Consider the following 56,129-nt stretch of genomic DNA (forward strand, 5'->3'; position numbering starts at 1 on the left):
GCGCCGAGTTCGTCGAGGACGACGCGGTAGAGGCGTGCCCAGACGCGAGCGCGGCTCCACTGGGCGAACCGTCGGTAGACCGTGGGCCAAGCCGGGCCGAACACTGGCGGGAGCTGCCGCCAGGTGCAGCCCGTAGTGGCCACGAAGATGATCGCTGCGAGAGTCTCACGGTCACCGGCCCTGCGCCGGCCCCCGCCCTGTGGACGCTTCACTTCGGTCGGCGGCACCACACGCCGGAACAGCACCCACAACTCATCCGGCACCAGCCGCTGCACCAGGTCGGTCATGCATGCCTCAACGAACAGCCACGCCAAAAGAAACGGCGTCTAAGACGAGTTAGATCCGAAGTCTGGCTGCATGTAAGGACGGAGGGTGTCCAAGATCAGTTTGTGACGACCGACCTGAACACCCTCTTGATCGGCGCACCGGCCCCCCGCTCACTGATCGCCTATGATCACTGATCACTTTGGAACCACTCGTCCAGGAGCGTACCCCGCGGTACGCCGGGCGCAGGACCGCCCCCGCGCGGCGAACGACGTCCGCGAACAGCCGCTCCGGCAGATGACCACGGAATCGGTTCACCGTAGCTCGGCAGGGAAAGGCCTCGCTTCGGTCCGGGCGGGCGCGGAGAAATAGTTCTACCTGTACGGGTTTCCGTGGCAGATACACACCTGACTCCCGACATGTCGTCGTCTCGACGCATGGGAGTATCTCACGGCGTACCGTCGCCATATGATCAGGCTACTGTCCAGTAGGAGGCTGCATGTCTCTTGTCTCAGCCTGGGTACCAGGCGACGCGTCATTGATGAGAGGGAGTGAACGGTTGTGACCAGCCAATCAGCCGCCACGCTCCGATCGCGGTATGTCGAGCAAGCCGCGTCGGATCTTGAAGAGAATCGCCGTCGACAACAAGAACTGACAGAGAAAATCACGATGTTGCAGCAAGAGGAAGCCCTCTTGGTGGACATTCTCACTCTTGCCGAGCGGTATCAGGGCTTGTCAGACACGTCGTCGCTGCCTGGGCAAACACAGGGCGAAGACGCTCTCGGGCACGGACAGGTACCCGGGAACACACCCATCCCGTCCGGGCGGACAGCACGGCGGCCCGCATCGCCGACGGTGCGCCGTACGAGTCCGACGCAGTCCGACGCGAAGGGGAAGTCGCGCCGGCCCCTGCTCGGCGACGTCCTGCTGAGCCTGCTCGGGGGGCACAGCGAGCCGCGCCTGGCCAAGGAGCTGCGGGACGAACTGTTGGTGAAGCACCCGGACCGGAATCCGACACCCCAGGTGGTGCGGAACACCATCGAGTCCCTGGTCGCCAAGGGACGCGTCCAGCGTCACAAGCAGCAGCGATCGGTGATGTACACCGCCGCGAAGTCCGCGGAGCCGGACACCTCACCCGCGACGCAGGAAGCCGGCTGACCGGACGCCGCCGGAATTCGCGCCCGCCGTCGATGTGTCTCGTCCGGCGGTCCGGAACGGAACACATCGAACAGGAAGGGCGGGGAAAATATATTGAAATTCCTTGCCGCGTACAATGTGGGCATATTAATTTACGCGGCAATATCCGGGACGAGCGTCGACTTCAGTGTTGCACCATTTACACTGTGGCCATGGCAGACATGGGGAGTATCGAGCCTCTCGACCGCGCCGAAGAGGCTTTCTTGCGGGCACTGGGCAGAGTGATGACATCTCTGCCTCGCCTGGTTGATGCGGACATGCTTGATGAGCATCCGATTTCCGGCACGGACTACATGGTGCTGGTGCACCTCTCCGAGGCGGCACGCAACCGGATGCGGATGAGTGAGCTCGCCAACCTGTGCGGGCTGTCGCTGAGTGGGATGACCCGGGTGGTCAACCGGCTGGAGGCGCAGACGCTGGTCGCGCGTGAGAAGGCGCCCGATGACGGACGGGCGTGGCTCGCCGTCCTCACGGAGGCCGGGCGGGCGCAACTCGACCAGGCCTGGCCGACCAACCTGGCGAGTGTCCGAAGCCATGTCTTCTCACGCCTGGACGGCTGCGACATCCGCGCGGCCGTGAAAGTGCTGGAGCGCATAGCTCCGCGGTGACGCCATCCGCCGGACAGCCGCGGCGCCCGTGGCCGGGGCAAGGCACGGCCTGTTCCCCGTTCGGCGTCCGCGGCCTGCTCGCGCGCCCTCGACCAATGCCGCCGGCGGCACCCGGGCTCAGGCGGTGCGCGGCTGCAACGCCGTGGCGGCGGCCTGGGCCGCCTTCGTCGTCACCTCCGCCGCGGCCCTGGCTGCCCGCCCGTTGGCGCGCCAGGCGAGCTTACGTATCCCGGCTGCGGGCTTCGGCGGGAAGACCCCCCAGCTGGTCGGGCGTCGTGACATCGTCTCGGACCGCCTCATGCCGGATGACGTTGTGGTCGCGAAGGCTCAGCACATGTATCTGCTCGAAGTCGATCTCCCGCCCGGTCAGCGGTACGACCTGATCCAGGGCGCCGTCCTTGAAAAGGACGAACGCGCCGCTGCGGCGCCCCTGCAGGCACAGCCGTGCCCAGACCTGGTCGCCGTGGTAGATGCTCTTCAGGACCGGCAGCCGCAGGCCGTCGAACGCGGAACGCATCCAGGCGCTCGACGCCAGCACACCCGCCGGGCCCGCGATCCGGCAGGCCGGAGGCAACACAGCCGCCTCGCGATTCTGGAACGCCTTGTGCGCACTTCCGCGGCCAGCGCGAGATTCCCTGTCTCGAGCACTCGGTAGAGCCCGGCGGCGGGAACCTTGTCGGTCATTCCCATGGGGTAGATGCTCCATCCGGGATCTACTGCGGATGCCAGGAGAACGGCGCGGCCACCTTTCATGACACGCGCACGACGGTCCCGTGTCCACACACGGCCCTGCGGAGGCGTTCGGCACCACGGTGACGGCCCCACCGAGCGGCACGGACGACGTGCGTACCCCCGGGCGAAGTGACCTGCCGATTCTGCATGTGCAGGCAAACGGGACGGCCAGCCCGCGCAGACGCTGCCCGCCCCGGCCGGGAGCTCCGGAGGAGCATCCAACTATCGTTCAGAACCGCAATGTCGCGTACGGCAAGGATAGGTGACCACTCCGCGTCGGCACCTTCGCCGGGCTCCCCGGCCTCGGTTCACGTGACTCTAATCACCGGACAGCGCAGACCTGTTCCCCAGTGCCGCCGCGAGGCCGCTGTCCAAACTCGTCGAGTCCGCCCAGGCCCGCCGGCACGCGGTCACCGGAGCCCGCCTCGTCGCCCTGGCCCGCGCGGGCGCCACGTTCGAAGACGGCGTCCTCGTGGAGCGGGAACAGGCCACGGCAGCCTGACAGCCCCTGCTACTTGTCACGTCGCGAAAGGGAGAGAAGGACCGGTCAATGCCCGAACCCGCCGCACCGCCCACCGAGTTCATCCGCACCTACGAGCAGGCCACCAACAGCCACGACATCACCCAGCTCATCCCGCTGATCGCTCCCGAGGCCGTCTACTGGTTCTCCGACGGATCGCACCGCGGCCGCGAAGCCGTCCTCTCCGCCATCACCGAGACCTTCGCCACCATCCGCGACGAGACCTACCAGATCGACGATCTGGAGTGGATCACCCACAGCGATCACCACGCGGTATGCCGCTACCGGTTCACCTGGACCGGAACCATCGACGGCCGGCCGCGATCAGGAAGCGGCCGCGGCACCAACGTGCTCGTCAACAACGCCGGAACCTGGCAGATGCTTCACGAACACCTCAGCACATAACAGACGGCAGCACCGATCCACAGCAATGGACAATTTCTCTCGCACCTGTTCGGCGGAGGGCTGCCGGCGTCTGGTAGCCGGTCAGAAGCATGACCGGGCCCCTGTTCGTCAGGTCGAGAGACCGCTCCAGAGCGGGGAAGATCTCCAGCAGCTGGGCCCGGAGGCGGTTGATCTGCCGGGCGCGGTCGAAAACGAGGTCCAGTCGCCGCGCCGGTTGGTCAGGGTGCGCAGGTCGACGGCGACCTCGTCGCCGGGCCGCGGCAGACTCAGATCACGCCGGATGCGGGCCTGATCAGCGATGACGAAGGCGTCCTTCGCGTCGGTCTTTCCCTCTCCGCGGTAAGTGGCCGAGGCCCGGTGGACCGTGAGGCCCGTGAGGTAGGCGACGGGCCGGTCATGGGCCGTGAGCAAGCCGATCAGCAGGGAGGCGCCCCGTGGTTGAGGTCTACGGCCCACGGCACATCGTCGGATATCGCCACCACATCACTCATCAGAGCCAGCAGTTCGGTCTCGTCGTTCTCGATCCGGCGGGACAGCGACCGCTCGCCCTCTGCGTTGATCACCACGGCATGGTGATGCGTCTTGCCGATGTCGACTCCGGCCCAGATCTCGGGCACGTCCCCTCCCGCCGGTTCGTCTCGATCAATCCCGCGGACGACCTCGCCGGCGTTGTCCTGCAGCAGCGATCGAGTCGCGTCTCCCCATCAGCGGTCGAGTCGTCGTGGGGCTCCAGGTGGCCAAGTCCCGTAAGCCATCCGCCGGCTCAGCCTTTACAGCCATGCCCGGAGCCCCCGGGCCCTCCGATCCTACGAATGACCGGTCAGACCCACGTCTGGAAAGGTAGGACAGCCCTCAGACGTAGTCCCGCATCCGCCACCGCGGATCCGCCCGGGCGAACCGGCCCGCCACCCGGGCGAACACCGGCTCCAACTCACCTGCCCAGTCGACGACTTCAGCCATCCCTCCGTATCAGGGCAACGACAACCACCAGCTCAGGACACGAACCGCTGCTGGAGTATTACCTCCTCCTGCACCCGGCGATTTCCGCCCCTCCGGCTGCGCCGCCGCTGATTGCAGTATGTACGCAGGTTCATTTGCGCAGTCTGGGCTGCGCAAGTTAGCCTGCGTACATGAATGAGATTCCCGGTGCGGAAGACCGAGTGTCCACATCGGCCGCTCAAGCGGCCCACGAGCTCCGCGTGGCGTTCAGTCGGCTTCGGCGCCGTATGCACGAGACGTACGACCGTGGTGATCTCACTCCGTCGCAGACTTCCGTCCTCAGCAGGCTGGACAAGGACGGCGAGGCCTCTGTCAGCGACCTGGCTGCCGCCGAACGCGTCCGTCATCAGTCGGTGGTCGCCATCGTCAGCGTGCTGGCGGAGCGCGGCTTGGTCGCGCGGAGCCCGGACCCACAAGACGGCCGGCGCCAGCTCGTCTTCGTCACCGACGACGGCCACGCCTTCCTCGAGGAACGCCGGCATGCCGGTGAGGGCTGGCTCGCCCAGGCCCTTGAGGATCAGTGCACGGAGACGGAACGACGCACCCTCCTGGAGGCGACGGCCCTGCTGGAACGGATCGTGCAGTCGTGAATGGAAACGTCGCCCGCGTAGTGAGCCGGCTGCGTCCTGGTGGAGCCAGGAAAGCGGCGGACGGATTCGACCGACGCCTCCTGTCCCCGATGATGACGGGAGCGGCTCTCAACCCGGTCAACTCCTCCATCATCTCCGTATCTCTCGTACCGATCGGCGCCGCCTTCGGCGCACCGCCGTCCCAGACGGCCTGGCTCATCTCCGCCCTCTATCTGGCCACTGCCATAGGCCAGCCCGTCGTCGGACGGCTCATCGACCTCTTCGGGCCCCGCCGCCTGTTCCTGGCCGGGACGGCACTGACCGGCGTCGCCGGCGCCGTCGGCTCCCTCGCCCCCAACCTCGGTGTGCTCATCGCCGCACGGGTACTTCTCGGCTTCGGTACCTGCTCGGGCTATCCGGCCGCCATGTACCTCATCCGCAGCGAGGCGCGACGCACCGGCCAAGAGAGTCCCGCCGGCGTCCTCACCGCCCTCGCCGTCACGACCCAGATCATCGCCGTCATCGGTCCCAGCCTCGGTGGTCTGCTCATCGGTGTCGGAGGCTGGCGCACGACCTTGGCCGTCAACATCCCCCTCGCGGCGGTCGGCCTGTATCTCGGTGCTCGCCGCCTTCCAACGACCCCCTTCCCGCGCCGTGACGACGGCCGTCACCTCATGAGTGCCCTGGACCTGCCAGGCATGGGCCTGTTCGCCGTGGCGCTCGTCTGCCTCCTGTTGTTCCTCATGAGCCCCGGGGGCGACGAGTGGTATCTGCTTGCTCTCGCGGTCGCCATGGGCGCCGGCTTCACCTGGCGTGAACTGCGAGCGCATCAGCCCTTCATCGACGTACGAATCCTGGGTGGCAACCTGCCACTTCTCGCCACCTACGCCCGGGCCTTGCTCTGCTACGTCGTCACCTACGCCTTTCTGTACGGCTACACTCAGTGGACGGAGCAAGGACGCGGGCTGTCCGCGTCCCAAGCAGGGCTGGTCCAATTCCCCTTGTTCGCAACGGCGATCGTCGTCTCCACCGTCTCCGGGCGACACCAGGCCATCCGGGGCAAGCTTCTGGTCGGCGCGATCGGCCAGATCGTCGCTTGCGCTCTGTTGTTCACCCTGGGGGCGCACAGCCCACTGTGGATGCTCGTGGCCGTGGTGGTCGTCCTGGGAGTCCCGCAGGGCCTGAACAGCCTCGCCCTGCAGAACGCCGTCTACCACCAGGCCGACACCGAACGCATGGGCTCCTCTGCCGGACTCCTGCGCACCTTCGGTTACCTCGGCGCCATCGTCGCCTCCGCCGCCAACGGTGCCTTCTTCGGCCAGCGCGCCGACACCGGCGGCCTGCACCACCTCGCGGTCTTCATGCTCGCCACAAGCGTGCTGTTCCTCGTGGTGACGCTCGCCGACCGCTCCCTGCGCGGCGTCGGGACATCAGAGGCCGAACCTCCGCACACCCCTCGGTGACCCGGGAGCTCCTGGCTCTCGCCCCGACAGACCCCGCCCTCGCCCTGTAGTGCCGCGAACCACACCTCGGCGCGGCCACCTGACTATACAAAGGACGAACCGTGACCAACTCTGCTCTGCTCGTGATGGACGTTCAGAAGGCCATCGTGGACCGAGTACCGGACCTCGACCCTGACTACATACCGCGCCTCACCCGCGTCATCGACGCAGCCCGAACCGCTGGCGTTCCCGTGGTGTACGTCGTCGTCGGCTTCCGCCAGGGGCACCCCGAGACCAAGTCCAGCCCGCTGTTCAGCGCCCTGCCGGAAGGGGCCTTCACCGACAGTGACCCCGGAGCCGCCATTCATCCCGACGTGGTGCCCCGCCCCGGCGAGAGCATCGTCACCAAGAAGCGCGTCAGTGCCTTCGCGGGCAGCGACCTCGATCTCGTCCTGCGCGGCGGTGGCATCGACCACCTGGTCCTGACCGGCCTCGCCACCAGCGGCGTCGTCCTGTCCACCCTCCGTCAGGCCGCCGACCTCGACTACCGCCTCACCGTCCTGGCCGACGGCTGTGGCGACACCGACCCGGAGGTCCACAGGGTCCTGACCGAGAAAGTTTTCCCACGCCAGGCGGACATCGCCACCATCGACGGCTGGATCTCCAGCCTCAGCTGACGCCGAACCGCGGAGCGGACGGCGGCTTGCCTGCTCGGCTGCCGCCGCCCGTACGGAGCGAGCGTGTCTCTTGCGTTCGCCCGTCCAGCCTTCCCCTCACCTGTTGCTCCCCGATGGCCGGGACGCTCTTGGGCTTGAACGCCCCGCTTCACACCCCGCCGTTGCCGGCGACGCATGGGAGCGCGGGGACGGGCCTTGGACACTGGCCCGAAGTTCAGCCGATCGATACCTCCTTCAGGCGGCTGGACTTACTTACGTGGTGCGACCTCGTGTCGCACACTGAGAGCTTCAGCCGGCCCGTGAGTGCGAGAGTCGACCCCCTGTTGAGCACGGTTTCTGTCACTGACGGCGGCGTACGACGACCGGTGCGTTCGTACAGGCCGGCGCCCCGGACATCACTGTCATCAGGAGCAGGTGCACCGCCCCGGTACTGGGCGCGGGCAGACCACGCACATGCAGTTCCCCGCCGAAGCGGTAGCCACCGCTGTGTTGCTGGAGGTCATAGGGATCTCCGAACTCCCGACAGAGCGGGGCGCCCCGTATCCCGGCAGGTCGGGCGCTCACTGAATCGGGAGAGAGGCTGCCGGCATCACGGCCTTGACCGAGAGCCTGCCCGGCAGCGTGCAGCACCGCTGCCGCTTCTCGCCGGCTGGAGCGTCCGGGCGTACGCGGACACTCTCGACCTGGCGCTGTTGGAGGCGGCGTTCTGCTTCAGGTGTCATGAAGTCCGCATGCATGGAACCGCCGTGCCACCCGCACTGGCCACGCAGTTCTTCGACGCGTGCGCCACGCGGGCCCACGCCCTCCTGGCTCTCTTCCGCGAAGCAGCCCCGTAGCCGGTCGGCCACGGTCTCAAGACCTGAAACGGCGACCTGCAAAGTCCGGGCCTGGCTTGCGAACAGAGCCAGCGACCGCTGTCGACGGCACCCATCAGCTTCTCAAGGCGCCGATCGTGCTCAAGAGGCGCCGGGGCGTCCTTGGTGGCGGTGAGCTGGTAGGTGGTGGCGACGACGATGGCGCCGCCCTTGTCGACGCGGCGCCGTCGCCGCGTCGACACTGCCGCATACGTATCTCGACCGTCCTCCATGTCCACGGATCCATGGCCCGCGACGGCGTCGCCGGACAACTCGCCCACAGCGGTCAGGAACGGCACTGTGATCCTGTGCCATCGTCTCTGCCAGTGGCTCCTGGCGAGGCGGGTGCCCTGTCAGCAGGAGGAGCCGTTGGTACAGATCCCTGCCCCCGGCAGCCGTCTCGAAGCCGCTCTCTCATGGCTTCGCGCGCACGACCCGGACCTGGCGGCGACCCGGCGCGCCGGACGCGCCGCCCTGGTGATCCCCAGTCTCTACGCCCTGTGCGTCCAGGTGATCGGCTCGCCCACCGTGGCCACCTTCGCCTCCTTCGCCTCGTTCTCGATGCTGCTGCTCGTGGACTTCAGCGGCCCCATGACCCAGCGCCTGCGTGCACACCTCGGCCTCAGCGTCGCCTGGGCCGTCCTCATCTGCCTGGGCACCCTCGTCGCCCATCGGATCTGGCTCGCCGTCGTCGTCACCGCCGTCGTCGCCTTCCTCGTGCTGTTCTGCGGAGTCGTCAGCTCCGTCCTGGCGGGCGCCTCCACGGCGATGCTCCTGGCCTTCGTCCTCCCGGTGGCGACCCCGGTGCCGCTGTCCCAGCTCCCGGAACGGCTGGCGGGAGCGGGACTGGCAGCGGCCACCGCCATGCTGGCCATCTCCCTGCTGTGGCCCCGGCCGACGAGGGATCCGCTCAGCGCACCGGCCGCCCGTGTCTGCCGGGCAGCCGCGAGACAGCTGTCGGACGAGGCGGATCCGCCGGCCGGCGCACCGCACGCCCCGCGCCCCGACCACTGCCGCGGCACGGAGGCCGAGACCACCGCCGCGGCGGACGAACTGCGCACCGTCTTCAACGCCACCCCCTACCGGCCCACGGGACTGTCCGCGGGCTCGCGGGCGCTCGTCCGGCTGGTCGACGAACTGACGTGGCTCAGCGGGATCCTCGCCGACAGCACGCCGCCGGCCCCGGGCCGGCCGGCCTGCGACATGAGCGCGCACCGGGTACGGCGGGCCGCCGCCACGGCACTGGACGAGGCAGCGGCCCTGCTCGACGCTCCGCGCAGCTCGCCCGCGACGCTGCGCTCCGCCGCGAACCACCTGCGCGCGGCCCTGGACGACATGGAACGCAGCGCCAGCGTCCGGCTTCCCGTGCAGGAGGAAGGCACCGGCACGCCCTCCCGGGTACACCCCGTGATCGGGTTCCTGGATCTGTCGTTCCACGCGCAGAAGGTGGGGTTCGCGACGCTTCAGATCGCGAGCAACGTGGATCGTGCCGCGGCCGCCGAACGCCGTTCCTGGACCGATCGCCTCCTCGGGCGTGAGCCCGGAGCCGTCACCGAGCCCCTGGCCTCCGCGCACGAACGGGCCACTGCCCATCTCCGGCCCCAGTCCGTGTGGCTGCACAACAGTCTCCGGGGAGCGCTCGGCCTCGGTATCGCGGTCACCCTCGTCGACCTGACCAGCGTCGAGCGTTCCTTCTGGGTACTCCTCGGCACCCTGTCGGTGCTGCGTTCGAACGCCCTCAGCACCGGTCAGAAGGCCGTCCGCGCGGTCGCGGGCACCGTCGCGGGATCGTTGATCGGAGCCCTGCTGCTGAAGCTGATCGGGCATCACGCCGGGCTGCTGTGGGTCCTGCTGCCCTTCGCGGTCCTGCTCGCCGGCACCGCCCCTTCTGTCATCTCCTACGCCGCCGGTCAGGCGTCCTTCACCATCACCCTGGTCGTACTGTTCAACATCGGCATGATCCCGGACTGGCACATCGTGCTGTTGCGTATCCAGGACATCGCCATCGGCTGCGGCGTGAGCCTGCTGGTGGCCCTGTTCTTCTGGCCCCGTGGAGCGACGGCCGCGGTGAACCGGGCGCTCGCCGACGCGTACGCCGACGACGCCCGGTACCTGACCGCCTCGGTTGCCTACGCGCTGGGCCGATGCGGCATCGGCCCCGCCCCCTCGGCGGACGCCGCACTGGAGGAGGGCCGTACGGCGGCCGCGTCGGCACGGCGCCTCGACGACGCCTTCCGCAACTACCTCGCCGAACACGGCGCGAAGCCGGTGCGGCTGGCCGACATGAGCACCCTGGTCACGGGTGTGGTGGCGCTGCGACTGGCTGCGGAGTCGGTGGTAAGCCTGTGGCAGTGCACCGAGGAGCGGGACACCGAATCGGACCGGGTGGAGGCACGGCTCGTCATCCTGAGCGCGGCCAGCCGGGTGAGCCGCTGGTACGGCGACCTGGCCAACGGTCTGATCCGGGCGGCCGCCGTCCCGGCTCCCCTGCCTCGCAATCCCACGGCCGAGGACCGACTGGTGGAGTCCCTGCGCCGCGATCTGACCGACGAACGCGGTCAGGCCACGGCCACGGCGGTCCGCATCATCTGGACGGCCGACCACATCGACACCGCCCGACGCCTTCAGCCGGGTCTGGTCGAGGCCGCCACGGCGGACATCACGTCGTGACGCCGCCGGGGTCCGCTCGTCCTGCGCCGTCGGTCCGGAGTGCACCGCGGGGTCACGGGTGTCCGAGCGGACGGTGGACTATCCAGGCATCGCGTAGATGTCCTGACGGTGGACCGTCCCGGCACCGTGAGGATGCCGGCCGCTCCGACTGCCCCGTGACGCCGCGCCGGCCGGGCGGCCGGTCACAGCTGCGGATGCGCTGCCGCCTCGGCTTCGGCACGGCATACCGCCGCCGGGCGATCCGTGGACGTCGGCGGCGGCAGCCCGTCCGGCGCGACGGTCACGCCGCGTCGGGCGGTCAGGAACAGCGAAGGAGGTATCAGACCGACGGACCGGAGACGTCGCCGTGCAGGCCCCGTCGCAGCGCGTCGAGCTGTCCGGCGATCATGCGACGGCTCACCTCCGCGCCGGGGTTCAGTTCGGACACACCGTGGGAGGCGCCCGGAAAGTGGCGCAGTTCGGTGGGCACCCCCGCAGCAATCAGCCGCCGGGCGTACTCGAAGCCTTCGTCGCGCAGCGGATCGAACTCGGCGAGCGCGATGTACGTCGGCGGCAGCCCGGCCAGGTCCTCGGCGCGGGCCGGAGCCGCATAGGGGCTGACATCGTCGCCGCGCCCCGTCTTCGCACCGCCGAGATAGCTGTCCCACAGCACCCCCGCGGTGCGCCCGTTGAACCCGGGGGTGTCGACGAAGGTGTTCATCGAGGGCGTTTCGAGGCGGTCGTCCAGCATCGGCAGACCGAGGTACTGCATCGTCAGTCTCGGCCCGTTGCCGTCCCGTGCGGCCAGGGCCACGGCGGCGGCCAGGTTCGCGCCGGCGCTCTCCCCCGCGATACCGATCCGCTGGGGGTCCACTCCCAGTTCATCAGCGTGCTCGACCATCCATTCGAGAGCGGCGTAGCAGTCCTCCATGCCCGCAGGGAAGGGAGCCTCCGGCGCGACGCGGTAGTCCACGGAGACCACCACGGCACCCACTTCGGCGGCGATACGGGTGGTCTGGCTGTCGAAGAAGTCGACAAGGCCCAGGATGAAGCCGCCACCGTGCAGGAAGAGCAGGCCGGGCAGCTTCCCCTCGTGGCCGGCGGGCGTGAAGACCCGCACCCGGACGTCCGGAGCGCCGTCCGGTCCGGGCACGCTGACGTCCCGGATCCCGACCGGAGTCGGCGGCTCGTAGGGTGGAGCCGGCAGGACCGCCGCGGCAGCGCGATTGCCGACCACGAAGGGATGCAGGGTGCCGGACCTTCCGGGGTCTACCGAGGCGGCTTCCTCGGCGGACGGATCGGTCATGGTGCTGCTCCTGTCGTCAAAGCGTGGGGGTAGGCGTCGGTCAGCTTCCGGACACGGTGGCGGGGAGATCTGCCTTCCGCCTGTTCCGCGTACGGCGACATCACGACGCGGCACGTTTCTGAACGTCGTGTGAGTCTGCGGCAGACCACCCCCCAGGCGGGCAGGCCTCGGAGTGCGCCTCGTCGGACCCGTTCCTGCCGACCGGAATTCGCGGACGATTGTAAGCACATATTACTTGCATAGTCAATTAAAGTGTCGTCGGCCGGCACCGGCAAACCGCACGGGCCGTCGAGCGCGAGGCGGTCGACACCGCGACAGCGGCGAAGGACAGCAAGACACCCGGTGCCGTCCAGCCAGCCCGCGACAGAGGCCGCCCGAATTGCGCGCTCACACAGAGAAAACTAACATTACAGATAGTAATGAGTCGTTTGTGTCGCACGAGCGACTCGGTGTCACGCGACGCCGGACTCGAGAGTCGCGAGCGCGGCTCGGTTCACCAGCGGTAAGGCAACTCGCCTGGCGCGCGATCCAGCTCGATCGCATGCCTGGAAGGCTCATGGAGGACGCCCCCCACTCCGCAGCTCCGAACTCAGGAATGATTGCAGGGAGATCAGTCATGCCCGAACTTCTCAGCTCGTACTCCCGTCGGAAATTCCTCTCCACATCGGCCGCCGCGGTCTCCGTGGCGGCCACCGGAGCCCTGGGACTGCAAACCTGGGACAACTCGGGAAAGCCCGCCTCGGCAAGCGAGAGGCAGAGCATCCGCCCCTTCAGCGTGCACGTTCCGGAGCAGGACCTGACCGAGCTGCGCCGCCGGATACGGGCGACCCGCTGGCCCGACCGCGAGACCGTCAACGACCAGTCCCAGGGCGTCCAGCTCGCCACGATGAAGGAGCTCACGCAGTACTGGGGTACGAAGTACAACTGGCGGAACATCGAGGAGACACTCAACTCCCTGCCGATGTACATAACGGAGATCGACGGACTCGACATCCAGTTCATCCACGTCCGCTCCCGCCACGCGAACGCCCTCCCGATCATCCTGACCCACGGCTGGCCCGGCTCCATCCTGGAGTTCCTGAAGGTCATCGGGCCGCTCAGCGACCCCACGGCCCACGGGGGCCGTGCCGAGGACGCCTTCCACCTCGTCATCCCGTCGATGCCCGGCTACGGCTTCTCGGAACGGCCCACGACCACCGGGTGGAACCCCGACCGCATCGCGCGCGCCTGGGCGGTGCTGATGGAGCGCCTGGGATACCAGCACTACGTCTCCCAGGGCGGCGACTGGGGCGCCGTGATCTCGGACAAGATGGCCGTCCAGAAGCCGCCGGGACTGCTCGGCATCCACGTCAACTTCCCGGCCACCGTCCCCCCGGACATCGCGCAGAAACTCCAGTGCGGGTACCCGGCGCCGGCCGGCCTCGACCCGGACGAGAAGGCCGCCTACAACCAGCTGGCGAACTTCTACAAGACCGGCTCCGGCTACTCGGCCATGATGGTCACCCGGCCTCAGACCGAGGGATACGGACTGACGGACTCCCCCGCCGGACTGGCCGCCTGGATGTACGACAAGTTCGCGGCGTGGACGTACAGCGGCGGCCACCCCGAGCGCGTCCTGACCAAGGACGAGATGCTCGACGACATCACCCTGTACTGGGTGACGAACACCGCGGTCTCCTCGTCCCGGCTCTACTGGGAGAACAACGCCAACAACTTCAACGCCGTCTCGGTGTCCGTCCCGGCCGCGATCACGGTGTTCCCCGGCGAGATCTACCAGGCCCCGCACAGCTGGGCGTCCCGCGCCTACCACGACCTCTTCTACTACCACAAGGCCAGCAGCGGCGGGCACTTCGCGGCCTGGGAGGTCCCCGGCATCTTCACGCAGGAACTCCGCGCCGCGTTCTCCTCCCTGCGCCCGCAGAAGACCGCGGGGAAGTAGGCGGCTTGCCGGACCTCCCGTCCGCGGCCCGGCCGCCGCAGACGGGAGGCACCGCCCTACTTGGCTGTCAGGAACTCCTTGTGGGGCAGGGGCCGGTTCACGATGCGGATGTCGCCGACGTTGCCGTGGAAGACGACGTCGATGGCACCCGCGTACTCGTGACCGCCCACCAGCCAGGGCAGACCCAGCGACGTGAGGCCGACCGACAGCCGGTCCGGGTTGTCGACGACCGGGGCGCCCTCGACGTACAGCCGCGTGCGGCTGCCGTCGTTGACGACGGCCAGGTGCCACCACTTGAGCTCCACCAGACCGTGACCCCAGTTGGTCGTCGGGTAGGTGTCGTTCGTCGGGTAGTGGTTGAACTGCGGCTCGCGGCCGTTGTTCGTGATGGCGAACTGCGCCAGCGGCTCGTTCGGGTCGGTGTTCTTGCCGTGCTTGCCGGCGGTCCCGGCCGCGCCACGACGGCTGAGGAACGACGCGTTGCCGTTCTTCCCGGCGTCCCAATCCAGCGGCATCCGCACGAACGCCTCGATCGTGTACCCGTCCTTGAACGTCTCGGCGTTCAGCGGAGCCGTCGCCCCGGTGGTCAGGTACGCGCCGTGGACCGGGTTCCGGCCGCCGGCGAACTGGAGGCTGGCGTGGCCGGGCTGGTCGGGGTGGTGGTCCGCGGACCAGGTCAGCGCGTCGGCCGCGGAGCCCGGCAGGCTCACCACCGTCAGGTCGTTGCCGTGGCCCGTCAGGTCGTGGATCCGGCCGCCCTCGGTGAGCGCCGTGCCGGGCGCGCCCTGCCCGTCGAAACGCCAGTACGCGAGCGTCCCCTTGACCAGTTCCCGGGCCGCGGGCCGTGCCGGACGCGCCGGGACGGGGTCGAAGCCGGAGAACCGCTTCTCGAAGTCGATCGGCACCGAGAAGTTGTCCACCGGGCCGCTGACCCGGGCGAGTTCGGCCGCCAGCTCGTGGCGGGACTCCGGGTCCTGGGCCAGGATCCACGGGTTGATCGTCTCGACGTCGATCGTGTTACGGACCAGGTCGAAGTGGTAGAGCCGGATCATGCCGCCACCGCCGAAGTAGCGGTTCTGGTAGTTGGCGATGTGCATGTGCACGTCGTTGCCGGCGGCGTTCTTCTTGGTGGTACGCCCGGGCGGCCAGTAGTGGCCGCTGACGGTGAGGAAGACCTGGTCGTTGTCCTCGACCAGCTTGTCCCAGACCGTCTGCCCGTGGTCGGAGAGACCGGCGTTGTCCTCCGGGTCCCCGGACTCGTAGGGGAAAACGTTGTCATCGTAGTTCGACCACACCATGTCGTGCGTCGTGATGATCACCGGCATCTTGGGGTGGGCCTTGATCACCTCGTTGGCCCACGCGAAGCCCTGGTCGGTGGTGCGCCAGTCCAGGGCCAGCAGCAGCCAGGAGCGGCCGGCGGCCTGGAAGATGTGCGCGGTGTTGTAGCCGGTCCGGTCCGCCGCGGCGAACGTCTTCGAGCGCTTGAACCGGCGCGGGCCCATGGTCTGCAGGTACGTGGTGTCACCACGGGTGTCGTCGCCGCTCAGGTCGTGGTTTCCGGCCACCACGCTGTACGCGGCGCCGTGCGCGTCCAGCAGGGCGAACGCCTTGTCGACCTGCTCGAACGACGACGGGTCGGCGTCCTGCGTCATGTCACCGAGGTGTGCCATGAACACGATGTTGAGGTCAGGGTTGCCGCTGTTGTTGATGATGTAGCGGAACGACTCCTCCTGCGGCGTCCGGTTGACGCTGTCCTGGCTGCCCCAGTAGAGGAACTGCGTGTCCGGCATGACCGCGAGCGTGAACTGGAGGGAGGTCGGATCCGGATTCCACTTGCCGACCTTGCCGGTTGTGCCGGCGTCCGCGGCCGACGCGGGGGACGCACCGAACACGGAGGCACCGGTCCCCACGACCGCCGTCCCCGCACCGGCCAGGGCTGCATTGCGCAGGAACCCTCGTCGGTTGTGTCCGGTCGGTTCTGCGGTCGGGTTGTCACCGTTGTTGCACATGAAGACTCTTTCGGATTGATTGTTCAAGCAACAACGACGCTAAACACCGGCGCTGCCGGCCGGGCAGACACGAAATGACAAACAAGGATCAAGTGTCTGTCCAAGTCTGAACGCGCAGGTCAACCCGTGACCGGAAGTCGATCTCCCAGTGAACCGACGGTGGACGGACGGCTCCTCCGGCTACTGGAGGCGCTGACTCGGGCGGCGAGTCGCCGAGGCATGGCAACTTCACACGTGTCCTCCCCCGCATCCGCGCGGCGACGGGCGCGCTCCCTTCCGGGCGGGGCGAACCGCCCCCTGGAACACCCTACTGAGAGGGCTTGCACACATGGGCATACGTGTTCGGAACGGCCGGCGTCGCCAGAAACTCATGTCGTCCCTCGCGGTCATGATGACCGCCGCCTGAATCGGCCTGGCGGCCACGCTGACCGGTTCTGCCGGGGCCGCCACGACATCCGTGGTCATCGACACGGGCGGGTCCGTCCTGTCGCACCGCGCCGCCGACAGGGCCGGATCGCCGGGCGTCACGTTCGGCTTCGACACCACGACACCGGCCGGTGGCCCCTAGGAGAACCAGGGCGCTCTGACCTACAACTACCCGCTCTACGAAGCGGCCAAGGTACGACCCCGCAGTTCTGGGACAACTATGTCGAGGAACTGGTCACCGCCGGCGTCGACTTCGTCGCAGTCGACACGCGCGGGTACATCCCCGGCTCCGCCGTCCCCAACCAGGGCGGAGACTCGCGCGCACTGGCCGGCCTGGTGGACCCGATCAACCGCGGGGGTTACGCCGACAGGCTGAAGATCGCCGCGTTCGACGACATACCGGCGTCCCTGACCCACAAGAAGAACCAGTTCAAGCACCATGCCGGGGGCTACTCGTCGATCTTCGACAGGGGAGACACGAACGGCTCCGGTGAAGGCGGCTACCAGTACCCCTGGAAGTACGGCCTGAGGTCGTACTTCCAGACCGTGCCGGACAACCTCCTGTACAAGGTGAGCGGGCAGCCGGTCGTCTGCTTCTGGTCCGACAACGCCTACGCCTTCACCAACCAGGGCAACGGCAACTAGTGCTCTGACCGGGAAGGTTCACCGGGTTACTGGTTAGGGCGGTTGGATGGGCGGTGACGTCCGTTCCCACCGCTGGAGGTGCGGTGGCCGAGCCTGTCCGTGTGCGCAGACTGACCGACCAGGAAGGGCAGAAACTGCAGCAGATCGTGCGCCGGGGCAGCACCAACTCGGTGCGCTACCGGCGCGCGATGATGCTGCTGGCCTCGGCCGGCGGGAATCGGGTGCCCGTGATCGCCCAGTTGGTGCAGGCCGACGAGGACACCGTCCGGGACGTGATCCACCGCTTCGACGAGATCGGCCTGGCCTGCCTGGACCCTCGATGGGCGGGAGGCCGTCCCCGCCAACTCAGCCCTGACGACGAGGACTTCGTCATCCAGACGGCCATCACCCGCCCGACCAAGCTCGGCCAACCCTTCACTCGCTGGTCCCTGCGCAAGCTCGTCGCCTACCTGCGCAAAGTCCACGGTCACGTGATCCGGATCGGCCGCGAGGCGTTACGCTGCCGGCTCGCCCGCCGCGGCGTGACCTTCCAGCGCACCAAGACGTGGAAAGAATCCCCGGACCCCGACCGCGAGGCGAAGCTGGACCGGATCGAGGAGGTCCTCGACCGCTTCCCCGACCGGGTCTTCGCCTTCGACGAGTTTGGCCCGCTCGGGATCCGTCCCACCGCGGGCTCGGGCTGGGCCGAGCAGAAACGTCCCCACCGGCTGCCCGCCACCTACCACCGCACTCACGGCGTGCGGTACTTCCATGGCTGCTACTCGGTCGGCGACGACAGCCTGTGGGGCGTCAACCGCCGCAGAAAGGGTGCCGCCAACACGCTGGCCGCGCTGAAGTCGATCCGTGCCGCCCGGCCCGACGGCGCCCCGATCTACGTGATCCTGGACAACCTGTCCGCCCACAAAGGCGCCGACATCCGTCGCCGGGCGGGGAAGAACAAGGTCGAGCTGTGCTTCACCCCGACCTATGCATCCTGGGCGAATCCGATCGAGGCGCATTTCGGACCGCTGCGGCAGTTCACCATCGCCAACTCCCACCACTCCAACCACACCGTCCAGACACGGGCCCTGCACGCCTACCTGCGCTGGCGCAACGCCAACGCCCGCCACCGTGACGTCCTGGCCGCCGAGCGCAAGGAACGCGCCCGCATCCGCAGCGAGAAGGGCATTCGCTGGGGCGGACGTCCCCTCAAGACCGCAGCGTGAGCGCACTTCCTACCCGGTGCGAAGCTCCTCGTGAAAGGCTTGGAGCATGATGGGTGGACCGTCTGAGAACCCAGAACTCTGGGCATTCCTGGAGTCATTGCACCGCGGCGAGTTCCTTTCCGGCACCGTCACAGCGATCGAACGGTTCGGTGTGTTCGTGGCGCTGGACGACGGACCCGACCATCCGGTCTTCCCTGGCGTCGGGTTCATCTCCTTCGCTGAACTGTCCTGGCGACGCTTCGAGGCAGCCACCGACGTCGTGCAGGTCGGGCAGCGCGTCTCATGCGAGTTCCTCCAGTTCGACACGTGGAACCTGGAGGCCAGACTGTCCTTGAAAGCCACACAGCCGGACCCCTTTCAGGTATTCGCCGACGCCATCGCGGTGGGGCAGAAACTGCCTGGCCAGGTCACCAAGCTGATCCCGTTCGGGGTCTTCGTCCAGGTCGCCGACGGGATCGAGGGATTGGTTCACCTGCGGGAGCTCGCCTGGACACCGGTGGAGACTCCAGCAGATGTCGTCCAGGTCGGCGACGAGATCACGGTGGTCGTCACCGAGATCGACCGAGAGCGACGCAGGCTATCCCTCTCCCGACGACAAGGCTCATCCGCCGGCGTGTGACGCGCTGCGTTCCTGCGACGGTTCCCTTGCGCGAGTGCTCCTGAACGTCTGCTCTGCCAAAGGAAGACACACGCCCCAGGCCGGTGAACCTTTGCGGTCAGAGCACTAGGCGAGGATGCTGCAAGTACGTCCGCTCACAGGCCCAGTCCGAGTTCGGCCAGAACCCCTGCTTCGTCGTCGACAACAGCTGGCTCAAGGACGACTCCGCGGTGTCGACCGTCGCGAACGGGGCCAACGGCTCGTTCGGGGTGCCGAGCCCGTGGTACACCAACCAGACCTTCGACGGGGCGTCCTACGGCGTCGCGGTGCCCGGCTTCCACTTCGTGACGGGCACGAAAAACATGGTGATCGACACGAATCACGGTCAGACCCTGCTCAGCAATCTCGAGGCCACCGTCAACGGCGGCAACAAGATGACATGGGTGGAGGGGGTTGGCAGGAGGACGCCGGCCTGTGGCGTACCCGGAACGTACCGTACGCCACCACGCGGCGCCACCGCCCTAACCAGGACCTGAACCTCCTGCGCCGCTACTCGAACGACCCCTTCCCCGACAGCATGGTGGTCCGGGCCGAGTCCGCGGACACGGTCAACGACACGACCGCGGGCAATCTGTGGAACGTCTACCGCAGCGACGACCTGGACGTGCGGCCCGCCACTGACACGGGCGGCGGTTGGAACGTCGGCGGTGTGGCCGCGGGTGAATGGCTGCAGGGGAAGGAGGTGCCGACCCTCTTGGTTCCTGTGCTGCGAAAAGCGACGGTGCTTGATCAGTCAAGCATATCCCCGTGGGAGATCGGGGACGACAGCCGTGCGGACGGACCGAGGTCCGGCCGCACGGTGCGCCGCGCCGCTCCGATCGTGTCACGCGCCGGTTTTCTGAAGGGTCTTCAGGAACTCGTCCGTGGTGAAGATCGCGTGGGCGTACGCGGGACCATTGATGTCGAACGTGGCCTTCATCTCGTCCCACGAGAATGCGCCGATGGCGTCCCGGATGAGCGTCACGTGGTAACCCAGTTCCTGCCCGAACCGGGCGGTGGTGTCGACGCACGTGTTCGCCTTCATCCCGATGATCACGACCTTCTGGACACCGTGCTGCTTCAGCAGCATGTCCAGGTCCGTGTTGGCGAAGCCGCTCGACGCCCAGTGCTGGCGCATGACCAGCTCGTTCTCCCGCGGCACGAAGTCCGGATGCCACTCGGCACCCCAACTGCCGACCGCGAACGTCTGCCGCTCGACGACATGTTGCTGAGTCGGGGACAGGTGATCCCACGTCTCGTAGTCACCCGGCGCCGTCTGGTGGTGCGGCACGATGAACACGTGAAAACCCTGTTCGCGGGCGGCGGCCAGCACCGCACGCATGTGGTCGAGAAGATCGATCTCTTCTGCGACCTCCTTGACCTGCGGCCAGATCTTTCCGCCCTCCGACAGGAAGTCGTTGTACGGATCGATGATCAGCAGGGCGGTACTTTCCGGGGAATATGTCACGTCCTGGGCGTTCATCGCACCTCGGTTCTTCCACTGCGAACTCGCGGCGTACCGGCACGTCCTCACCGAAGCACCCCGTCGTGTACCCCGGCTCCCCCGGCGATCACCGCCCGCGAGGCCCGCTCACTTCGTTGAAGAGCGCCGCTCCACCGTCTGCGCACCACTCGGTGTCGGCGGCCTCTCGTCCTCGGCGCCCGGCGCGGGCCGGGCGCCGGGGACGAGCACGGGATCCGCAGCCGCCGTCATCACGCTCTCATGCTCCCGATGCGATTGCATCTCCGTCCTGACCTGGTACTCCCCCGCGACAGCACGTGCCCGGCAGCGGCCCAGGACGACTCCGTCAGCCCAGGTCTGCGATGAACCGGGTGAGCAGCTCCGCGAAGGCTTCCGGCGCCTCCAGGTGCGGTGCGTGTCCCGCCCCGGCAGGTTCTGCACTTCACCACGCCAGAGTGTCGGCATGATGAGGCCCCTCAGGTATTCGAGGCTGACCTGCTGCTCGCCTTCGCCGTGCAGCACCGCGACGGGCTGCGCCATTTCGGCCACCACACGGGCCCCGTCAGCGAAGGCGCCGGATTCGACGCCCGCCAGGATGCCGCTGCGGCCACCTCCGCGAGGCCGATGAATCTGATCAGCGCGGAACCGAGCCCCTTCTCGACGAGCCCGTCCACGACGGCACCCTTGAACTGCGCCTTCGGCGCGCCGGCGGCACCGGTGACGAGGGCGAGAAGAACACTGAGGATGACAGCTGCGATGTGCATGGAGGTCCTTGGGGAAGGTTGCAGAGGTTGGAAGGCGCACCTCACCTCACGTCGGCCGCTCCGGAAGGGCATGGCCACATGTGGCGCCCGCGCCGGGCTCGAGGCCGGATCGACCGGCAGGTCCCGGGGAGCGCAGCACACCCTCAGGTGGCGATGGAGCGCAGGGCCGCCGCGAGCCTGCCGAGATCCAGCCCGGTCAGATGGTCCAGGAAATGACGGCGGACCGAGGCGAGGTTGGTCGGCCAGGCCTTGGTCAGCCGGTCGAAGCCCGCGTCGGTCAGGACGGCGTTCCAGCTGCGGGCGTCCTGCCGGGACCTGACTCGCTGGATGAGGCCCTCTTTCTCCAGCCGGTCCGCCAGGCGCGTCATACCGCTGCCCGTCAGCTCCACCGCGACGGCGAGATCGCCCATACGCAGCTTCCGGCCCGGGGCCTCGGAGAGGTGCACCAGTGCCAGGTATTCGGTCAGGGAAAGCCTCTGCTCCCGCATCATGTCGGCATCGACGGCACGGGGCAGGGCGTAGACAATGCGGCCGAGCGATCTCACCACGGCTTCTTCGTCCTGGGTGAGGGGTTGCGGAACGCGGTGCTGCGGTCGCGCGTCGCTCGACACGAGTTCATGGTGATGGCCCGCCATTCGGGCCCGCCAGGCTTGCTGAGGCGAGAGTCGGACGTGTCCGTGGGAGAGCGCCGTGATCCCACCGGCCACGGAACGGCTGTCTGATGTCTCCCGTACGAACGGCGGCGGCCCGACTTCTCAGCCCGGCCGCCGCCGGCTCTCCACGCCCGTCAGGCGGCACGCAGCGGGGCGAGCGCCTTGCTCCAGGCCAGCACCTGGTCCAGCGTGGCGTTCAGGGCCTCGAGCTGGAAGTCACCGGGCTTGAAGACGCTGAAGTTCTCGAAGTCGTGGAACAGCGACAGCGCGACCTGCGAACGCACGTCCGCCATCTGCAGCTCCCCGGCGATCAGACGCAGGTGCTCCACCGCACGCGCGCCGCCCGCGCCGCCGTAGCTGACGAACGCGACGGCCTTGTTGTTCCACTCGGCGTACAGGTAGTCGATGGCGTTCTTGAGCACACCGGACGTGGAGTGGTTGTACTCGGGCGTCACCATGATGAAGCCGTCGAACGAGGCGATCTTGTCCGCCCACTCCCGCGTGTGCGGCTGGGAGTACTGGCCGAGCGAAGGCGGGAGCGCCTCGTCGAGGTGCGGGAGCTTGTAGTCGAGGAGGTCGACCAGCTCGAACTCCGCGTCGGTCCGCTTCGAGGCGATGTCGAGCACCCAGCGAGCGACAGCCTCGCCGTTGCGGCCCGGACGAGTGCTGCCGAGGATGATCCCGATCTTGGTCACGCTGGAACCCTTCGTGAAAGTGACGCGTCCGTCCCGGGCGTAGATGTGGCCCTGGCGACAGGTTCGCGATATAATTGCTTCGACAAGCACAGTAATCCAAAGAGGTTGTTCCGTCAAGCAATAACTCGCCCGGCGGCAGACCTACGGCACCGGATCGCCCGTCGACAGCGGCCCTCTGCACCGCACACATGTGAGGTATGCCCTATGACATCCAAGCCCGCCCCGCGTGACGGCCTGAAACCGCTTACCGTCGAGGAGGAAGCCGTCGTACGCGCCCTACCCTCGATCCTCTACGCACTGCCCCGCGCCATCGACGCCCAGATGCAGCGAGAGCAGCAGCTGTCGAACACGGAATACCTGACCCTGATGTATCTGTCGGAAGCACCCCGCCGACAGCTACGTATGCATGAGCTCGCCAAGACCATCGAGATGTCACTCAGCGGTACGACCCGCATCGTGCAACGGCTGGAGGGCGAGGGTTTCATCGAGCGGCTGCGGTGCGAGAAGGACGGCCGCAGCTGGTACGCCTCTTTGACCGACGCCGGCCTGACCCGCCTCGAGGAGGCCTATCCCACCAATCTGGACGCCATCCGACGGCACTTCCTCGACCACCTCCAGGAACTGGATCTCAAGAAACTCGCGGCAGCGCTGCGCAACGTCGCCACCTGACCGACGCACTGGCGCCAGAGCCGCGTTCTGTCCCGCTCGCCCCCGAGGTGTGACCCACGGTACACGCGCTAACACGTGTGAAGCTCGCGGAATCGCCTATATTTGCTGCGCGTAGCAATTACCCGGGCACTTGCCCGGGTTTCGTGCGCCGTGCGACCGCCCTGCGATTCGGCGAGCCGTCGGACCAGCGCCCCGGGGAAGGAAAGACATGACTCTCACCGTCACCGACATGCGAACCGGCCTCGCACTGCCCGGCAGTGCCGCCGACCCTGCGGGCACCGGACGGCACCGGGGTGCGCACGCCGACGAGGACGGCTGTGCACCCGACCACGACGCGACAGGGCACGGCCGTCACCGTAGGGCGGTTCACGGATCCGCTCAAAACGAGAACGCGCGCCTCGGCCGGGAGCATCACGTCGCCGACGACCTCGCGGCCCTCGAAGCACTGATCCTGCGCGAGCAGGCGCTGTGGACGGATCGCCCGCTGGATCTCTGAGCGCCGAGCGCCTGATGGGGCTCGTGTCCCAGCTGCTCACCCGGCCCCTCAGGGCGCCCGGAACCGCCGTCGGCGCAAAAGCCGACGGCGCCATCGACACCACACACAGGACGTACAGGATGCAATTCGGAATCTTCGGCGTAGGAGACGTGGGGCGCGACCCGATGTCCGGACGGACACCCACGGAACGCGACCGGCTCCAGGCACTTGTCGAGTACGCCGAACTCGCCGACGCCGCCGGCCTGGACGTCTTCGCCACCGGCGAGCATCACAACCCTCCGTTCGTCATCTCCTCGCCCACCACGCTGCTCGGGCACATCGCAGCGCGGACGAAGAGGATCGTGCTGTCCACGTCGACCACGCTGATCACCACGAACGACCCGGTGAAGATCGCCGAGGACTACGCGATGCTCCAGCATCTCGCCGACGGCCGGGTCGACCTGATGCTGGGCCGTGGCAACACCGGGCCGGTCTACCCCTGGTTCGGACAGGACATCCGCGACGGCATCGCCCTGGCTGTGGAGAACTACGCCCTGCTACGCCGGCTGTGGCGCGAGGACACAGTGGACTGGGAGGGCAGGTTCCGCACCCCATTGCAGGGTTTCACCGCCACCCCGCGGCCGCTGGACGGCGTGCCGCCTTTCGTCTGGCACGCCTCCATCCGCAGCCCTGAGATCGCCGAACAGGCCGCGTACTACGGCGACGGCTACTTCCACAACAACCTGTTCTGGCCCAAGGAGCATGTCCGGCAGCTGGTCGACCTCTATCGCCGCCGCTTCGAGCACTACGGGCACGGCCCCGCCGACCAGGCCTTCGTCGGCCTGGCCGCGCACGCGTTCGTGCGGAAGAACTCGCAGGACGCCGTCCGGGAGTTCCGTATGTATTTCGACGCTTCCCCGGCGTACGGGAACGGCCCGTCCCTCGAGGACACCATGGTCCGTACCGCGGTAGTGGTCGGCAGTCCGCAACAGGTGATCGAGCGTGTGCTGGCGTATCGCGAGCACGCGGGTGGCGACTACCAGCGTCAGCTGTTCAACGTGGACGGCATCGGCGTTCCGCGCGAGACCGTCCTCGAACAGATCGAGTTCCTGGGCGAGATCGTGCCCGTCCTGCGCAAGGAGTTCGCGGTCGGCCGCCCGGCCCATGTTCCGGACGCCCCGACGCACGCCTCGCTCACCGCGACGGCGCGGAATGAGGCCGCGCGTCCGCAGGAGGACCCGCGATGAAGCGCACCGTCGCCGTCGTCTCGGCTGGACTGGGCCTGCCGTCCTCCACCCGTCTGCTCGCGGACCGGCTCGCGGAGGCCGCCCGCTCCGAGCTGGAGCGGCTCGGCTCGCCCGTCGAGATCGTCGTCGCAGAGGTACGGAACCACGCGCACGACCTGGTCGACCACCTGATGGCGGGCTACCCGTCGCCCGAACTGCGCGATGTGTTCGACTCCGTCGCGAAGGCCCACGGCCTGATCGCCGTGACTCCGACCTTCAACGCCTCCTACAGCGGTCTGTTCAAGCTGTTCTTCGACTGCCTCGACGACACCGCGCTGACGGGCAAGCCCGTGCTGATCGCGGCCACCGGCGGCACCGGCCGGCATTCTCTGGTGCTGGAGCACGCGATGCGGCCGATGTTCACGTATCTGCACGCGCCGGCCGTGCCCACCGCGGTGTACGCCGCAACCGAGGACTGGGGCCGCGAACGCGATTCCCAGGGAGCGCTGCTCGAGCGCGTGGCACGAGCGGCCCGGGAATTCGCCGTCGCGACCGTCGCCAGCGAGCCGCCCGCACCCGTGAGCCCGTACCGCGATCCGGTGCCGTTCGAGCAACTGCTGGGCGGGGGGTGAGCGGCGGTGGACGGCGCCGGGCTCCCCGACACACAGGGCGACGTGCCGCGCACACAGGGTCGGTGCGACGCACCTCACGCCATCCCGCTCACACTAGACAGACAGGTCTGTCTAACATGGGGATGTCCGCTTCGCCCCATCCGGAAAGAGATTCATGAGCCGCGCATCCTCCACGCGTCCGCCCGCCTCGCCGCGTACTCCGGCCAAGTCGTCCGGCGCGCACGCGGGGCCGCGGCGCCGGGCCCTCGGTCTCGGGCCCAAGTCCTCGATCGGACTGCTGGCGTCGATCCTCATATCGCTGCTGGCGTCGTCCAGCGCCCCCACCCCGCTCTACGCGATCTACCAGCAGCGCTGGGGCTTCTCCCCCATCACCATCACCATCGTCTTCGGCACCTACGCGGTGGCCGTCCTGGCCGCCCTCCTGGTCTTCGGCAGGGTCTCCGACCAGGTGGGCCGGCGCCCGGTGCTGCTGATGGCCCTCGTCGTGCAGATCCTGGGGATGGTCGTGTTCATCACCGCCGGGGACGTGGCGACGTTGCTGGTCGGCCGAGTCCTGCAAGGTCTGAGCACCGGCGCGGCAGTCGGCGCGCTCGGCGCCGGAATGCTGGACATCGACGCCCGCAAGGGCAGCTTCCTGAACTCCTTCGCCCCCACCATGGGAACTGCGAGCGGCGCCTTCGCCTCCGGACTGATCGTGCAGTACCTGCCCGCCCCCACCCATCTCGTCTACGTCGTGCTCCTAGGTGTCTTCGTCGTACAGGGGCTGGGCGTGCTCGCCCTGAACGAGACGGTGACCCGCAAGCGGGGCGCACTGGCCAGCATGGTTCCCGAGTTCAAGCTGCCCAGGTCCGCCCGCGCGTCGGTGGCCATCGCCGCACCCGTGATCTTCGCGGTATGGGCTCTGGCCGGCCTGTACGGCGCACTCGGCCCGGCCATCACCCGGACCCTGGTGCACTCCGACTCCGTCGTCTGGGGCGGACTGCCGCTGTTCGTCATCGCGGGCTGCGCCGGCCTTTCGGTCATCGCGATGCGCAGCGCGGCGACCCGGGCCATGATGCTCGTCAGCATCGGCACCCTGGTCGTCGGCGTGACGATCACCCTCGTTTCGATCGGCTCGGGCACCGGTGGCACACTCTCCGTGATCGGCTTCTTCGTGGGCGGCGCGATCTCAGGCGTTGGCTTCGGAAGCGGGTTCCAGGGCGGCATCCGGCTGGTCATTCCGCAGGTGGAGCCGCATGAGCGCGCCGGTGTCCTGTCCCTGCTGTACGTCGTGTGCTACGTGGGCCTGGGCGTGCCGGCCGTGATCGCAGGCGTCCTGGTCGTACACGGCGGCGGCCTGGTCCAGACCTCCCGGGAGTACGGCATCGCCGTCATCGTGCTGGCTCTGGCTGCCCTGACCGGGCTGCTGACCCGCGGCCGCCAGGCCGACACGGTGCAGCGGGTGTCGGTGGTGCGTTCGCAGGACATCCAGTCCGAGACGGCCCCGGTGACCCAGGTCCCAGAGGTATGACAGAAACCATTGGCACTACAGTCAACGAGTCTGTATGAAAGGTGCGGCCATGGCGACCAGAACCGCGGCCGAGCCGTCCGCACGCGAGCGGCTCCTCGAAGCCGCCAACGAGCTCTTCTACGGTGAAGGCGTGCAGACCGTCGGCATCGACCGCGTCATCGAGCACGCCGGGGTGGCCAAGGCGTCCCTCTACAACACCTTCGGAAGCAAGGAAGGGCTGGTCCGCGCCTACCTCGAGCTGCGCTACGTGCGGATGAGGGACCGGATCACCACTGCCCTGACCCGCTTCGGCACCCCGCGCGAGCAGTTGCTCGGTGTCTTCGACGCCCTGGACGAGGCGATCAATGACCCCTCGTACAACGGCTGCGCCTTCGTACGGGCCACCGCCGAGACCGCCGAGGACAGTTCCATTCGCAAGGTCGCGGACGCCTGCCGCCTCTGGATCCGCGGCCTGTTCACCGAACTCGCCGTGGCGTCCGGCTACACCGCCCCCGAGGCGCTGGCCCGGCAGCTGCACCTGCTGTACGACGGCGCGGGACAGTCGGCCCGGATGGACCACGACCTGTCCGCCGCCACGACCGCCCGCGCCGCGGCAGCAGTCCTGATCGACGCGGCAAAGCCGGCCGCGGACACTCCGTGACATCCCTGCGCCCGGCGCCGAGGGCGCAGGCGGGGACCGGAAGACCTCAGTCGCGATCCGACCGGCTGACGTTCACGGCCGACGCCGTCCTCGTGGTCACTGGATACGTGCGCACAGCCGGCTTCGGCTACGCGCCGACGGTACAGCACCTCGACAGCTCACCGGCTGCCTGACGGTTCGCTAGGACGCAGCGGCCGTACCCAAGCCCGTGCCGCCTCACCCCCTGCCGGCACCGCTGGCCCGGCTTCCCCCACGGACGTCGGCGCGGATCGCCCGGCGCTCCCGCGAGAGCTGCCTGCGCGGCAGGGGCGTTCCGTCCGCCGAGGCCGTGCAGGAAGGCCGCCGCGACGGCGCGCTCCGCCTGCGTGCGCGGTCCAAGGGCCGACAGCGCGGCAACCCGCACGGGTGCGCTCTCGGTCGCCCAGGGGCACCGGCCCGAAGGCCGCCGACACACCTCACAGGCGACCGGGGAAGCCGCAGCAGCGATTGACATACTCCTCGCACAGAAATGCTCAGCAAGTGAAGTAGAAAACACATTTTATTGCATGGTCACGTATTAAAATGTGTTTGAGACGAGTCCACTCGCGCGAACTCACCCCGGTGGGCGCCGAGATGACTTTTCGTCACGTGGCGCCACTCGGCTCCGGACCGGACCGCCACCTCCCGCACACCCCCCTGGCCTTCGCCGCCACCCGCCTCGCCGACCGACCGGGCGACCTCCTCGCGTCACCGGCTTGACCGGTTACGCATAACGGTGTCATGATCTCACCGGTTCAACCGGTGACGCACACCTCGCGAAATCTCCCACCCGCGAACAGAAGAAGCGAACATGGATCTGAAACTCGAAGTTGTGGTACTGCCCGTCTCCGACATCGACCGGGCCAAGGCCTTCTACGAGCAGGCGGGATTCCGTCTCGATGTCGACTACGTCGCCGACGCCACCTACCGCGTGGTGCATCTGACCCCACCGGGATCGCAGTGCTCGATCCTCTTCGGAACCGGCGTCACCACGGCCGCCCCCGGCTCCGTGCAGGGCCTGCACCTCGCCGTCTCGGACATTGAGGCGGCACACGCCGAACTAGTCGGCCGGGGCATCGAGATGAGCGAGATCTTCCACGACGCCGGCGGCGTCTTCCACCGCGGAACCGAAGAAGGGCGCGTCAGCGGCCCGCACCCGGAGCGCGCGAGCTACAGCTCGTTCGCCACGTTCAGCGACCCGGACGGCAACGGCTGGGTGCTGCAGGAGATCACCACCCGGCTCCCCGGCCGGTGACAGCGCGTCCGTCCACCGGACGTGGCCGAGGAGACACGGGCTCCGGCCGACGCCCTCACGCGAAGGCCGGAGCTGTTCTTGAACAACAGGAGCAATGATGAACGAGTCCGACCGCGCCTACGACGTGGTCGTCATAGGCGCGGGTCCGGTCGGGGAGAACGTGGCCGACCGGGCCCGTGCCACCGGGCTCAGCACGGTGATCGTGGAACGCGAACTGCTCGGCGGGGAATGCTCGTTCTGGGCCTGCGAACCCAGCAAGGCGCTGCTGCGGCCGGTGGTGGCCCGCGCCGACGCCCGCCGCGTCCCGGGCCTTGCCGCCGCAGTGCAGGGCCCGCTGGACGTGGACGCCGTCCTCGCGCACCGCGACCGGATGGCCGCCTACTGGAAGGACGAGGACCAGGTCGACTGGCTCGACTCCGTCTCCGTCGACCTCGTACGTGGTCACGGCCGCCTCACCGGCCCGCGGCAGGTGTCGGTGCGGACTCCGGACGGGAGCATCGTCCGGTTGAGCGCGCGGCACGCCGTCGCGGTGTGTACGGGCACCACCACGGCCCTGCCGGGCATACCCGGCCTCGACGGCGTACGCCCGTGGACCAACCGCGAGGCCACCGGCGCCGACCGGGTCCCGGGCCGTCTCGCCGTGGTGGGCGCGGGTGTGGTCGCGGTCGAACTGGCCACCGCCTGGCAGGCGCTGGGCTCCCGGGTGACCCTGCTCGTGCGCGGTACCGGCCTGCTGACGAGGATGGAACCGTTCGCCGGTGAACTTGTCGCCGACGGGCTGCGCGACGCGGGCGTCGACATCCGGCTGGAAACCGAGGTCGCCGCCGTGAGGCGTACGGGCGGCGCGGACGACGAGGTACGGATCACCCTGGCCGACGGCGAGGAACTGGCGGCGGACGAGATCCTGTTCGCCACCGGCCGTGCGCCGCGCACCACCGATGTCGGCCTGGAGTCCGTCGGTCTCACCCCGGGCGCCTGGCTCACGGTGGACGACACGTGCCGGGTGACTGCCGTGACCGACGGCTGGCTGTACGCCGTCGGCGATGTCAACCAGCGGGCTCTGATGACCCACCAGGGAAAGTACCAGGCCCGAATCGCCGGCGCGGCCATCGCCGCCCGCGCCCTGGGGACGCCGCTCGACGACGCCCGCTGGGGCGCCCATGCCGCGACGGCCGACTGCACCGCCGTGCCGCAGGTCGTCTTCACCACGCCCGAAGTGGCGTCCGTCGGCCTCACCACCCACGAGGCGCGGCGAACCAGGCGCCGGGTCGAGGTGGTCGACTACGAGATCGGCAGGCTGGCGGGCGCGCAGCAGTACGCCAAGGACTACCGGGGTCGGGCCCGGATGCTGGTCGACACCGACCGCGGCACCGTGGTCGGCGTCACCTTCGCCGGACCGGGAGTCGGGGAACTCCTCCACTCGGCCACGATCGCCGTCACCGGCGAGGTACCCCTGAAACGGCTCTGGCACGCTGTCCCCGCTTTCCCCACCATCAGCGAGGTCTGGCTGAGACTGCTGGAGACTTACCGGGACAGCGCGACCGGCTGACACGACACAAGGCAGGGTTGATCTCAGAAACATGGGGGGCTGCCCTGAAGGCGCACTAAAGGGCAGCCGGCCCCATCCCGCCGCCAGGGGTGCGGCAGCGGGGGCTTTTCACCATCGACACGGATCCACCGCGACGTGCGGTTCATGGTCATTTCCGAAATCTCCGTCCCCAGGACACCGGGAATCACCGAACACCGCCCTGACCAGCGGACATCTCACATACGACAACTAGGCTCGGATCGCCAGAAATCACCGATCGAGCCTTCGGAGGCAGCACCTGTGATCGCAGTGACCGGCGCGACCGGCAACGTCGGCCGAGCTCTCGTCGACCGTCTCCTCGCCGCCGGCGTACCGGTACGCGCGCTGACCCGCGACCCCGAACGGGCCTCACTCCCGCGGGGCGCCGAGGTAGTGCTGTTCGGACCGGATGAGTCCGCGGTCCGGTTCGCGGGAGCGAGGAGCCTCTTCCTCTACGCCCAGGCGACTTCCGCGGCTCTCCTGGATGCGGCCCGCGCCCAGGGGGTCCGTCACGTCGTCCTGCTCTCCAGCGGGATCATCCACCGAGGCGTCGACGCCACCCACCCCGTCCACGTCCTGCACGACTCAGCCGAACGGCGAATCCGCGCCAGCGGCCTCGCCTGGACGTTCCTGCGTCCCAACGCGTTCGCCACGAACGCCCTCCAGTGGGCGCCGCAGATCCGTACCGGGAACACCGTCCGGGGCGTCTTCGCGGACGCCCGCTTCGCGCCCGTTCACGAGGACGACATCGCGGCGGTCGCCGAGCGGGCGCTGCTCGACGAGGGCCACGAGGCCGCGGTGCACCATCTGACGGGCCCGGAGGCATACAGCAACGCCGAGCAGGTCGCGGCGATCGGTGCGGCCGTCGGCCGGGAGCTGACGTTCGTCGAGGTCGACCCGCGCGAGGCGGGCGCGGAACTGTTCCCGCACGTTCCGGCCCCGATGCTCGAACGGATGCTGAGCTCGTTCGCGCAGACGGTCGGCGTGCCGCCGGAGATCACCGCCACGGTGGAGGAGGTCACCGGTACCCCGGGCCGCGCCTTCACCCGGTGGGCCCGGGACCACGCCGCGGACTTCACTGCGTAGCCGCGCGGGCTCGGCGCCGGACGACCACGGCGACCCGGTTGTGGCCGCACCGTGGTGGGCAAGAAAGGCACGGGCGCGCGCGGTTCGGTGGCCCCACCGGGCCTGCCTGGGGTCGTCGGCAGGGCGGCGGGCGCACCGGAGGCCGAGGGTGGAGCCGAGGCTGTCACCGGTGACGGCTCCGGCCACCACGACAGCGGTCAGGAGGAAGACGTCGAGGCCGCCCCGGCCGACGACCGCGGCAGCGAGCAGGGCGGCGGTCTCACCGGGGACCCGCAGCCCGACGAAGGCGCTCGTCTCAATGGCCGTCAGCACGAACACCAGGACGTACGATCACCAGCCTGCCGCCTCGATCACACCGTTGAGGTGCACGGCCGTCAGCCCACCCGCCCCAAGCGTGCGGCGCCGGGGGAGGTACGGACGCGGGCACGCGGTCGCGGTACGACGGCCTGCCCCGCCACCTCCCACGAGTCCTCGATGCGCCGCCTCAGCGGGTCCCTGCCCGTGAGGAGCCCCGCGGCGAACCAGGTCAGGAGTGGTATGACCGCGGCGAGCGCACCCGCCGAGGCTGGATGCGGGGATGTCAGCACAGATCTCGTCACACCGCCCAGTGCGGTGATCATGAAGGCGATGCGGGTGCGTACCGACGAGACGGCAGTCATCGCGGCCAGGACCGTCATCAAATACCAGCCCGTGAGCGCACCGGGCATCGCGAGGAATTCGCGGAAGACCGAACTCTCACGCGCCGGCAGGTGTCCCATGGGAACCGACCAGGTGTACAGCAGTCAGGCCGCGCTGGACAGCAGCAGCGCGAGGGCGGCCCGGGCGTAGACCGCCGGCCGCTGCTGCGCCAGCCAGAGCAGGACCAGTGCCATCAAAGGCCAGGGCGCCAGGATGTGGACGGATGACAGCACGTGAGTGGTGTCATCCGTCCAGGAGAGGTCGGGGTACGGGTCGACGCCGGAGGAGACGCCGAGCAGGGCCGCGTGGAGCATCGTGAGCGCGGCCGAGCCCGTGGCCGTGTGCCGCATGGCGGTGCGGACGATCTTCTGCCGCGTGGGCCTGCCGGACGCCCGGACGGCTGCGTGCGGCATCTGGGTGGCGTGGGCCACGACGGGTCGCCTCACTTACTTGTTGCATCGAATACGAGATCCATGATCGATGCGCCGACAGGCGGGCGTTCGGCCACCGCCGAACCGGTACACACATCACCACCGCCGGTTACTCATCGATTGACACGTCAAGCATGTGTCCAGATACTTGTCCCGTCAATCAATGGCTGAGACCGGTCACCCTGCGGGACCACCGGTGGAGGAGACCATGACCTTCGAAATAGGCCTCAACTCGTTCGGAGAGGTCGCCACAGACGACGGCCGCACGCTCGGGGACGCCGAGACCGTCCGGCTGCTGGTCGAGGAGGCCGCCCTCGCCGAGTCCAGCGGCCTGGACGTCTTCAGCATCGGCGAGCACTACCGGCCCGGCCACGTCGACAGTGCCGCTCCCGTGCTGCTCTCGGCCATCGCCACGGCCACCCACCGCATCCGCCTCGGAACGTCGGTGACCGTCCTGAGCACCAACGACCCCGTGCGGCTCTACTACAGCTTCTCCACCCTGGACGCTGTGTCGAACGGCCGGGCCCAGCTCGTCCTCGGCCGGGCCTCGGCCACCGAGTCCTTCCCGCTGTTCGGCTACGATCTCGCCGACTACGAGGAACTGTTCGAGGAGAAACTCGAGCTGTTCATGCGCCTCCAGCGGGAGGAGACGGTGACGTGGTCCGGAGCGTTCCGGGCACCGCTCACCCAGCAGCGGCCGCATCCCCGGATGCGCGAAGGGGGGATCCCCACCTGGATCGGCGTGGGCGGCAGCCCGCACTCCGTGATCCGTGCCGCCGGCTACGGACTGCCCATGATGATGGCCATCATCGGCGGTCGCCCGCAACGCTTCGCGGGTCACGTCACCCTCTATCGTGAGGCCCTGCGACAGGCCGGGCACGAGCCGCAGCCGATCGGCCAGCACTCCCTGGGCCTGGTCGCCGACACCGACGAGGAGGCGGCCGAGACCTGGTGGGAGTACTGGCAGCCCGTCGTGACCCAGGCCGCCGAGGAGCGCGGCTTCTACAAGCCGACCCGCGACCGCTACGAGGCGGAGCTCGACCAGGGCGCGCTGTTCGTCGGCTCCCCGGAGACCGTCGCCCAGAAGATCGCGCGGACCGCCCGCGACCTGCACCTGAGCCGCTTCGACCTCAAGTACGACATCATGCACCTGCCGCGCCGGGCCCGGGCCCGCACGATCGAGCTGCTGGGACGCGAAGTCGCCCCGCGGGTCAGGGAACTGCTCGCCAAGGAGACCGCCCGTGCCTGACTTCGCTTTCGGCCTGGACACCTTCGGGAGCGCCAGGATCACCAGATCGGGGACAGCCGGCGCCTCGGCGGCGGTGGCACCGGGACCGTGCCGGGCGCGAGGACCTCGACGGTGAGGGACGCGTCGACGACCAGTTTGCCGTGCGGTTCCTCGACCGGGCCCAGTGCCCGGCCGCGCTCCGACGCGGGGAAGCGTTTGCCCATGGCTCGCAAGATCCGTCTCGCTGCCGATGCCCATTGCCGACCGCTTGCGTTGGTTCTCACTGCCGGGCAGGCCGGTGAGGCGCGGGCCTTCACCGACGCCATGGCCCGGCTGCGCGTTCCCAGACGGCGTGGCCGGCCCCGCACCAGGCCGGACCTGGTCCTGGCCGACAAGGCCTCCTCATCCCGCGCTATCCGTGACCACTTGCGCCGACGTGGCATCCCGGCCGTCATCCCGGTCCCGGCGGACCAGCGGGGCCACCGGCTGCGGCGGTGCAGTCAGGGCGGCAGACCGCCGGCCTTCGACCGCGAGGCATACAAGCAGCGCAACACCGTCGAGCGGTGCATCAACCGCCTGAAGCAATGGCGCGGCATTGCCACCCGCTGCTCAGGCGGAAGCGTCTGCATGGTCTCCGTTGCCGAACCACCATTCGACCTCATCGATGCCCGCGGCCCAGGCATCCATGACTTGCTCAATCGCGGGTATGCCCACCGTGCGGGCGACAGTGACGACGATGAAGCGCAAATCTGGCGGCGCCTCGGTCATGCCTCCGAGATGGCTGACCGCTTCTCTCAGCTCAGCGAACGACTCCAAACTCAGCTGCCCCAGACCAGCTGCCTGAACGCACAGGTTCTCGCCGCGTTCAACAACCTCGAATTGGCCGTCATCGGTAACCCGCAGCACGTCACCAGCTGCGCATCCGAGCACCATGCCCGGACTTCCAGCCACTTCGAACAGGTCCGCCCCCACCGCGCGGGCCGGCAGTACCTCATGGACCGCGCGGCCAGACGCAGCCTGACCAGCCAGAAGTCTTATGTGGGTACCAGCCAGCGGCTGAGGATCGAGCGTCATGCGCGTGATCGTCCCACAAGCCTCCGACCATCGCCTCAGGGTCATCCAAGATCCGAACGAGAGGCCCTGGTGCAGCGCCGCGTTGATCCTGCGTGGGTCATGTGGGTTTGAGTGGGGTGCCGTCGTAGGTCCACCGGTAGGGCTTGGCGTCGTGCTCGTCGTAGGCCGTGCCGAACTTGTCGATCGTGCCGGCGAGATCGCAAACGGATTCGACACTGCCACCGGCCTGTGCCTATCACCACGTTCGCGCGTAAGCGGCGGTCAGACCGCGACGCGGCCTCCATCAGCGGGCAGAACAGCTCCGTAGATGAAGCTGGCCTCGTCGGAGGCAAGGAAGCAGACGGCCGCGGCGATCTCGTCGGGATCCGCCCCTCGCCGTGCCGGCACGGTTGCGGCCAGGGCGTCGAACGTCTCACCCATCGCGGCGCTCGCCGGGGTGCGAGTCGGCCCCGGGGCAACGACGTTGACCCGTACGCCCTGCGGGCCGTACTCGGCAGTCCAGGACTTGGTCAGGGCCTCGACCGCTGCCTTGGAGGCTCCGTAGGCGGCCAAGCCACTCAAGCCGACGGTCGCCGCCATCGTCGAGATGCTGATGATCGCGCCGCCGCCCCGGGCGGCCATCCGCGGCGCGATGGCCGCGGTCAGGTAGAACGGTGCCTTGACGTTGACGTCGAAGACCAGGTCGAAGTCCTCCTCCGTGGTCTGCTCGGTGGGGCCGCCCGGGAAGACGCCGGCGTTGTTCACGAGCACGTCGACATCCGCCGCGGCCTCAGCCAGGTGCCGCACGTCGTCGAAGTTCGCGAGATCGGCGGCGATGAACCGGGCCTTGCCACCCTGTGCGTCGATCGCGGCGATGACCTCGTCGCCGCGACGCTTGTCGCGACCGGTCACGATCACGTGGGCGCCGCGGCGTGCCAGCTTCATTGCCACGGCGCGGCCGATGCCCGAGGTGCCGCCCGTCACGAGCGCGGTCTTTCCCTGAAGTGTCATGGTCCTGTTTCCTTCTTCTCTCGGTGTGCTGTCTACGCGAACGAGGCGGCGTGGTCGGCGGCGAACTGCTCGAACGAGCGCGCCGGGCGGCCCAGCAGGGTCGGCACGTCCTGGGTGGTCCAGTCGGCGTCGCCCTCCGCGATCATGCTGAACGCCTGGGCGTTCATGTGGGCGATCTGCTCGGGGACCCCGGCGCGGATCATCGCGTCCTTGTTCTCCTCGAAGCTCAGTTCCCGGTAGGTGATGGTCCGGCCCAGCAGCCTGGAGAGCACGGCGGCCACCTCGTCATTGGAGATCGCCTGCGGGCCGGTGAGCCAGTAGGTCTTGCCGGCGTGCCCAGCGGGCGTGGCGGCGATCGAGGCGGCCACCGCCGCCACGTCCCGGGCGTCGACCATGCCTGTGCGCCCCTTGCCGGCCGCGGAGCCGAAGCCGCTGGTCTTGGCGATCGCGGGCGCCAATGCAAGGACGTTCTGCATGTAGGCGTTCGAACGCAGCAGGGTGTGGGGCACCCCGCCGGCGGCCAGCCCGGCCTCGATCTCGCTCTGCCCGCGCCGCCGGGCGATCGGCGAGTCGGGCGAGGCCTTGCTGCTGGCCTTGACGATGTGCCCGACCCCGGCCCGCGCGGCGCTGGCGACGACGTTCAGTTCCTGCGCGGGCACGGCGGGGCTGACCAGCACCACCGCCGTCACCCCCGCCATCGCCGCATCGATGCTCGCCGGGACCTCCAGGTCGCCGACCACGACGTGCGCACCCGCATCCGCCAGCGCCTTCGCCTTCGCCGGGTCCCGGACCAGCACCCGGACCGGCATCTGCTGCTGCGTGAGTAGGCGCACCGCTTCGGAGCCGACCTTCCCGGCCGTGGTCACAAGGATCATGGGGTCCTATTTCCGCTCATCAAAAATGGGTTACAGCACCCACTCTTTGGCATTCAGACTGGGTTGTCAAACCCAGAAAGTGTTAGGGTCGGACTCATGAGCACTGATGCGCGCAACCGGCCGAAGCTGACCGCCAAGGGGGCGCGCACCCGGGCCCGGATTGTTGACGCTGCCGCCCGGCTGACCCACGAACGGGGCGTCGCCAGCACCACACTCGACGACGTGCGGGCGGCGGCAGAGGTCAGCGGATCACAGCTCTCCCACTACTTCGCCGACAAGGACGCACTCGTCCAGGCGGTCATTGACCACCAGGCCGACACCATCCTGGGCAACCAGCGACAGGCCGACCTCGGCAGCATCGAAGGACTCGCAGGCTGGCGGGACATGGTGATCACCCAGGCGAAGAACACACAAGCCAAGGGAGGCTGCCCTCTCGGATCACTCGGCGGCCAACTCGCCGAGACCGACCCCGAGGCCCGCGCCCTGATCGCCGCCGGATTCGACCAGTGGTCCGCCTCCATCGGCGACGACCTGCGAACCCTTCACGCCGCCGGGCACCTCGACAGCGAGATCGACCCGGACGACCTCGCTGTCACCCTCCTCGCCGTACTCCAAGGCGGGCTGCTTCTCGCGCAGGTCCACCGCGACCCCCGTGCCCTGGAAACCGCGCTCGACACCCTCATCGCCCTCGCCTCCAGCGGACCAGCCGCACCGCGAGGCAAGAACCCAGCATGCACCGAGCCCACCACCCTGCACTGATCCGAACGCCGTTCCTCCGTTGCGTGCGAGAAGCTTGTTCCCACGCCTGGGCCGAGCAGCCCGGTCCCGACCAGCAGGGGTTCCCAGTCCAGTCGAAGCGGTGGGCGGTAGAACGTACCTTCTCGTGGATCACCGCCCACCGACGCCTGGCCCGCGACTACGAGACCGGTCCCGCCCGCTCCGAGACAATGGTCCGCCGGGCGATGATCGGCATCATGGTCCGCCGCCTGACCCGAGTGGGGCCAGTTTCCCGGGCAGGTCGGCGCCCGTTGACCTGAACTTCGGCCTGATGGCCAGGCGCGGGCAGCAACATCAGCCCCGCTCACCTTCGTCTCCGATGAGCAACGCCACCATCGCTTCGAGGCGCTCTTCGCTGAGCTGCGGAGCAGTCCAGTCGTTGCTACGCGCGTGCTCGATGAACGCCGGGTCGAGCTCCACGTGATAGCGCCCCACGTAGTGGGCCAGGTCGGAGTACCACAGCCAATGTCCGTCTGTGAGCAGGTGGAGCCCTCCGATGAACGCGCCAGTCTCGCTCAGTGCCTGTGTCACATCCTGTTTCCGCAGGTCAGGAGGCCCTGAAGCGGGGTGGTGATCGGGTTTGCCGTTCGGTTGAGCGTCGATGGACGCCGAACCGAACGGCAGCCGATGGGATCGTCAGGCGGCTGCGGCGAGGGGTGCTGGGACTGCCTCGGTCCGGCGGTTTCGTCGGGTGAGGCGGCGGGTCATGAGGGTGATGAAGGCCCACTGGACGTGGGCTTCAGCGTGTGACATGAGGCGTTCGTAGTCCCTCGCGTTGCGGCGGGCCCGCATCGTCCACGAATTCGGCCGTTCCACCACCCAGCGCTTGGGCAACAAGACGAAGCCCTTGGCGCCTTTGGGGCGGGAGACGACCTTGACGGTGATGCCGAGGGTGGTCTGTGCCCAGGTGCTGAACTCGTCTCCGCCGTAGCCGTTGTCCGCCCAGACCAGGACGATTTCGGGGTGCTCGGCATGAAGGCGGGTCAGTAGGACGCGGGCCGCGTCCCGGTCCTGGACGTCGGCGGGCGTGACGAGCAGGTCGACGAGCAGGCCGTCTTGATCAACGAGGAGGTGACGCTTCCTCCCATTCATGTGCTTGTTCGCGTCATAGCCGCGTGTAGCCTTCGACACGGTTTCCGCGCCCTTGACGGACTGCGAGTCCACGATCACCCGGACCGGCCAGGGACACCGTCGGCGGTTCAACCTCAACCGTCGGCGGAGCTGGTCGAGGATGTGCCGCAGGACGCCGGCCTTCGCCCAACGGGCGAAATACCCGAACACCGTGCGCCACGGAATGCCGAAGTCGGCAGGCAGCGCCCGCCACTTCGCCCCGTTGTCCGTGATGTAGCGGATGGCGTCGACCACCCGGCGGCGGGACCACTTCTCCGGGGCCCCGCCCTTCGGGGTCTGGCAGGCAGGAACGGGCAGGAGCCGTTCCAAGAGGGCCCATTCGAGGTCGCTGGTGTCGGAGGGGTAGCGGTAGCGGGGCAGCGCCATGACGGGGGTGCCGGGCCGCGACCTGAAGAATAAGCCAACTGCGGGCGGTCGCGGCCCGTCGCCTTTCCAGGGGGTCACTCCAGGTTGGCGAGGAGGTGCAGGGTGGACTCGATCGCGCCCATCTGCGCCATGACCGTGCGGATGTAGGGGTCGTCGGGCTTCTTCTTCTGGTGTGGCAGGAGGATCCCGGCGATGAATTTCTCCACCCGGTGGTGGACCGACTCGAAGAACGCACGCTCGTAGCCGATCCAGACCTCCGGAGCGTCCTCCAGCATCCGGTAGCCCCATGTCTTGTCCCAGGTCACCGGCGGGAGCCCCTTCGCGGCGGCGACCTGTCGCAGGTGGGCGAGCCCGGTGTGGACCTGTGCACGAGTGCGCTCGGCGGCCGCCATCAGCTGGACGATCGTCAAGCCCGCAGGACGGGCCTCCAGCAAGGCGGAAAGAATGGCTTCGGCGTGGACGTGAGCGGGAACGCCCCGCCCCATCGCTACTCGCCCGAGCCCTTCAGCAGCTTCTGGAGCTGCTCGTCCAGGTCGATCTCGCCGCGGGTGACCGCGTTCTCGATCCAGTCCGCCGACGCCCGCACCCGTGCCAGGCCCCGCAGGATGGTCTCGCGTTCGGCGTCGTCGAACGGCGCCCCGCGCAGGTTCGGCACGATCCTTCCGGCGGTGACGGTGAACTGCGTGCAGACCGCGACCAGGTCCATGAACTGGGTGTTGTGCTCCATCCGCCGCAGCTGGTCCAGCTGCGGGGCCGCTTCTTCCTGTCCGTACTGGACCTGCTGGCGGAACTGGTCGAACTGCGCCTCATTCACTGCATGCCTGGCAGTGTCGTCGGCCATCGCCTTCGAGGCGACCGCCGGACGACGCAGGAAGTCGGTGGCCACCCGCGCGGCAACCTGGTCGTCGGCGGCCAGGTCGTGGATCGCGTCCACCTTCTCCTGGACGCTCTCGGGAGTGTCGACCTTCCAGCCGACGATCCGTTTCGCGCTGTCATGCGTCCAGCGCGCGGGCCCGCCACGCGGACTGGCCGGGGGGTTGTTGACCGCCTCGAACCGTTCCTGCTCGTCGGAGAGGGAGGCGAGGATCTTGTGGATGGTGTGGGACACGTCGGCCCGCCGGTGTTCCTTCGGCCAGCGCGACGCCACCCACCGGTAGTCCCGGACGGTCGAATAGGCCAGGCCGACGTCCTCGGCGAACATCCGGATCGCCTCGCTGACCGTGAACAACTCCTCGCTCCCCGACGGGTTCGTGCCCCCGTAGGAACGCATCGGTTCGATCTCCATGGCCGCGTCCCCGAGCTGCCACTGGACACCGCTCATCGTCTCGACCCAGTCCCGCCCCAGCTTGACCAGCTCGTCGTAGCGCTGCCGGGTCACACTGCCGACCATCCCGGTCATCCGGACACCCCCCACGAGCCCCGGGTGCGGCACCTGACCGTACCGTCAACTCGCCCTGAGCACCCACCACTTCGCACCATCCGACAGCCTCGCCCGACAGAGAAGGGCGTATCGGCCCGGCGCCCGAAGCGGCCCAGCCTCCATCGAACGCGCAGGCTCACGACTCGCCGGACCGCGCGCGCCGCGTATGCCAGGCTCGTTTACGGCACGCGGGAGAGCAGTACGTTGCTGAGGCAGGATGCTCGACCCCCACCGTCCACGACGCCCCACACTCCGGGCAGCTGGACGTCACGTCGGCCTTCACCGCCTCGGTCCTCGACCGCACACGCCGCATCCGCCGCCAATGCCTCGACCGGCAAGAGGACGAACAGAACACCGCCGTCGCCCTCGCCGCCGGCATCAGCGGACCACCGCATCCGCGACACAGTCGCGGCCCGGAGTCGTCGGCTGCGACTACGACCAGTCTCAGCCGGGGCATCCCCTCCTCCATGACGCCACCATAAGACCAGCCGGCTTCGGCTACCCGGTGGTGAGCGCCTTGCTATAGACCGTGGAACTGCGCTGGACCGTCATGCCAATCCGCTCGTACAGCGACAGGGCACCGGTGTCCGAGTGCGTCCACAGCGTGCAGGTCTGCTTCCCTTGCCGGTAGAAGGCGCGGAACGCTGCCTGCAGCAGCATGCGAGCGATCCCTCGGTTGCGGTGGTCGCGTCTTACCGCGACGCTCTCGACGTACCCTTCGTCGTTGCCCGGGACGTCCAGCGACAGCACCGCGCCGACCATCTGATCGCCAGCAAACGCGACCGGTGATGCCGCAGGGGCGAACGTTGCTCGTTCGACTGTATGTCGGGTCCATTCCGCGTAGGTCTTTCGCCGCTGCTGCCACTCGTCGAACGCGTCCTCGGTGACCTGGTATGCCGCTTGCTCGTCACCGGGCCGAAACAACCGGACCGTGATACCGCCCTGCGGTTCAGGCACCTCTGGTTCGACAGGCATCGCGATCTCCAGCAGCCACTCAGTGACAAGCCGGGCGTACCCACTGGACCGCAGGAGCGCGCCCGCCGCGTGATCGCTGTCGGAGACCGTCTGAGCAAGCGAATTGCTTCCCAGCTGCCGGGCCCGCGCCTCGGCCCAGGCGAGCAGCGAACTTCCAAGGCCCCGCCCCCGGTGATCGGGGTGCACGTGGACCGTAGCCCGCCGGCCCTTCACCCACCCCCAGCCGGCCAGCTCTCCCTCAGAGTCGGGCACGAGCACCGTGTCGGACTTGAGCTTCAGGCCAGGCAAGCTGAGATCAGCGGCGATGCGATCGGAGCAGGTCACGGCACGGCCGTACAGCTCGTACTCGCACGCGGTGACCAAGCGGTGAACTGCGTGGGCGTCAGCAGTGGTAGCCGATCGACTGCGGTAACCGATCGGCAACAGCATCGAGGAAGGAACAGGCATGGGGTGAACCCTGCGTGATCCGTTCTTCCATGTCGACCTGATTACCTCCCTCACCAGCAGGCCTGCGATTCCCGGGCCAGTGCCGTCCAGGCCCAACTCGATATGGCATGAACGGCTCAGACGCAGCTTCTCAGACGGTTGCCTGGCACCGCTTTGACCTCGGCCGCCATACCCACGCCAGCCAGCGATGGGCCGCCGGACTGCACCACACCCACGCCGCAGGCGACCGCGACATGGGCGCTGGCCTCCTCGGCGACCTCGCCTACCAGGCTGCCTGGCGAGGCGATCACATCACTGCCGGCCGCGTCCTCCAACACGCCCTCGTCCGTGCCGAGAGCCCTGCCGCTCGTTGCCTTCTCCAGCTGCGGCTCGCCCGCGCCCTGGCCGCCCGCCATGACCGCACCGAGCGAAGCGCTGTCCTACGGGCCCTGAACGCGGCCGAACAGCACCTGAGCGACGCTGGCACCGACCGACCCGCCTGGTGCGCGTGGGTGTCCGAAGCCGACCTCGCCGTCGACACTGGCCAAGCACTCCTCGACCTCGGCGACACCCGCCGCGCCGACCACCTCATCGCCGAAGGCAAGCACCTCCTGCCCTCCTCACGGGATAAAACAAAGGGCGTGTTCCTCACCTACCAGGCCGCTAGCTTCCTCGACCAGGAGGAACCCGAGCCTGCTGCGGCCGCCACCACGGAGGCACTGCTCCTGGCCCGCCGTATCGGCGCACCTCGCTGCGTCAAGCTCGTCGACGGCCTCCTCCCCCGCTTCCAGCCCTAAACCCGGGCCCAGGGCGTCCCCGAGCTCCTGCACCTCGCCGACGCCTAGATGGCCGGCGAGCACAAAGCCGTTGAGCCGCGGCTTGATGCGGGCGCTGGCCTTGGCGCTGCCGTGGCTCACGTTCCTGCCGTTGAGCCCGCTGGACGGGCCGAAAACCCGGCGGCCGTCGGCGCAGAGGCCCCGATAGAGCGGGGCTTGACCTGTCGCAGCGAAGGTTGAGGGTTCTCACCGAAGTTTGAGTGGACCCGTGGCCGCCTCGCCACTAGCCAGTCGGCGTACCCAAACCACGTAGGGCTCTACCGCGATTGCATCGTAGAGAGAGGGCGATGACGTCAGCCAAGCGTTACCTCGATCTTCCTCTTGGGGTAGTACCTGGCTCCGCACCGGAAGCAGAGCCCCATGAAGGCGTCTGGTTCTGCTGCGGTCGAGGCGCCGATCACCAGGGACGGCTCATCGATGAAAGGCACTTCCTCGCCACACGCGCACGGATTTAGCTGTCCGTCGTCCGGGCCGACGACCTCAAGCACGTACAACCGCGCCAGATCCCAGGAGGCCCACCGCGCAGTGCAGAAGCGGCAGTGCAGCATTGGCCCCAGGCCCAAGTCTCCTGTTTCGTCGCGGCCTTCCAGCGGGACCACCACGGCATACTGTCGGCAGTGCGGGCACAGCACCGTGCGGTCCGCCATGCCTCTGAGCGCTGCGGTGACGTCGCCCATCCGGTCTTTCACCAACGAGTCGATCCGGCCCAGCCGCGCCTGTATGCGCTCCATCATGTCGTCGAACTCTGCGCCGAATTGGCTGGGGTGCCGCGAGTCGTAGAGGTGTGTGCGGATGAAGTCGACGAGGAAGCTGAGCACCCGCGCGATTTGGGTCTCGACCGCGTACGCAGGCGCCGTGTGCCCGTAGTGGGTGAATGCGTTGCGGGTGCGAGTCAGTTCGTTGATGGCTCCGCGGTTCGCTTGACCGATGTCGAGGCCGACGATGTCGCGCAGGCGGTCCATGGTTGCATCCACGGTCACGCTGACGAAGTCGCCTTCATGGAACTTGCGCTTCGTTGCTGTGCGCAGGTCGCTGAAGACCAGACTCCAGTGCTCACGGACGAGGCGGGCTTTGAGCAGCACCTCTGTGGCGGCATGCAGGTGCAGGACCGCGTACTTCAGATCCCGGTCGCCGGGCGGCTGCTGCCCCTCGGTCAAGTGCGTCACTGTGCTGAGGAGGTAGTCCATCCCGTTACGTACAGGCCGGAACTCGATGTCCGGCCGGTCCACCTTCTCTCTGCGTGACGACGCCTGCCTACCCGGCGTGTCGCTCGACGAGCTGCTCACCTGCATCCCCCGACTCGTGATCGATCCCATCGATGCCGCTCTATCAATGTTCTCCGAAACCATGACCAGTGTGCTCAACCTTCAGTGAGAAGGGTGCCGGTCGACCAAGGTTCAGTGAGAACGCTCAATCCACGCTGCGCAAGGTCAGGGCTGGCGGCTCCTCCCCACCCGCTGATCCGGTGCCGTGCATTCCGTCACTCCGGAAGCGCCACTTCGTCGGTCAGCCCTCTACCCTCACCGGGTGAACTCAGCATCAGAGGGCCGCCTTCCTGTACTGCGCCGTTGGATGGGCGACGGCCAAACCCATCCGCTACGCGTCCACATGGACCGCCCCAGCAAGTACCCCGGAATTATCCACGCCTGGTGGCGCGACCCAGTACTGACTTGTCTGGAGGAAACTCTCGTCCTCCTTGAAACAGCTCAGCCTCAGGGCCTGGACTCGATGGCCCGCACTTTCCGCGGCTTCGATGACCCCTCCTGGGCTGGTAAGGAACAGTTCCTGAGGCACCGGGCGGAGCTGGTCGTCGCGTCCTTGCTTGCTGAGGCCCGGGTGCCTTTCCGGTTCAACACAGCAGCAGGTCCCGACCTGTTGATGGATAACGTTTTTCCCTGCATGGGCATCGAGATCAGCTCGCGACGACCCAAGAGCCTCTTCGACCTGAGTCAGGCCTTGCACGAGGGTCTACGGGAACGCGGGCTGGCCCTGAGTGCCGCGGGGAAGGTCGATCTCGGCTACATGTTCCTGCCGCGTGTGTGGGGATTCGGATACGCCGCCGAGGCGTGCACGGCGGCACTCGACTGGTTCGACGGCGTCCTTCCCGGCGAGCCAGTAGTGCTCCACACCCAGACTGCCAACGTCAGCTCGATGCGCCTCGCGGTAAAGCTGGGGTTCACCGAAGTAGAGCGGTTCCATGCCTGGGACGCCGAGCAGTGGTTCGGCATGCGGTCCCCGGTCACGCCCTCCGATTGAGCTCGCGCTCGACAGCGTGGACCCTCAACGCGAAAGCATTGCTGAGACGGAGCCCAGCCCTGTTGAAGCTAGTGAGGCCCAGCGTCAGGGTCCTGGCCGCCGGGCCACCTCAGCTGCGTAGGCCATTCTCACCGCCCCGGCAGACCACCGCTCTGCCGCCATCGGGCTGATGCCGAGTAGCCGTTGCAGCACGGCCGGCGGCATCTGCGTGCAGAGGTCGAGCAGGGCGGCGCATCGTCCAGCCTCGGGCGGAAGGCCGATGTTGCGCAGGCGGGTCGCGAGGCGGCTGTTGGTCAGTGCCCGTCCCGGACGCTGAGTCGGGAACAGCCAGGGTGCGTTCAACTCGTTGCTGTTCACCGCATGCGCCTGGCTGTGCGCGATGTCGACGAGTTGCAGGACCAGAGCGTCCAGGGGCGGCGGCAGCCTGAGCGGCGTTTTGTTGATGCGAAGGGCGACGCCGTCCTCGTCGTGTAGGACGTGGGCGGTGGTCAGGCGGCAGGTCCTGGCGGGGGTCTGGCCGTAGAGCAGGACCATCAGACCGGCGACGCGGTCCTTGGTCTCGAAGGAGTCGTCGTTGAGGAGCCGACGGGTAATCGTCCACCGCTCGTCGGCATCGAGCGGGCGGCAGGAGACCCGGCGGGCTCGGGTGGGGATGCTGATCTGGGACGCGAACTTGCTGCGGACTGCCCAGGCCACGAACGGGCCTGCGGCGTAGGGGCCCTGGTGGGGTTCCGAGGTGAGCCAGAGGCCGATGTGCGCCTGTCGGCAGGTTGCCAGCGTCTCGCCCTGGTCTTTGAGCCAGGCCAAAAACAGCACGGCCTTGGAAATCTGCGTCTGTGTGATGTCCGCTGTCGAGGCGGCGATCGGCTTTCCGCGCGCCCGGCGCCGGATGCGAGCGACCCGGTCCCAGCGGGCGTAGTCGGTGATCAACTGCCGGTGGTCGGGATCGTCCAGGGCCGCGGTCTTGAACTCGATCCACCGTTCCAGGCGAGCGAGGTACTCGTCGCGGACAGGCAGGATGCCCGCCGCGACCAGCACTGACCTGAACCAGTCGATGGCCAGGTCGCGGTGGTGGCCGACCGTCCGGGCATCGAGAGCCTCATGGCTGACTTCACAGGCCCCGGAGGCCAGGTCGTTCAGGAGCCCTGCGGCCGCTTTCGACTCGCGCGTATAGAGCAGGGCCCTGCGGGGATTGTGGTCGAGCAGGGCGGCCGCGATCTGGTCGAGCTCGGGACGCGGCTTGCCGTCCGGCGGCGTCAGCAGCATCCGCAGATGCCGCTCACCGGCGCAGCGACGGCACAAACCGAAGTGGAACAGCCGCTCGACGATGCCGCAGTTCTCGCACGGCTTTCGGGCCTCGGGCGCCACTTCCCAGCAGTTTTCGCAGAACGGGCCGCGGCCGGTCCTAGCAACTACCCGTTTCATCCGGCCGCAGTCCGTGCAGGACCGCGGTGTCAGCAGGCAGGCCCGGCAGCGGGGGGAGTCGGTGGTGCTGTGGAAGCAGGGCCGCAGGTTGCCGCAGGAGGTGCATGTCACCGTGGGCGGCTTGCGGCAGGCCGAGCAGAGCGGCCCTTGATCAGTGCGGGCGGAGACAGCCCGGTATTTGCCGCAGGCGATGCATGTCTCCTGGCAGGTCGCCTCCTTGTCGCGGCAGCTGTTGCAGAACGGGGGGCCCCGGGAGTCTCTGCCGGCGGGTGGGCGGGAGCGATGGCACCATTTGCAGGGCTCGGCGAGCGAGCGGTTGTAGCAGTTGCCGCAGACCCGAAGCCGTTTGATCGAGTGCCCGAGCCGGACGGTGCGCTGGCAGTGCGGGCACTTTGGGGCAGGGACACCCGCGGCGCCGGCGTGGTGGAGGCGGTCGACCAGGAGCACGGTCCGCGGTGAGTAGTGGTCCGCCTGGCCGGTGACCAGGCCGGGTTCGTTTTGCACGTCCCAGTGCAGGCGCCGGGCGATCGTGAGCTTGCCTTCTGTCACCTCGGCGATGACGGCCCGCAGAACATCCTTGCCGAGTCCCAGCGAGCGACCAGCCAGGAACTCCAGCAGGTCCCTGGCCGGGTCCTCGGTGCACTCGGCCTTGAAACACGAGCGGCATGCCTCGCGGCCGGTGCGGTCCAGGCCGTAGCGCGGTGTGGCGTTGTTGCCGCAGACCGCGCAAGCCCATCCCGGCGTCGCTTGGCTGCTGCCGCATGAGGCACACACCCGCAGGCCAACGCCGTTGGTGTTCGTCAACGGCCGCAGCCTGCCACAGCGCGAGCAGGGCGGCCGGACGACGTTGACAGCCCCGGACTCCTGCAGGATGCGGATGAACCGCTCCACCGAGGCCGGGCCCTCGGCCCGGCCCGAGGTCAGCAAGCCGCTTTGCAGTGCCTGGGCCAGACGCATGGCTGCCGGCTTGGAGCCGACAGAGCGCTGGATCGCCTGCTGGACTGTCTCGGGCGGCAGTTCCGGCTCGACTGCGGCGACCAGCTCGCCGATCACCCTGTGAGGGTCGGCCTCGAACGGGGCGGTGATGCTCATGAGGGCCGCGTGATCCGGGCCCGCTTGGGCCGTGTGGACGATCAGGGAATTCCCCAGGGCGAGTTCACGTAATTCCCCAGGGGCTGGGTCGCCTCAACCTCCCTTGCAGGTGCCGGTCGGCAGATGAGCGACCACGAGAGCGGCAGCTTCTTCAGGTGTCGTTCCTTCGCCCAGGAGGGCGGCGTAGCCGGACGCATAAACCTTGTAGGGCGGCCCACTGCAGGCGATGAAGGGCAGGTCGTCCGGCTCGCGCCAGGGAGGAGCGCTCCGCAAGAAATGCAATGTGCCGTGGGTCGGGAAGGGGTAGAGGGCTCGCAGCTGCGGCTGCGCGTGCGCGGCTTCGATGACCAGCGGGTCGCCTTGGCGGGTCCCTGGAGTGCGCTCCAGCAGGTGGCGCCAGGCCGTGGCGATGTCAGGGGCTTCGGGCATGGTCTGATCATCCAAGATCGCGGGGGCTGCGAACAGTAGCGGGCGATGCCTAGGTCCTGCGTGCAGCCCCATGCCGGGATCTTGCAAGCTCTAGCCCGTCGGAGGCTTGTCGGTTCGATCCGTGGGATTCTTGGGCCGCTTGTTCGGCCGGTAGCTGGGGCCGTTCATGATGACCTGGTGGCTGGCGTTGATCAGGCGGTCCAGGAGCGACTCGGCGACTACGGGGTTGGGGAAGAGGGGATACCAGTCGCTGGGCGCCCGGTTGCTGGTGACGATCAAGGACCGGCCCTGCCGCTCTGAGACGAGTTCGTAGAGGTCATCAGCCCGGGACGCGGCCAGCTGGCGCATGGCGAAGTCGTCGAGGACGAGCAGGTCGGGGCAGATGAGTTCGCGGATTCGCTTGTCCCAGGTGCGGTCCGCGTGGCCGCCGGCGAGCTCGGCCAGGATGCGGCTGGTCTTGGCGAAGCGGACGTTGGCGCCCTGGCGGACGGCCTGGTGGCCGAGGGCCTGGGCGAGGAGAGTTGGGACTGCGGCGTTCGGTGATTTCGTCGGGTGAGAGGGCGGGTCATGAGGGTGATGAAGACCCACTGGAGGTGTGCTTCGGCGTGGGACATGAGGCGTTCATAGTCCCGCGCCTTGCGGCGGGACCGCATCGTCCACGAATTCGGCGGCTCAACCGCCCAGCGCTTGGGCAGCAAGACGAAATACCGTCACGCCGCGGAACGAGCCCCGTGTCACCAGCACGCCGCGGAACTGACCCCGCGTCACCAGCACGGCAGCAGGCAGTCCCTCTTGGATTCGGATAGCCAAACCTCCCATGCGCATGTCAGAATTTCGCACCTCGAATCACCATTCATGCAGGCAGGAAACATGAACGAGTCCTGTCTTTAATATTCCATGGCTTTCCGTTCAGCTGCCGTTCCAGCACGCTTGCGCCGTCGCTGATCTCCACAACCCAAGGAGACCCATATGCAGCTGCGCGCAAGACTGTTGACCATAGCCTCGGCCCTGGCGGCGATCCCGCTCACGGTCCTCGGCCCCGCCGTGGCCTCCCACGCCGCCACGCCGAGCGTCAAGGCGCCGGCCCACTCCTGCGCCACCGCCAAGGCCGGGTTCGCGGCGTGCAAGGCCATCGTCCGCACCGACCTCACGCCCCTGAAGTCGGTCGCCCCGAACGCCACGCCCTCCGGCTATGGACCCTCCAGTCTGCAGTCCGCGTACAACCTGCCGTCCAGCACAGCCGGTTCGGGCCGGACGGTCGCGATCGTCGACGCGTACGACGACCCGACCGCCGAGGCCGACCTGGGCGTGTACCGCAGCCAGTTCGGGCTGCCGGCCTGCACCACGGCCAACGGCTGCTTCAAGAAGATCGACCAGAACGGCGGCACCAAGTACCCCCGCAGCAACGGCGGCTGGGCCCAGGAGATCTCGCTCGACGTCGACATGGTCTCCGCGATCTGCCCCAACTGCCACATCCTCCTGGTGGAGGCCAGCTCCTCGTCCTTCGCCAATCTGGGTGCCGCGGTGAACCGTGCGGCGGCCACCTCCGGCGTGGTGGCGATCAGCAACAGCTACGGCGGCTCCGACGCCTCCGACGCCACCTACGGCTCGTACTACAACCACCCGGGCATCGCGGTGACCGCCAGCTCCGGTGACAGCGGTTACGGCGCGAGCTACCCGGCCTCCTCGCACTACGTCACCGCCGTCGGCGGCACCCACCTCACCACCTCGACCAGCAGCCGCGGCTGGGCCGAGACCGCGTGGAGCGGCGCCGGCAGCGGCTGCTCCGCGTACAACGCCGCGCTCAGCGGCGCCGCCTCCTTCAACACCGGCTGCGCCAACCGAGCCGAGGCGGACGTCTCCGCGGTCGCCGACCCCGCCACCGGCGTGGCCGTCTACGACAGCACCGCGTACCAGGGCCTGTCCGGCTGGCTGGTCTTCGGCGGCACCAGCGTGTCGTCCCCGATCATCGCCTCGGTCTACGGGCTGGCCGGCAACACCGGCTCGATCGACAACAACTACCCCTACACACACGCGACCTCGCTCTACGACGTGACCTCCGGCAGCAACGGCAGCTGCCCGACCACCCAGTGGTGCAACGCCCGCGCAGGCTGGGACGGCCCCACCGGCCTCGGAACCCCGAACGGCACCGGCGCCTTCTGACCCGCCGCACCTCTCGCACCAACTGCCGGGCCGCAGGCGGCTTCCCGCCCGCGGCCCGGCAGCTTTTTCACATCCTCTTTACGCAGTTCAGAGCGGTGAGGCTTGCCGGGGTTGCTGACGGCACCGTTCGGAAGAGCGTCGTGGCGACGCCCGATGCCCTCCCTGCCCGGGATGCCGTCAGCTTCCAGTACAGTCCCCTGCTTCGCCGCAGCAAGGCTCTGGGCGAACTTGTCATGTAACCCTCAGACACAGCTTCTCAGCACGTCAGGCACAGCTGAAGGCGTGGCGACCAAGGTCGCGCAGGCGCGCAGGTACCGAACCAGATCGCCTTCATGCCCCGGCGCAGCCATGCGCGCAGCAGCTCGGATCGACGGCCCGTCCGGACTACCGTGCTCCAGCTCCCTGAAGCCGCCGACGACGGGGAACTTGTCGAAGATCACCTGGTCGAGCCTAGAGCACCCCCGAGAAGCCACCGGACCAGATCTCAAACGCGGTCTGTCAGCGTGCGCGATCGCTCCGGGCACCTGATCCGCTCGCAGGAGTCGTTGCGTCCCGGGAGGTCTCGAGTGCTTCGTGCATGACCATGCCCGGCGTACGGGCGAATCGCGTCTCATGCACGCCGGATGACCAGCACGGCCACGTCGTCCAGGTGGTCCACCGCGGCCACCGCGTCGAGTAGCAGGTCTGCGGTTGCCTCGACGCCGAGCCGGTCCTGGACGGCTCGGCCGGCCAGCGCTCCCACTCGCTCGAGTCCGGCGTCCAGAGTCAGGCGGGGCCCTTCGACCACACCGTCGGTGACCATGACCAGTACGGTGCCCTCTTCCAAGGTGAAGGTCGCCTCGGGGTACTCGGTGCCGGGCACGATTCCAAGGACCGGCCCAGGGGGTAGCACGCGGATGGTGTGGCTGCCGTTGCCGTGTGCCTGCAGCAGTGGCACGTGGCCTGCGCTGGTACCGACGATCTGTCCGTTGCGCGGATCGACGTGCAGCATGGTGCAGCTGGCGAAGCGTGGCGCGTCCATCGCGACGAGCAGCTCGTTCGTACGCGCCAGCACTGTTGCCGGGTCGGGCTCGTGGGCTGCGATCGCGCGCATGGACAGGCGTACCTGGCCCATGAACACCGCGGCATCCACGTCGTGGCCTTGAGCGTCGCCGATTTCCAGTGCGACCGCACCGTCGGGCAGGAAGAACGCGTCGTACCAGTCGCCCCCGACATCCATCCCGTCCCGACTGGGCTGATACCGGACGGCGATCTCCAGTCCTGCGAGGTGGTCCGGCAGCGCGGGGAGCATGCTCTCCTGGAGCGCGACGGACATCTCGACGTGGGCTCGCTGCAGCCTGTTGGTCTTCAGCGCCTGGCCGGCCAATTCGGCCAGGGTCGTCAGGAACGCGAGTTGCTCCGGAGACGGCGTGTGCTCGTTGTCGTACGTCACCACCCAGGCCCCGAGCGGACGCTCGCCCTCCGGGCTGAGGGGGGTGATCGACACAGCGGTGCCGGGGGCGGATCGCGGCAGGGGCAGACCGTCACCACCCGGCCACCGACGGGCGAGCTCTTCTTGGCTGCTGAAGAACTGCGCCTGACCGGTACGCATCACAAAAGGCAGCGGCCCGTCCTCATCGAGCGACAGACCGAGCAGAGCATCCACCTCCCACGCGGGGATCCCGGCGTCCGAGGCGACCCGCAAGCGGCCATCGTCGGCCAGTGCGAAGAGAGCACCGCAACCTCCGACAGCCGCGGCGAGCCGGGCCAGGACAACCTGCTGCAGTCGCTGCTCGGTGGACGCGCTGAACAGGGCGGAGGAGAAGGCGGTGATGGCGTCCGCGCGCTCCCGCGCGGCGCTCGCCTCCGCCAGGGTCTCCTGGTGGCGTGCCTGCGACCGGGTGTCGTCGCGAATCACCACGAAGACCCGTTCGGGTCCGCCGTATCCCAGCTGGATCCGGCGGACCTGACCTGCGAGAACACGCCAGCCGTCGCGCTCGGTGAGAAACCGCAGGCTGGTCCACGGAGACTGGGCGGCCGCGGGGCGGGCCAACCGCCGCACGCAGCTGCGGTCATCGGGGTGAACCCGCCTGATCATCTTGGAGAGAGGCACCGACGCCTGCGGGAAAAGCGCTGCCAGGACCGGTGCGCCACCCAGCCACTCCACCTGCTCGCCGGGGCAGCACATGCACAGGCCCAGGTCGGCGGCCTTCACCGCAAGCTGGAAGGGGATCAGCAAGCCGTAGAGATCGTGTGTCGCGTCCAGTGAATGCACCCACACGAGCCGCTCGCCGGTCGAGGAATCCGTTACCGCTCGCGCCTCTATCAAGCAGACCACCGTCGCGGTGCTGGAGCCCGGAAACTCCAGCACCCGCATCGCAAGCCCCTTCGTCGTGGCTCCGTGCTCCAGCAGGCCCTCAGCCGAGATGCGCTGGTCCTCGTGAAGGAGATCAACGAAGCCATGCCCCGTGCACTGTTCACACGACCTGCCCAGCTGCGTCGCCATCGCGGCGTTCAGGGCGCGGATGACACCGTCCAGGGACAAAAGCGCGCTCGGCGTGGCCATCTGAAGGAGTTCGTCCGAGGCATCCATCGGCCGCTCACTCCCGATCATCGAGCGATAAGACCTCGTCGTCCTTCAACAACTATCTGCCGCAGACCAGGCCGCGTCCACGCAACCGGTCACTCTGGCCTGCACCGGCCGTCCGCGTGTGTCGGCGAACGAACTGGGCATCGACGTCGCCTGGACGGCAAACGACCCCGGCATCTCAGGCCCCGCGTACACCGCGCAGCAGCTCGCGGACCGTCAGGCGGCAGGCGCGGTGTAGGCGGCGACGACCAGGACGGCCACCGCGGCGAACGCGGCGAGCGGGCCGACCCAGCGGAACACCAGCAGGGCATTACCGGTCAGGAGCAGAGCGGCGAGGGTGAGCACGACGGCCCGGTCTTGGCCGCGGCGCATGAACTCTCACTCCTGGAGACGTGCAAAACGTGGGCGGGGTCAGGTCCGCCTTGCGGCATCCGCCCGGCACCTGACCTGTGGGCACGATCCGCGACATGGTCCCGCCGCCGTACTCCCGGTACCGAGTGACATCCCGGCCGACCCCAACCACACATGACGTCACCTGCTCCCCCTTGCGCAGGTAGCGCACGACCGGCGAGGACGTCGTCGCGACCGGCGCCTCGTTCCCCGCAGGCCTGTGCACCCCGATCTTCTGCACGGCCTGCCAGGCCGACGCACACGGCGCGGACACAGGCGAGGCGGCGGGAGCCGGCGGTGCGGCCGACAGGACGGTCGCGAGGACGGCGGCGACGGCGGCCGCCGTGGTGAACAGGCGTCGGATCGCGTGCACGCGCGATCGACGGCGCCGGGCGTGCCCAGTTCCGCGCCGACGGCGAAGGCCCGTCCGCCGTCCTTCTCGATGAGCCCGACGGTCTCCTGGGCGGCCTGCTTGTCGCGGCCGTAGTGCACGGCGACCAGGGCCCCCTCGCGGGCGAGGCCGCGGGCGGTGGCCCGGCCGATGCCGCGGCTGGATCCGGTGACGAGAGCGGTCTTGCCATTGAGTGTGCTGGTCATGCTGGAGTCCTTGCTGTGTTCGGGAACTGGGGGCTTGGTGGGGTGGGTGTGGAAGACGGCTTCGGCCTGGCCGCCGCGGCGCTCGTACGGGTCCTGGTACAGGTGCGCGACCTGCTCGGGGGCGGCCCCGAGGGAATGCTTTCGGGGCCGCCCTCACCGAGCCGGGTGTTGATGGCGAAGTGCGCGGCGCAGATACCGGGAGGCCAGGCGGCCGGGTGGCTGATAGGTGTCAGAGACTGAAGACGAGTTCGGCCTGGTCGCGCCTGGTGGTGTGCAGGTCCCAGTAGGCCGGGGAGATCTCCTCGGGCTGAGCGGTCGGGAATCCGGGGACCGCCGGCGTGCCGATGGACACGTTGATGGCGACGTGCGCCGCCTGGACCCCAGTGCCGTCCAGCTCCCTGTGCAGGTTGATCACCCAGTTGCGCAGGGCCGCGGCGGCGGCGTTGACGTTGGCGATCTGCGGCACGGGGTCGACGGAGCCGGCGCCGGTGGTGAACAGCAGGCTGCCCCCGCCGGCCTCACGCATGGCGGGCAGCACCGCGCGGGTGGCGGCGATCGCTCCGTAGAGCTGGAACTCCATCTCGTGCTGCACGTCGGCCGGCTCAGTGGCGGCCGGCGTGGTCATTACGGTCTGGAGGCCGCCGACCGGGGAGTACTCCAGGACGTCGACGCCGCCGAAGTGTGCGGCTGCGTCCTTGAGTGCCTGGGTGAGGGCGGTGCGGTCGAGGACGTCGGCAGGGAAGACGGCGGCGGTGATGCCCTCGGCGGCCAGCTCGCCGGCAAGGTCTTCGAGCTTGGCCCGATTGCGGGCGATCAGTGCGACGTCGTAGCCGTGGATGCCGTAGGTGCGTGCGATGGCGAGACCGAGCTGAGGGCCGGCACCGACGACGGCGATGGTGGGCATGAGAGAGCCTTTCACTGGAATAGAGATGGATAGGGCTATCCGTTTCGTTTCCGGAAAGACCTATCCGGTTCGCCGTCCACCGTAACACGGGAATCGGATAGGCCGTTCCGGTTTGCTAGTCTGATCGCCATGAGCACCCGAGACCCGCACCCCAAGGCCAGCGCTGACGCGACCTTTTCCGCAGGTCAGTCCAGGCGCAGCGATGCGGAGCGCAACCGGGGGCGGATCATCGCCGCCGCGCGCACGGTCTTCGGGCGCGACGGGCTGAACGCGTCGATGGCCTCGGTCGCACGGGAGACCGGGGTCGGGATCGCCACCCTCTTCCGCCACTTCCCCCGCAAGGAAGATCTCGTCGCCGCGGTCTTCGCCGACCGCATGAAGGCGTACGCACAGGCCACCACCGAGGCCCTGGCCGACCCCGACCCGTGGAACGGCTTCACCGGATACATCCAGGACGTCTGCGCGATGCAGGCCGCCGACCGCGGCTTCGCCGACATCCTGACCATGAGCTTCCCCGGCGTCCCGGAACTGGAGCAGCACCACGCCCAGGCGTACGAGGGCTTCCTCGAACTCATCGGCCGCGCCAAGAACAGCGGGCAACTACGCGAGGACTTCACCAGCCGGGACCTCGTGCTGCTGCTGATGGCCAACGCCGGGGTCCTCAGCGCCACCGGCGACGCCGCCCCGGATGCCTGGCGCCGCCTGGTGGCATGGATGATCCAGTCCTTCCAGGCCCCGGCCCGCGGCCCCCTGCCGGACCCGCCGGAAGATGCTGCACTGTACGAGGCCATGCGCCGCGCCAGCCAGGACGTCACCGCCCCCGAGACCGGAAAGCGACGCTGAACCGGCGGGACAGGGCGACCGCAGTGAGGCCGCCGTCGTTCCCGGGACGATCGAGCAGGGCTCTGAGTGGACACCGGGACAGGCTGAAACTCTGTGCGTAACTCCGCCTCGGGCGTCCACCCCGGCGACTCGGGAACGCCAGTTGTTCTTGCACGCACGGGCTATATCGAGCGTGGCGGCAGAGGGACGGGAGCACCGGGACCTCCTGCGTTTTTCATTCTAGGTACGCGATCACGCACCCCGCGCTCGCGTGTTCGATTTTTTGTTCGATAGCGTGGCGGGGGAGGTGAGCGCCGGATGAGTACGGAGTCGACGACGCGTCGGCCGGGTCTGGTGATGCATGTGCGCTGCCCGGACCGGCTGCCGCAGGAGACGTACCGGCTGGTCCTGGAGCAGCTGCACGAGCTGTCGCCGGTGGTGGAGGCCCGGCCGCCCACGGCGGCCCTGGTCGACCTGCGGGGCGCGCTGCGCTACCACGGGGCTGCCGCCGCGCACCTGGGGGAGATTCTGCGGCTGCGG

Annotated in this window: 55 protein-coding genes and 5 pseudogenes (2 of these 60 only partly in view); 30 read left to right on the forward strand and 30 right to left on the reverse strand. The window is 68.5% G+C overall.

Going from position 1 to position 56,129, the window contains the following annotated elements; genetic code table 11:
• Positions 1–287 (reverse strand): IS5 family transposase gene (locus AB0472_RS09135; protein WP_366354744.1) (it extends 576 nt beyond the left edge of the window). Within the gene, positions 1–287 belong to an annotated coding region that runs on past the window's edge; the region does not span the whole gene.
• A gap of 538 nt (positions 288–825) precedes the next feature.
• Between AB0472_RS09135 and AB0472_RS09140 the strand changes: the two genes are divergently transcribed.
• Both AB0472_RS09140 and AB0472_RS09145 read left to right on the forward strand, forming a co-directional pair.
• Positions 826–1,422, forward strand: coding sequence for a hypothetical protein (locus AB0472_RS09140; protein ID WP_366354745.1), 597 nt, complete (start codon positions 826–828; stop codon positions 1,420–1,422).
• Positions 1,423–1,613: 191 nt separating this feature from the next.
• Positions 1,614–2,069 (forward strand): MarR family transcriptional regulator, encoded by a 456-nt coding sequence (locus tag AB0472_RS09145; protein ID WP_366354747.1) that lies wholly within the window; start codon positions 1,614–1,616, stop codon positions 2,067–2,069.
• A 220-nt stretch (positions 2,070–2,289) separates the two neighbouring features.
• On the opposite strand, the gene AB0472_RS09150 is transcribed toward AB0472_RS09145, so the two are convergent.
• The gene (locus tag AB0472_RS09150) at positions 2,290–2,586 is read right to left on the reverse strand and encodes an ester cyclase (protein ID WP_366354749.1); all 297 of its coding nucleotides are present in this window, start codon (positions 2,584–2,586) and stop codon (positions 2,290–2,292) included.
• Between the two features lie 765 nt (positions 2,587–3,351).
• Here AB0472_RS09150 and AB0472_RS09155 point away from each other — a divergent pair.
• The gene (locus tag AB0472_RS09155; protein ID WP_366354751.1) at positions 3,352–3,726 is read left to right on the forward strand and encodes a nuclear transport factor 2 family protein; all 375 of its coding nucleotides are present in this window, start codon (positions 3,352–3,354) and stop codon (positions 3,724–3,726) included.
• Positions 3,727–3,763: 37 nt separating this feature from the next.
• Here the strand turns inward: AB0472_RS09155 and AB0472_RS09160 are convergent.
• A pseudogene (locus AB0472_RS09160) lies at positions 3,764–4,343 on the reverse strand (IS110 family transposase); the annotation flags it as partial.
• 513 nt (positions 4,344–4,856) lie between these two features.
• Between AB0472_RS09160 and AB0472_RS09165 the strand changes: the two are divergent.
• From AB0472_RS09165 to AB0472_RS09180, 4 genes are all read left to right on the forward strand, one after another.
• Entirely contained in the window at positions 4,857–5,315 is a 459-nt protein-coding gene (locus tag AB0472_RS09165) for a MarR family transcriptional regulator (RefSeq protein ID WP_366354752.1), read from the forward strand.
• 89 nt (positions 5,316–5,404) lie between these two features.
• The gene (locus AB0472_RS09170) at positions 5,405–6,757 is read left to right on the forward strand and encodes an MFS transporter (RefSeq protein WP_366354754.1); all 1,353 of its coding nucleotides are present in this window, start codon (positions 5,405–5,407) and stop codon (positions 6,755–6,757) included.
• Positions 6,758–6,858: 101 nt separating this feature from the next.
• Complete coding sequence (locus tag AB0472_RS09175) at positions 6,859–7,413, forward strand: isochorismatase family cysteine hydrolase (RefSeq protein ID WP_366354756.1); 555 nt, start codon at positions 6,859–6,861, stop codon at positions 7,411–7,413.
• A 1,223-nt stretch (positions 7,414–8,636) separates the two neighbouring features.
• Positions 8,637–10,937, forward strand: coding sequence for an FUSC family protein (locus tag AB0472_RS09180; protein ID WP_366354757.1), 2,301 nt, complete (start codon positions 8,637–8,639; stop codon positions 10,935–10,937).
• A gap of 319 nt (positions 10,938–11,256) precedes the next feature.
• On the opposite strand, the gene AB0472_RS09185 is transcribed toward AB0472_RS09180, so the two are convergent.
• The gene (locus AB0472_RS09185) at positions 11,257–12,222 is read right to left on the reverse strand and encodes an alpha/beta hydrolase (RefSeq protein WP_366354758.1); all 966 of its coding nucleotides are present in this window, start codon (positions 12,220–12,222) and stop codon (positions 11,257–11,259) included.
• 616 nt (positions 12,223–12,838) lie between these two features.
• Between AB0472_RS09185 and AB0472_RS09190 the strand changes: the two genes are divergently transcribed.
• Complete coding sequence (locus tag AB0472_RS09190) at positions 12,839–14,161, forward strand: epoxide hydrolase (protein ID WP_366354760.1); 1,323 nt, start codon at positions 12,839–12,841, stop codon at positions 14,159–14,161.
• A 56-nt stretch (positions 14,162–14,217) separates the two neighbouring features.
• Here the strand turns inward: AB0472_RS09190 and AB0472_RS09195 are convergent, their stop codons facing one another.
• Positions 14,218–16,170, reverse strand: coding sequence for a LamG-like jellyroll fold domain-containing protein (locus AB0472_RS09195; RefSeq protein ID WP_366354762.1), 1,953 nt, complete (start codon positions 16,168–16,170; stop codon positions 14,218–14,220).
• Positions 16,171–16,389: 219 nt separating this feature from the next.
• Between AB0472_RS09195 and AB0472_RS09200 the strand changes: the two genes are divergently transcribed.
• The 4 genes and pseudogenes from AB0472_RS09200 to AB0472_RS09215 form a co-directional block, all read left to right on the forward strand.
• A complete protein-coding gene (locus tag AB0472_RS09200) occupies positions 16,390–17,241 on the forward strand; it encodes a DUF5010 domain-containing protein (RefSeq protein WP_366354763.1) in 852 nt (283 codons plus the stop codon).
• Between the two features lie 83 nt (positions 17,242–17,324).
• Entirely contained in the window at positions 17,325–18,446 is a 1,122-nt protein-coding gene (locus tag AB0472_RS09205; protein WP_366354765.1) for an IS630 family transposase, read from the forward strand.
• 46 nt (positions 18,447–18,492) lie between these two features.
• On the forward strand, positions 18,493–19,065 hold the full coding sequence (locus AB0472_RS09210) for a S1 RNA-binding domain-containing protein (RefSeq protein WP_366354767.1): 573 nt from the start codon (positions 18,493–18,495) through the stop codon (positions 19,063–19,065).
• A gap of 83 nt (positions 19,066–19,148) precedes the next feature.
• A pseudogene (locus AB0472_RS09215) lies at positions 19,149–19,783 on the forward strand (DUF5010 domain-containing protein); the annotation flags it as partial.
• Between the two features lie 144 nt (positions 19,784–19,927).
• Here AB0472_RS09215 and AB0472_RS09220 read toward each other — a convergent pair.
• The 4 genes from AB0472_RS09220 to AB0472_RS09235 all read right to left on the reverse strand — a co-directional run bounded on the left by AB0472_RS09220 (position 19,928) and on the right by AB0472_RS09235 (position 22,657).
• Positions 19,928–20,566: an isochorismatase family cysteine hydrolase gene (locus tag AB0472_RS09220; RefSeq protein WP_366355178.1), complete on the reverse strand. Its 639-nt coding sequence runs from the start codon at positions 20,564–20,566 to the stop codon at positions 19,928–19,930.
• A 455-nt stretch (positions 20,567–21,021) separates the two neighbouring features.
• On the reverse strand, positions 21,022–21,309 hold the full coding sequence (locus AB0472_RS09225; RefSeq protein WP_366354769.1) for a hypothetical protein: 288 nt from the start codon (positions 21,307–21,309) through the stop codon (positions 21,022–21,024).
• Positions 21,310–21,452: 143 nt separating this feature from the next.
• The gene (locus tag AB0472_RS09230; RefSeq protein ID WP_366354771.1) at positions 21,453–21,920 is read right to left on the reverse strand and encodes a MarR family transcriptional regulator; all 468 of its coding nucleotides are present in this window, start codon (positions 21,918–21,920) and stop codon (positions 21,453–21,455) included.
• Between the two features lie 176 nt (positions 21,921–22,096).
• Positions 22,097–22,657 carry an NAD(P)H-dependent oxidoreductase gene (locus AB0472_RS09235; RefSeq protein WP_366354773.1) on the reverse strand — a complete coding sequence of 187 codons (561 nt, stop codon included), beginning with the start codon at positions 22,655–22,657 and terminating at the stop codon, positions 22,097–22,099.
• A gap of 204 nt (positions 22,658–22,861) precedes the next feature.
• Between AB0472_RS09235 and AB0472_RS09240 the strand changes: the two genes are divergently transcribed.
• The 9 genes from AB0472_RS09240 (at position 22,862) to AB0472_RS09280 (ending at position 31,735) form a co-directional block, all read left to right on the forward strand.
• A complete protein-coding gene (locus tag AB0472_RS09240; RefSeq protein ID WP_366354775.1) occupies positions 22,862–23,326 on the forward strand; it encodes a MarR family transcriptional regulator in 465 nt (154 codons plus the stop codon).
• A 208-nt stretch (positions 23,327–23,534) separates the two neighbouring features.
• The gene (locus tag AB0472_RS09245) at positions 23,535–23,822 is read left to right on the forward strand and encodes a hypothetical protein (protein ID WP_366354777.1); all 288 of its coding nucleotides are present in this window, start codon (positions 23,535–23,537) and stop codon (positions 23,820–23,822) included.
• A gap of 119 nt (positions 23,823–23,941) precedes the next feature.
• A complete protein-coding gene (locus tag AB0472_RS09250) occupies positions 23,942–25,048 on the forward strand; it encodes a CE1758 family FMN-dependent luciferase-like monooxygenase (RefSeq protein ID WP_366354779.1) in 1,107 nt (368 codons plus the stop codon).
• Entirely contained in the window at positions 25,045–25,659 is a 615-nt protein-coding gene (locus AB0472_RS09255) for an FMN reductase (protein ID WP_366354781.1), read from the forward strand. The genes AB0472_RS09250 and AB0472_RS09255 overlap by 4 nt, the downstream gene beginning before the upstream one ends.
• 154 nt (positions 25,660–25,813) lie before the next feature.
• Positions 25,814–27,169, forward strand: a complete 1,356-nt coding sequence (locus AB0472_RS09260; RefSeq protein WP_366354783.1) for an MFS transporter — start codon at positions 25,814–25,816, stop codon at positions 27,167–27,169.
• Between the two features lie 49 nt (positions 27,170–27,218).
• Positions 27,219–27,809, forward strand: a complete 591-nt coding sequence (locus tag AB0472_RS09265; protein WP_366354785.1) for a TetR/AcrR family transcriptional regulator — start codon at positions 27,219–27,221, stop codon at positions 27,807–27,809.
• A gap of 829 nt (positions 27,810–28,638) precedes the next feature.
• A complete protein-coding gene (locus AB0472_RS09270; protein ID WP_366354787.1) occupies positions 28,639–29,082 on the forward strand; it encodes a VOC family protein in 444 nt (147 codons plus the stop codon).
• Positions 29,083–29,179: 97 nt separating this feature from the next.
• Positions 29,180–30,631: an NAD(P)/FAD-dependent oxidoreductase gene (locus AB0472_RS09275; protein ID WP_366355180.1), complete on the forward strand. Its 1,452-nt coding sequence runs from the start codon at positions 29,180–29,182 to the stop codon at positions 30,629–30,631.
• 279 nt (positions 30,632–30,910) lie between these two features.
• Positions 30,911–31,735: an NmrA family NAD(P)-binding protein gene (locus tag AB0472_RS09280; protein ID WP_366354789.1), complete on the forward strand. Its 825-nt coding sequence runs from the start codon at positions 30,911–30,913 to the stop codon at positions 31,733–31,735.
• Between the two features lie 374 nt (positions 31,736–32,109).
• Here AB0472_RS09280 and AB0472_RS09285 read toward each other — a convergent pair whose 3' ends face one another.
• Together AB0472_RS09285 and AB0472_RS09290 are read right to left on the reverse strand one after the other, a co-directional pair.
• Complete coding sequence (locus AB0472_RS09285) at positions 32,110–32,493, reverse strand: hypothetical protein (protein ID WP_366354791.1); 384 nt, start codon at positions 32,491–32,493, stop codon at positions 32,110–32,112.
• Between the two features lie 24 nt (positions 32,494–32,517).
• The gene (locus AB0472_RS09290) at positions 32,518–32,844 is read right to left on the reverse strand and encodes a hypothetical protein (protein ID WP_366354793.1); all 327 of its coding nucleotides are present in this window, start codon (positions 32,842–32,844) and stop codon (positions 32,518–32,520) included.
• Positions 32,845–33,052: 208 nt separating this feature from the next.
• Between AB0472_RS09290 and AB0472_RS09295 the strand changes: the two genes are divergently transcribed.
• Complete coding sequence (locus AB0472_RS09295; protein ID WP_366354795.1) at positions 33,053–34,093, forward strand: LLM class flavin-dependent oxidoreductase; 1,041 nt, start codon at positions 33,053–33,055, stop codon at positions 34,091–34,093.
• Positions 34,094–34,131: 38 nt separating this feature from the next.
• On the opposite strand, the gene AB0472_RS09300 is transcribed toward AB0472_RS09295, so the two are convergent.
• Positions 34,132–34,296 carry a hypothetical protein gene (locus AB0472_RS09300; protein WP_366354797.1) on the reverse strand — a complete coding sequence of 55 codons (165 nt, stop codon included), beginning with the start codon at positions 34,294–34,296 and terminating at the stop codon, positions 34,132–34,134.
• A 7-nt stretch (positions 34,297–34,303) separates the two neighbouring features.
• Between AB0472_RS09300 and AB0472_RS09305 the strand changes: the two are divergent.
• Positions 34,304–34,678 (forward strand): annotated as a pseudogene (locus AB0472_RS09305) (transposase); the annotation flags it as partial.
• A 3-nt stretch (positions 34,679–34,681) separates the two neighbouring features.
• On the opposite strand, the gene AB0472_RS09310 reads toward AB0472_RS09305, so the two are convergent.
• The 3 genes from AB0472_RS09310 to AB0472_RS09320 form a co-directional block, all read right to left on the reverse strand.
• On the reverse strand, positions 34,682–35,146 hold the full coding sequence (locus AB0472_RS09310; protein ID WP_366354799.1) for a DUF4265 domain-containing protein: 465 nt from the start codon (positions 35,144–35,146) through the stop codon (positions 34,682–34,684).
• 261 nt (positions 35,147–35,407) lie between these two features.
• A complete protein-coding gene (locus tag AB0472_RS09315) occupies positions 35,408–36,136 on the reverse strand; it encodes an SDR family NAD(P)-dependent oxidoreductase (RefSeq protein ID WP_366354801.1) in 729 nt (242 codons plus the stop codon).
• Positions 36,137–36,168: 32 nt separating this feature from the next.
• Complete coding sequence (locus tag AB0472_RS09320) at positions 36,169–37,011, reverse strand: NmrA family NAD(P)-binding protein (protein ID WP_366354803.1); 843 nt, start codon at positions 37,009–37,011, stop codon at positions 36,169–36,171.
• A 96-nt stretch (positions 37,012–37,107) separates the two neighbouring features.
• On the opposite strand from AB0472_RS09320, the gene AB0472_RS09325 reads away from it, so the two are divergent.
• Both AB0472_RS09325 and AB0472_RS09330 read left to right on the forward strand, forming a co-directional pair.
• Positions 37,108–37,770 carry a TetR/AcrR family transcriptional regulator gene (locus AB0472_RS09325; protein ID WP_366354805.1) on the forward strand — a complete coding sequence of 221 codons (663 nt, stop codon included), beginning with the start codon at positions 37,108–37,110 and terminating at the stop codon, positions 37,768–37,770.
• 65 nt (positions 37,771–37,835) lie between these two features.
• Positions 37,836–38,048, forward strand: a pseudogene (locus AB0472_RS09330) (IS5/IS1182 family transposase); the annotation flags it as partial.
• A 34-nt stretch (positions 38,049–38,082) separates the two neighbouring features.
• Here the strand turns inward: AB0472_RS09330 and AB0472_RS09335 are convergent.
• From AB0472_RS09335 to AB0472_RS09360, 6 genes are all read right to left on the reverse strand, one after another.
• On the reverse strand, positions 38,083–38,319 hold the full coding sequence (locus tag AB0472_RS09335) for a hypothetical protein (protein ID WP_366354807.1): 237 nt from the start codon (positions 38,317–38,319) through the stop codon (positions 38,083–38,085).
• Positions 38,320–38,424: 105 nt separating this feature from the next.
• Entirely contained in the window at positions 38,425–39,285 is an 861-nt protein-coding gene (locus AB0472_RS09340; RefSeq protein ID WP_366354809.1) for an IS5 family transposase, read from the reverse strand.
• A gap of 74 nt (positions 39,286–39,359) precedes the next feature.
• Entirely contained in the window at positions 39,360–39,695 is a 336-nt protein-coding gene (locus AB0472_RS09345; protein ID WP_366354811.1) for a hypothetical protein, read from the reverse strand.
• A gap of 77 nt (positions 39,696–39,772) precedes the next feature.
• On the reverse strand, positions 39,773–40,684 hold the full coding sequence (locus AB0472_RS09350; protein WP_366354813.1) for a DUF6192 family protein: 912 nt from the start codon (positions 40,682–40,684) through the stop codon (positions 39,773–39,775).
• 519 nt (positions 40,685–41,203) lie between these two features.
• On the reverse strand, positions 41,204–42,127 hold the full coding sequence (locus AB0472_RS09355; protein ID WP_366354815.1) for a GNAT family N-acetyltransferase: 924 nt from the start codon (positions 42,125–42,127) through the stop codon (positions 41,204–41,206).
• 116 nt (positions 42,128–42,243) lie between these two features.
• A complete protein-coding gene (locus AB0472_RS09360; protein WP_366354816.1) occupies positions 42,244–42,522 on the reverse strand; it encodes a hypothetical protein in 279 nt (92 codons plus the stop codon).
• Positions 42,523–42,618: 96 nt separating this feature from the next.
• On the opposite strand from AB0472_RS09360, the gene AB0472_RS09365 reads away from it, so the two are divergent.
• Positions 42,619–42,903 carry a hypothetical protein gene (locus tag AB0472_RS09365; RefSeq protein WP_366354818.1) on the forward strand — a complete coding sequence of 95 codons (285 nt, stop codon included), beginning with the start codon at positions 42,619–42,621 and terminating at the stop codon, positions 42,901–42,903.
• A gap of 332 nt (positions 42,904–43,235) precedes the next feature.
• On the opposite strand, the gene AB0472_RS09370 is transcribed toward AB0472_RS09365, so the two are convergent.
• On the reverse strand, positions 43,236–44,099 hold the full coding sequence (locus AB0472_RS09370; protein WP_366354820.1) for a hypothetical protein: 864 nt from the start codon (positions 44,097–44,099) through the stop codon (positions 43,236–43,238).
• A gap of 370 nt (positions 44,100–44,469) precedes the next feature.
• On the opposite strand from AB0472_RS09370, the gene AB0472_RS09375 reads away from it, so the two are divergent.
• Entirely contained in the window at positions 44,470–45,198 is a 729-nt protein-coding gene (locus AB0472_RS09375) for a GNAT family N-acetyltransferase (protein ID WP_366354822.1), read from the forward strand.
• An 84-nt stretch (positions 45,199–45,282) separates the two neighbouring features.
• Here AB0472_RS09375 and AB0472_RS09380 read toward each other — a convergent pair whose 3' ends face one another.
• From AB0472_RS09380 to AB0472_RS09390, 3 genes are all read right to left on the reverse strand, one after another.
• Positions 45,283–47,715 carry a hypothetical protein gene (locus tag AB0472_RS09380; protein WP_366354824.1) on the reverse strand — a complete coding sequence of 811 codons (2,433 nt, stop codon included), beginning with the start codon at positions 47,713–47,715 and terminating at the stop codon, positions 45,283–45,285.
• A gap of 93 nt (positions 47,716–47,808) precedes the next feature.
• Positions 47,809–48,144, reverse strand: coding sequence for a DUF6193 family natural product biosynthesis protein (locus tag AB0472_RS09385; RefSeq protein WP_366354825.1), 336 nt, complete (start codon positions 48,142–48,144; stop codon positions 47,809–47,811).
• A 90-nt stretch (positions 48,145–48,234) separates the two neighbouring features.
• Entirely contained in the window at positions 48,235–48,732 is a 498-nt protein-coding gene (locus AB0472_RS09390) for an ATP-binding protein (protein ID WP_366354827.1), read from the reverse strand.
• Positions 48,733–49,113: 381 nt separating this feature from the next.
• Between AB0472_RS09390 and AB0472_RS09395 the strand changes: the two genes are divergently transcribed.
• Positions 49,114–50,307 carry a S53 family peptidase gene (locus AB0472_RS09395; protein WP_366354829.1) on the forward strand — a complete coding sequence of 398 codons (1,194 nt, stop codon included), beginning with the start codon at positions 49,114–49,116 and terminating at the stop codon, positions 50,305–50,307.
• 242 nt (positions 50,308–50,549) lie between these two features.
• On the opposite strand, the gene AB0472_RS09400 is transcribed toward AB0472_RS09395, so the two are convergent.
• The 5 genes and pseudogenes from AB0472_RS09400 to AB0472_RS09420 all read right to left on the reverse strand — a co-directional run bounded on the left by AB0472_RS09400 (position 50,550) and on the right by AB0472_RS09420 (position 54,767).
• Positions 50,550–50,747 (reverse strand): hypothetical protein, encoded by a 198-nt coding sequence (locus tag AB0472_RS09400; protein ID WP_366354831.1) that lies wholly within the window; start codon positions 50,745–50,747, stop codon positions 50,550–50,552.
• 170 nt (positions 50,748–50,917) lie between these two features.
• On the reverse strand, positions 50,918–52,879 hold the full coding sequence (locus AB0472_RS09405; RefSeq protein ID WP_366354832.1) for a SpoIIE family protein phosphatase: 1,962 nt from the start codon (positions 52,877–52,879) through the stop codon (positions 50,918–50,920).
• Positions 52,880–53,092: 213 nt separating this feature from the next.
• Positions 53,093–53,248, reverse strand: coding sequence for a hypothetical protein (locus tag AB0472_RS09410; protein WP_366354834.1), 156 nt, complete (start codon positions 53,246–53,248; stop codon positions 53,093–53,095).
• Positions 53,249–53,641: 393 nt separating this feature from the next.
• Positions 53,642–53,851, reverse strand: a pseudogene (locus tag AB0472_RS09415) (SDR family NAD(P)-dependent oxidoreductase); the annotation flags it as partial.
• Positions 53,852–54,092: 241 nt separating this feature from the next.
• On the reverse strand, positions 54,093–54,767 hold the full coding sequence (locus tag AB0472_RS09420; protein ID WP_366354836.1) for an SDR family NAD(P)-dependent oxidoreductase: 675 nt from the start codon (positions 54,765–54,767) through the stop codon (positions 54,093–54,095).
• Between the two features lie 129 nt (positions 54,768–54,896).
• On the opposite strand from AB0472_RS09420, the gene AB0472_RS09425 reads away from it, so the two are divergent.
• Together AB0472_RS09425 and AB0472_RS09430 are read left to right on the forward strand one after the other, a co-directional pair.
• Positions 54,897–55,610 (forward strand): TetR/AcrR family transcriptional regulator, encoded by a 714-nt coding sequence (locus tag AB0472_RS09425; protein WP_366354838.1) that lies wholly within the window; start codon positions 54,897–54,899, stop codon positions 55,608–55,610.
• 297 nt (positions 55,611–55,907) lie between these two features.
• Positions 55,908–56,129, forward strand: partial view of a hypothetical protein gene (locus AB0472_RS09430; protein WP_366354840.1) — the start only. It continues 783 nt past the right edge of the window; the window shows 222 of its 1,005 coding nt (coding positions 1–222); its start codon is at positions 55,908–55,910; its stop codon lies off the right edge, out of view.

This window comes from Streptomyces sp. NPDC086777, from assembly GCF_040702065.1.
GTDB lineage: Bacteria > Actinomycetota > Actinomycetes > Streptomycetales > Streptomycetaceae > Streptomyces.

Bases quoted from the DNA above. Each gene is read 5' to 3' on its own strand.
- AB0472_RS09145 (WP_366354747.1), top strand. From the start codon at position 1,614: ATGGCAGACATGGGGAGTATCGAGCCTCTCGACCGCGCCGAAGAGGCT.
- AB0472_RS09150 (WP_366354749.1), bottom strand. From the start codon at position 2,586: ATGCGTTCCGCGTTCGACGGCCTGCGGCTGCCGGTCCTGAAGAGCATC.
- AB0472_RS09155 (WP_366354751.1), top strand. From the start codon at position 3,352: ATGCCCGAACCCGCCGCACCGCCCACCGAGTTCATCCGCACCTACGAG.
- AB0472_RS09165 (WP_366354752.1), top strand. From the start codon at position 4,857: ATGAATGAGATTCCCGGTGCGGAAGACCGAGTGTCCACATCGGCCGCT.
- AB0472_RS09170 (WP_366354754.1), top strand. From the start codon at position 5,405: ATGATGACGGGAGCGGCTCTCAACCCGGTCAACTCCTCCATCATCTCC.
- AB0472_RS09185 (WP_366354758.1), bottom strand. From the start codon at position 12,222: ATGACCGATCCGTCCGCCGAGGAAGCCGCCTCGGTAGACCCCGGAAGG.
- AB0472_RS09190 (WP_366354760.1), top strand. From the start codon at position 12,839: ATGCCCGAACTTCTCAGCTCGTACTCCCGTCGGAAATTCCTCTCCACA.
- AB0472_RS09195 (WP_366354762.1), bottom strand. From the start codon at position 16,170: ATGTGCAACAACGGTGACAACCCGACCGCAGAACCGACCGGACACAAC.
- AB0472_RS09200 (WP_366354763.1), top strand. From the start codon at position 16,390: ATGGCAACTTCACACGTGTCCTCCCCCGCATCCGCGCGGCGACGGGCG.
- AB0472_RS09210 (WP_366354767.1), top strand. From the start codon at position 18,493: ATGATGGGTGGACCGTCTGAGAACCCAGAACTCTGGGCATTCCTGGAG.
- AB0472_RS09220 (WP_366355178.1), bottom strand. From the start codon at position 20,566: ATGAACGCCCAGGACGTGACATATTCCCCGGAAAGTACCGCCCTGCTG.
- AB0472_RS09225 (WP_366354769.1), bottom strand. From the start codon at position 21,309: ATGCACATCGCAGCTGTCATCCTCAGTGTTCTTCTCGCCCTCGTCACC.
- AB0472_RS09240 (WP_366354775.1), top strand. From the start codon at position 22,862: ATGACATCCAAGCCCGCCCCGCGTGACGGCCTGAAACCGCTTACCGTC.
- AB0472_RS09245 (WP_366354777.1), top strand. From the start codon at position 23,535: ATGACTCTCACCGTCACCGACATGCGAACCGGCCTCGCACTGCCCGGC.
- AB0472_RS09250 (WP_366354779.1), top strand. From the start codon at position 23,942: ATGCAATTCGGAATCTTCGGCGTAGGAGACGTGGGGCGCGACCCGATG.
- AB0472_RS09255 (WP_366354781.1), top strand. From the start codon at position 25,045: ATGAAGCGCACCGTCGCCGTCGTCTCGGCTGGACTGGGCCTGCCGTCC.
- AB0472_RS09260 (WP_366354783.1), top strand. From the start codon at position 25,814: ATGAGCCGCGCATCCTCCACGCGTCCGCCCGCCTCGCCGCGTACTCCG.
- AB0472_RS09265 (WP_366354785.1), top strand. From the start codon at position 27,219: ATGGCGACCAGAACCGCGGCCGAGCCGTCCGCACGCGAGCGGCTCCTC.
- AB0472_RS09270 (WP_366354787.1), top strand. From the start codon at position 28,639: ATGGATCTGAAACTCGAAGTTGTGGTACTGCCCGTCTCCGACATCGAC.
- AB0472_RS09275 (WP_366355180.1), top strand. From the start codon at position 29,180: ATGAACGAGTCCGACCGCGCCTACGACGTGGTCGTCATAGGCGCGGGT.
- AB0472_RS09285 (WP_366354791.1), bottom strand. From the start codon at position 32,493: ATGGGACACCTGCCGGCGCGTGAGAGTTCGGTCTTCCGCGAATTCCTC.
- AB0472_RS09295 (WP_366354795.1), top strand. From the start codon at position 33,053: ATGACCTTCGAAATAGGCCTCAACTCGTTCGGAGAGGTCGCCACAGAC.
- AB0472_RS09300 (WP_366354797.1), bottom strand. From the start codon at position 34,296: ATGGGCAAACGCTTCCCCGCGTCGGAGCGCGGCCGGGCACTGGGCCCG.
- AB0472_RS09310 (WP_366354799.1), bottom strand. From the start codon at position 35,146: ATGACGCTCGATCCTCAGCCGCTGGCTGGTACCCACATAAGACTTCTG.
- AB0472_RS09315 (WP_366354801.1), bottom strand. From the start codon at position 36,136: ATGACACTTCAGGGAAAGACCGCGCTCGTGACGGGCGGCACCTCGGGC.
- AB0472_RS09320 (WP_366354803.1), bottom strand. From the start codon at position 37,011: ATGATCCTTGTGACCACGGCCGGGAAGGTCGGCTCCGAAGCGGTGCGC.
- AB0472_RS09325 (WP_366354805.1), top strand. From the start codon at position 37,108: ATGAGCACTGATGCGCGCAACCGGCCGAAGCTGACCGCCAAGGGGGCG.
- AB0472_RS09340 (WP_366354809.1), bottom strand. From the start codon at position 39,285: ATGGCGCTGCCCCGCTACCGCTACCCCTCCGACACCAGCGACCTCGAA.
- AB0472_RS09350 (WP_366354813.1), bottom strand. From the start codon at position 40,684: ATGACCGGGATGGTCGGCAGTGTGACCCGGCAGCGCTACGACGAGCTG.
- AB0472_RS09355 (WP_366354815.1), bottom strand. From the start codon at position 42,127: ATGCCTGTTCCTTCCTCGATGCTGTTGCCGATCGGTTACCGCAGTCGA.
- AB0472_RS09360 (WP_366354816.1), bottom strand. From the start codon at position 42,522: ATGGCGGGCGGCCAGGGCGCGGGCGAGCCGCAGCTGGAGAAGGCAACG.
- AB0472_RS09380 (WP_366354824.1), bottom strand. From the start codon at position 47,715: ATGAGCATCACCGCCCCGTTCGAGGCCGACCCTCACAGGGTGATCGGC.
- AB0472_RS09385 (WP_366354825.1), bottom strand. From the start codon at position 48,144: ATGCCCGAAGCCCCTGACATCGCCACGGCCTGGCGCCACCTGCTGGAG.
- AB0472_RS09395 (WP_366354829.1), top strand. From the start codon at position 49,114: ATGCAGCTGCGCGCAAGACTGTTGACCATAGCCTCGGCCCTGGCGGCG.
- AB0472_RS09405 (WP_366354832.1), bottom strand. From the start codon at position 52,879: ATGGATGCCTCGGACGAACTCCTTCAGATGGCCACGCCGAGCGCGCTT.
- AB0472_RS09410 (WP_366354834.1), bottom strand. From the start codon at position 53,248: ATGCGCCGCGGCCAAGACCGGGCCGTCGTGCTCACCCTCGCCGCTCTG.
- AB0472_RS09420 (WP_366354836.1), bottom strand. From the start codon at position 54,767: ATGCCCACCATCGCCGTCGTCGGTGCCGGCCCTCAGCTCGGTCTCGCC.
- AB0472_RS09425 (WP_366354838.1), top strand. From the start codon at position 54,897: ATGAGCACCCGAGACCCGCACCCCAAGGCCAGCGCTGACGCGACCTTT.